Below are 53,663 nucleotides of genomic sequence, written 5' to 3' on the forward strand. Positions count from 1 at the left end.
GCCGTCCCGCCCCGCCGGTGCAGTGGCGTTTCACCAGGTGAACGCGCTAGTCCACGCGGGTGAGTTACCGCCCGAGCCCTGTCCCGGGCGGGCCGCGGGTCGTTACAACCGGATCGTGATCACGTACGTGCCCCCTTCGGGCGCGGCTGTCACCGCCGCCTGACGGCGTTTCCCCGAGTAGCGATAGAGAGACGGCCTTTTCCATGAACAACCGCCTGCGGTACCTCGCCGCGACCCTGGCAACCGGCTTCGCCCTGGCTCTCACCGCCGGTGCCCCCGCCGACGCCCGCCCCAGCGGCGTCGACAGCCAGTGCGGGAAGTACATCTGCGTGATGACCGCCCACCACAACCGCTTCGTCCAGGACATCACCGTCCAGACCAAGGACGGCCTGCCGGGCACGCTCCGCTCCTACTGGGGCAACTTCCACGGCCCGAGGGTGAACGCCGCCTCGCACCGCTGGACGGTGGGTTACGAGCAGGCGGAAGCGAAGCTCGTCTGCGGCGGCCTGGAGCGTGACGGCCGCAGCATCGAGGACGGCATCTGCGTCACCATCTGACCCCGACGTCACCCCACCAGGTGCCGCCGGCCCACCCCGACAGGGCCCGGCGGCACCGCCGCGCACCCGTCGGTACGACCGGGTCTCGTGGTCGCCCATGCGGGCCCCCGGGCCGGGTGCCCGCATCGGCGCCGCCGTTGAGCCACGCTCCGCGTGGCGAACGGCGGTGCTGTGCGCCCCGTGGGTCGAGCCGTTCCCCCTGGGCTCCTCCCGCCCCACCGAAGGTGGCTCGTTCGTGCTCTGGCCTCGGGGCGGTGCTGCCGTCACCGTCGACAGGGCAGACGTCGACCGAAGGGACGCCCGTTGGGAACACCGGCAACACCCCTCTCCACCCCGAGCAAGCAGCTCATCACCGCCTGGCAGGGCCGGCTCCTGACCCGGTTCGCCGGAGTCGTACAGCACAGGTTCGCCAGGCACCGCTTCCGTCCCGACGTGGCCCTGCGGAATGCGGCGATGCGGGCGGCGAACCGCCGCGGTGTCGACCGTGACGAGCTGGTGCGGGTCACCAGGCTCAGCACGGCGACCGTCACCAAGGCCCTGGCCGGAAACTCCACGCCCACCGCCACGGCGGCACCGTGACCCCCTAGGTCGTCTCTTCCGGATCTTGCCGGGCGCCGCGGGTCTGGGGGTACCTCCCAGCGGTAGCCGGGGGAGCAAGCTCCGGAAGAAACGGCCTAGCGCGGCCCCGTCCAGCCGGCGCCGTCGTCCGGGACGCGGCGCCGGACCTGGTCCTCCTGGGCGAGGCGGCGCAGCAGCTCGAAGACGGGGGCGCAGATCGCGAAGACGATGACGGCCCGCTCCGCCAGGGCCACCGGATCGTCGAGGCAGGCGGCGCGCTCCAGGTCCAGCCGGGCCACCGCCTCGGCGAGCCGGGCGTACGCGGCCAGCTCGCCCGGGGCGTACTGGGCGTCGAGCCGGCGCAGCTCCTTGAGCGCGGCCGTCAGCCCCTGCACGTGGGGCGAGGTGGCCGGCGCCCGCCAGTCCAGGGCCGCGAGCAGCTCCGACACCTCCGCTCCGGCGGCCTCCTCGGCCTCGGTCTCCTCCGCGCCGCCCTCGGGGCCCTGGGCGGCCACCGGCACCGGGAGCGCGTAGCTGATCGCGCCGAGCGCGCCCTCGGTGCTGTGGGCCTGGTCGACGGCCCCGAGCACGTCGCGGGTGGCGGCGATGGACAGGCCGCCGAGCGTGGTCAGGGCCTTGATCAGCCGCAGCCGCTGCGCGTGCTCCTCCCCGTACTCCGCGAGGGTCGCGGCGGTCGCCCGTCCCGCCGGGAGCAGGCCCTGCCGCCGGAAGTACTTGATGCTGGCGACCGGCACGCCGGTGACCCGGCTGAGCTCCGAGATCTTCATGCGGGTTCCCTCCTGACCTGCGGTCCCGTGCGGTCGGTACACGTCATCGGCGATTGGACACCACAACAAGATACTGCCAGTATCCAGTACCTGGATACCATAAGTATCCAGCTCAGGAATCGCAGCCGCACCGGAGAATCGATGCCTCACCCCACGCCACCCTCCGTGCTCCGCCGACCCCAGCTGTGGATCGGTACGGGACTCATCGCCGCAGTGGTCTCGATGTTGTTCGCCCTGCTCTACGTGGGCGGCAACGTCGACCCGAGAGGAAACCTGCGCGACCTGCCCGTGGCCCTGGTCAACGCCGACGCCGGCGCCGACGCGGGCGGCCGCCGCGTCAACCTCGGCCAGCAGGTCGTCGAGGGCGTCGAGAAGGCCGCCAAGGGTGACAAGAGCATCGACTGGCAGCTCGTCAGCCGTGAGGAGGCCGACAGGCGACTGGGCAGCGGCAAGGTGTTCGGCGCCCTGGTCATCCCGCGCGACTTCTCGGCCACGATGACCGCGCTCGCCGCCCCCCAGCCCCCGGCCCAGGGCAAGGCCGCGCCGCCGACGCTGACGGTGCTGACCAACCAGGCCGCCGGCAGCATAGGTTCCTCCATGTCCTCCCAGGCCGCCCAGAAGGCCGCCCACGCGGCCTCGGCGCAGCTCGGCCAGGAACTCCTCAAGCAGGCCGCCGCCCAGAAGACCCCGCTGCCGACGGCCGCGCAGCTCCAGCTGACCGACCCGGTGACGGTGACCGTCGCCGACGGCCACCCCGTGGGCTCGCGCAGCGCCATGGGCCTGAGCGCCTTCTACTACGCCCTGGTCCTGGTCGTCTGCGGCATGCTCGGCGCCAACCTCGTCAACTCCCAGGTAGACACGGCCCTCGGCTACCTGCACACCGACTACGGCCCGGTCCGCAAGCGCGAACCCGTCCAGCACACCACCCGCGTCCGCACCCTGGCCGTCGCCGTGGCGCTCATGCTCGGCATGTCCCTGGTCATGGGCACCCTGGTCGAGGTCGCCACCGTCGCCATCCTGGACATGGACGCCTCCCACCTCGGCCTGCTGTGGCTCTACTCGGTCGCCACCATCGCCGTCGTCGGCATCGGCGGCCTCGCCCTGTTCGCCGCGTTCGGCACCCCCGGCATGCTGCTGGCCACCATCGTCTTCATCGCGATGGCCGTCCCCTCCTCGGGCGCCACGGTGCCCGTCCAGGCGCTGCCCGGGTTCTTCCGGGCCCTCGCCGAGTTCGAGCCGCTGCGCCAGATCACCGAGGGCCTGCGCTCCCTGCTGTACTACGGAGCCCAGGCCGACGCGGGCCTGACCCGCGCGTGGACCGCGATGGGCATCGCCCTCGTCGCCGCGCTGGCCTTCGGCTTCGCCGTGACCCGGCTCTACGACCTCCGTGGCCTGCACCGCATCCCGTGGCCCGACGCCGCTGCGGCCTCCCCCGAGGAGACCCCGGAGTCGCCCGCTGCCGCCGAGCCCACGCCGTCCGCCACGGCCTGAGACGGGCCCGGCCCGCCGGCCGTGGGTCCCTTCAGGGCAACGGGCGGCAGGCCGCAGCCGGGATCCTTGGAAAGGCGGGTTCCGCGCGGTACCCCTGACAGGGCACAGCGCGGAACCCGCCTTTCCGTATCCGGCCGACCCGGGCGGACCCCCGGCGGGCCCGGCCCGCGCGCCCCGACCGACGGCAGGAGCGCCCCGTGACCACAGGCTGGATCCCCCGCCCGCCGGACGCCGGCCACCCCGGGGGCGAGCACCTGCCGGAACTCGACATCCCGCCGCCGGGCCGGCAGCGGCGCTGGACGGTCCTGCTCCGGCTGCTGTTGCTGCTGCCGCAGCTGATCGTCACGGCCCTCCTCGGCATCGCCGCCTTCTTCGTGACGATCGCCGGATGGTTCGCCGCGCTGGTCCAGGGCCGCCTGCCCGACGGCATCGCCCGCTTCCTCGGTTCCTTCCTGGCGTACGAGACCCGCGTGACCGCCAGTGCGATGCTGCTGGTGGACCGGTACCCGCCGTTCTCCTTCGACGCGCCCGGCCATCCGGTCAGGATCGAGCTGCGCCCCGGCGAACTGAACCGGCCGGCCGTACTGTTCCGCCTCGTCCTGATGATCCCGGCGATGATCGTGACCAGCCTCCTGCAGTACGGCTGGGCCGCCATCGGCTGGGTGTTCTGGCTGGTCACCCTCGTGCTCGGGCGGATGCCCACCGCCGTCTTCGGCGCCGCCGCGGCGGTCGCGCGGTTCCGGATGCGCTACCAGGCGTACGCGATGATGCTGACCCCGGCCTACCCCAAGCGCCTGTTCGGCGACGGGCCGCCCGCCGCCGCCCGTCCCGCCGAGGCCATCGCCTCCGGCACCCGCCCGCTGGTCCTCGGTACGCCGGCGAAGGTGCTGGTCGTACTGATCCTGGTCCTGGGCATCCTCGCCGCGGGCGCCTCCCCGACGCTCCAGGTCAAGGACGACGACTGGACCGACTCTCCGGCCCCGACGAGGTTCGAGAGCGGGAAAACCGCACCGATCCGGACAAGCTGAGTGGCCTTCAGGTGAACGCGGGCCGCTCGGCAGCAGGTCAGCGACCCGCGTTCCGCCGGAACCCCCGCTCCTCACCCCCCGTTTCCGCCCGGACACGGAGCGGCGCACACCGCTTGAGCTGCCCGAACGCCCATTCGTTATCCGGTATTCGAACCTGCTGTCCGTAAATCGGCCGTCGATATGCATGTCACCTTCACAACCGACAGACTCGACCACAACGGAGCCCGACAACGAAAGTAATTGTCGCGCTCAACCTTCGGATCGAAAGTGAGTCTTGTCGTGCGCTACCGCTTCGCAGCCGTCTCCTCCGCCGCCCTCCTTTGCCTGGCGGGTGCCACCGGTATGGCGGAGGCCAAGCCCACCAGCCTGTACGCGCCGTCCGCGCTGGTCTTCTCCGTCACCCAGGGCGACGACGCCAACGCCGGCACCGTCCTGCGCGCCGCCACCCTCAGCTGTATGCCGTCGGCCCAGGGCACCCACCCCGACCCCAAGGCCGCGTGCACCGCCCTCAACTCCACCGGCGGCACCTTCGACCGCCTGCTCGCCGCCCCCGACACCGACCGCGCCTGCCCGATGCACTACGCGCCGGTCACCGTCACCGCGGAGGGCGTCTGGCAGGGCAGCCGCGTCACCTGGAAGCACACCTTCTCCAACGCCTGCACCATGAACGCGACCCTCAACGGCAATGCCGTCTTCGCGTTCTGATGCCCCGCTCCGGGCTTTTGGTCACGGCCGCCCGGGAAGCGTCCGGGTGACCGGCCGCATGGCACCTGCAGGGGTTCCGCTCGGGTCAGCCCCGGGCCCCTGCAGGGCCGCACGGCTCAGGAACGCGGGAAGTCCAGGTGCCCCATCCACCAGTTCCCGGCGGCGTCGGTGCGGGGACTGGTCCAGAACTCGACGACCGCGCTGGTGAACTCCTTCGCCGACAGTGTTCCGTCGCCGTCAGCATCGAGGTGGGCGAACGCCTCGGCTGCTCGTTCCCGAGTGAAGCCGGGGAAGTGCCCCCGCTGGAACGCGAAGAACTCCTCGGGGCTGATCCGGCCGTCGCGATCGATGTCGGCGATGTCCAGGTAGGTTTCGGCGATCCCGCCCAGGGCGGCCTCCGCCGCCTCCGGGTTCTCCGCCAGCGTCCGGGTCGACGTGACGAACTGGTCCTTGGTGATTCCCTCGCCGCCGACCGGGACGAACGGCAGGTGCACCTCCCGCCAGATCCCCAGATAGGCGGCGACGATCCGTTCCTCCGCGGGGGAACCCTCCGCATTGCCGAGGGAGGCCGCCACCCGGCGGCCCATCTCCCTGTGGTCGTCCTCGGTGAGCACCCCGTCGCCGTTCGCATCGAGCTGGTCGAAACCCTGCTCGATCTTCGCCGTCAGAAAATCCTGACTCCCCATCACTGCTCCTCCCTGACCCACCTGTACGAAAGAGCGGGGGCACCCACGTGTGCCCCGCCCCCAAGCCAACGATCAGGTGCCCGTAAGAACACGCCTCGGATTCCCGCACCGGGCATGCTTATGCCGCCGGCCGCCGGCCGCCGGCGCCCGTCGCTCCTTCTCGTATGCCCGGCCGAGGCCCTGCCGGGCCAGGCCCGCGCGTGGGCACAGGTGGAATCCCGCCTCGAGGAGCTGCGCGAACCGTTCGCCGCCGAATGCGAGGGCTGGGCGGGCCGCCCCGACACCTTCGGGGACTTCACCGCGCTTCCGCGCGAATGGGGCACCGTCACCGCGGAGACCGAGGGACGGCCTCCGCGGTGACATCCATTCGCTCAGAGGTGCCGGCGTCCGAAACTTTGGCCAGGGGTATTCTCTGGCGATGTCGAATCAGTCAGTGGCGGCGGCCGTCGGTCTCGCCGGTGTGATGGCGCACTGCGGCGGAAGCCCGGTGGGTGCCGTCCAGTTTTTGGCCGGGGCCATGGCCTCGGCACCGGCGGCTCCCGAGCCCTATGCGGCGCTCGCCGAGTTGTGGCGGGACCGGCGCTCGGAACTGGAGGAGGGTCTCGAAGGGGCCGGCTCCTTGGGTGCCGTGCCGGCGCAGGCGTACTTCTTGTTCCTTGAAGGGGACATGGACGACGCGGCAATGGCCCTCGGCTCGGTCACGGGTGTGCGGCCCGACGTGGCGTGGGGCGCCGCACCCTGGTTCGGCGATGCTCGCTTCCTCGGCGCGGTGGGTGCCCCGGCGCTGGCCGAGGCGTGTCTGCGGGCGTTGGACTACGGCCACGACCTGGACTCCGACGAGATGCGGGAGCGGTTCGAGCCCTGGTTCCACGCCCTCGACGTGGTGTCCGAACGGAATCCCGTGCCCGAGTCGCTGGCCGCCATGGCCCGGCTGCCCCGGGCCTGCGGCCGGTACGACCTGGCCCTCGCCCTGTGCGACCGCGCCGATGCCGTCGACCCGGTCATGTGGACCGCAGTCGCACGAGCGGCCACCTGGCGAGCGAGGGGCGACCTGCGTCAGGCCGCTGCGGCCTTCGAAGCCGCCCTGCTCCTGGACCGCGCCAACTGGTCCCTCTACCTGGACCTGGCGGACGTGCGTGCCGAGCAGGGCGACTTCGCCGCAGCCGTGAGCCTCGTTGAACAGGGCCTGGAACACGGACCGCACGAAGTCACCCCGCGCGCGGCTCGCGCCGCCTACCGCACGCGCCTTGCCGGCTCGCCCGATGACCTGAGGGCCCTGATCGCCCTGGCGCCGGAGCTCACGAACACGACGTACCGGCAGCTGCTCATCGACTACGCGTGCGCGGGGCCGGATCTGCCTGCCGGACTCGTTGCCGAGGCCCACCGCGTCGGCCGGTCGAACCTCTGAGTTCGCTCAATCCGGGGTTGGGTGCCCCCCAGGTCAGGGCATCGTGCCCGCACCAGCGGAACGCAGAGGAATGAGGGAACGGTATGGAAGTGGTCCTGACCATGGCGGTGGTGATCCTCGTGGTGTCCTTCAAGCTGCTGTGGGGGCGCCCGCGGCGGCGCAAGACCCGGTGGGGCGACGGCGGTGGTGACTCCTGCGGCGGCGGATCCTCGTGCGGCTCGTCCTGCGGAGGCGGTGGAGGGGGCGGCGGAGGCGGTGACTGATCCCGGTCAGGATCCGGGAGCGGGCCACGGGACGTCCGTGGCCACCGGCGCGGTGTAGTCGACGCCCGGGACGGAGAACCCGTACAGGCGCCGGACTTCGGCACGGAACCAGTCGAGGTCGGCGAGACCCGCGATGGTGCCGGTCGTGGCGGCCTCCCAGCGTTCGGCGACGGCCGCCTGGACGTCGTCGGCGAGCTCCCAGGTGTCCAGCCGGATCCGGCCTTCCTCGTCCTGGACGCTCGGGGCCGCGCCGGTGAGCTGGTCCCACAGGCCGGCGAGCTGATGGACCGGCGGCACGAGGCCCTCGCCGAGCACGCCGCGCAGCAGACCGGTGTACAGGGCGATGCCGGGGATGGCGGTCGAGGACTGTGTGACGGCGGCGCCGTTGACGGAGGTCACGGCCCGGCCGCCCACCGTCTTGCCGAGGCGCTGGTCGAGGGTGCGGGCGGTGGCCTCGAGGTGGGCCTTGGCCGCGCCGATGGTGCCCTGCCGGTAGATCGCCGCCGTCAGCGGCGAACCGATGTACGACAGCGCGGCGGTGGCGAAGCCCTCGGCGAGCAGACCCCGGCCGGCGAGGTGGTCGATCCAGCGTTCCCAGTCCGCGCCGCCCATCACGGCCACGGTCTGTTCGACGTCGTCGCCGCCGGCCGGACCGGTCTCGACCTCGCGGACCTCGGGAGCGCCCCGGTCGTCGAAGACCAGGGTCTTGGTGCGGTTCGGCCGGCCGATCGGCCTGAGGACGGAGGCGTAGGTGGTGCCGGTGTCGGGGTCGGTGCGGCGGGGCGCGGCCACCGAGTACACCAGGTAGTCCAGGCGGCCGCCGAAGCGCTGCTCGATGAGGTCGGCGACCTGGTCCTTCATCGCGTCCGAGAACGCGTCGCCGTTGAGGAAGACCAGGTCCCGCCCGGCGCTGCGGGCGAGGTCGGCGGTGGCCGCGGTGCGGTACCAGCCGGCCGTGGCGGTACGCCGCTCGGTGGGTGCCTTCTCGAAGGAGACCGCGATCCCGCGGATGCCGGCGCGCTTGAGCCCGGCGAGGGTGGCGGCGAGGCCGTACCCGGCGGAGGAACCGATGACGAGCGCCACCGGCCCGGGGTCCTGCGGCACCGCCGCGGGAGCGGGGCACGCCCGCCACATGTCGGTCACCACCTGGCGGCAGCCCGCCGGGTGGGAGTCGAGGAAGAGGAATCCGCGGTTGCGGGGGGTCAGAACGCGCTCGTTCACGAAGGCAGTCCCTGGGTCGGCCGGGAGGAGGACGCGGCGGTCAACCGGCCGCCGCTGCCTGCAAGTCTGCGCCGGCACCCTCACGGGCCGCAGCCGTGCCAGGGGACAACGATCACGAGTCGATCTTGGAGTGTTCCCATCACTCCCCGTACCGAAGGCCTCCCCGACACGCGCCCCGTGAACCCCCGTCCCGCGGGGCGCGTGCCGGGCGGCCGGCCGTCAACGGGCCTTGAACGTGAAGTTCTTGACCGCGGCGGCGTCGAGGTTCCAGAACGTGACCATGGGCTTGGAGTCGATGTTCAGGAAGCCGTGGGGGAGCGGGATGCCGGCCGCCCCGCCCACCTCGTCATTGGCGGTACGGCTGTGGAACGCGACGGTCAGCGACGTCACGGTGCTGGTCTGCTCGCCGGCCCGGAAGAGGCGCACCCCCGCGTACGCCTTCTCGCCCGGCTTGATCGTGGCGAGCGCGCGAGCCGGCGACTCCATCGGCGGAGGCGGGACCTCGTCGGCGGAACGGAAGCGCACGATCGGATAGAAGTAGAGCGTGCACGGCTTGGCGCCCGTGTTGACCGCCGTCAGGAACAGGTTCTGCTCGCTGTCCTGCCGCTCGAACGCCCCGGTGATCGAGACGTGCGCGTCGGTGCAGGCCGCGGCCGTGCCCTTCCCGTCCCCCGCATCGCTCCCGGTCCCCGGCCCGCCGGACTTGCCGGGCGCCGGCGAGCCCTGCGCACTGGTGGGCGTGCCGGGCGTGCTCGGTGTGGCGGACGGGGAGCCGGGCGCACTCGGCGGGCCGGAAGTCCCGCCGGGGGCGGGGGAAGCGGTAGTGCTCGGGGAACCGGACGGAGTGGCGGAGGCCCTCCCCGGGCCGGTGCCGCCGGCCGCCTCACAGGCCGTGGACGACAGGAGCGCGGCGACCGCCGCGACCCCGATGACACAACGCTTCGATCTGCTGCGAGCAGCTCCCATGGTGAACCCCCGATAGTGCCTTCACACGCTTGCGACGACCTTCCGAAAGCTTGGCGCACGGCGGCCCCCGGGCGCGCCCCACCAGGGGTTGATCATCCGCTGCCACCAGTGGGGTAGACGATGTACCACCCTGGTTGTACGAGTGTCCGGACCAGGCCGTCTAGGCTCTCGCCATGGCATTTCGGGGAGGGCGGTGGGGAACCGTACGCGCGGTGCTCCCACAGGTGGCCGACACGGTCTACGCGTTCGGGTCACTGGCGATATCGGCATCGATGCTCCACAACTGGCCCGACCCGCACCACTATTGGCGCACCCCCGACGCCCTGGCCTACGCCTTGATCGCGGCCGTGTACCTTCCGCTGGCCGTACGCCGCCGCGCACCCCTCCTGATCCTCGCCACCACCGCCGCGGCCGTACTGGTCTACTTCACCCTGGCCTACTACCACCCGGTCGCGGTGTGCGGTCTGGCCCTGGCCAACTACACCGTCGCCGCCCACCGTCCGCGCACCGTGTCCGTGCCCTGCACCGTCACGACCTGGCTGGTCCTGCTGTGGGGGACCAGACTGGCCGAGCCCGGCATCGGCATGCTGAGCGTCGCGTTCGTCACGGCCACAGCCGCCGTCACCTGGGTGACCGGTGACGTATCGCGGCGCTTCGCCGAACGCGGCCGCCGCCTGGCCGCCCTGACGGAGCAGCTGCGCCGCGAGCAGGAGGAGCGGACGCGCAGGGCCGTCTCCGACGAGTGCATGCGGATCGCCCGCGAACTCCACGACGTCATCGCCCACCACGTCTCCGTCATCTCGATCCAGGCGGGACTGGCCGACTACGTCTTCACCACGGACCCCGCGACCGCGCACCAGGCCGTCGGCGTCATCTCCGGCAGTGCCCGTGACGCCGGCGAGGAGATGCGCCGGATGCTCGCCGTCCTGAGACACGGCGTCCAGCACACGGCGTACGACCGCACCGGCACCCTCCCCGACGCGGACGGTACGCCCCCGGGCCTGGCACGTCTGGAGGAACTCGCCGACCGGGTCCGGGCAGCGGGCGTTCCCGTCCGGATCACCGGAGGACTCGCCGAACCGCTGCCCGCCGGCCTGGACATGTGCGTATACCGCGTCGTCCAGGAAGCGCTGACCAACGTGCTCAAGCACGCGCCCACCGCCACGGCCACCGTGTCCCTCTCGCGCGGCCGCGGCTCCATCCGCGTCCGCGTCACCGACGACGGGCCCGCCCGGCCCCGGACCGAGGAGCGGGACGGCCCAGGTCACGGCTTGCTGGGCATGCGGGAACGGGCGACAATCTACGGGGGCACCGTCACGGCCGGGGCCCGCTCACAAGGGGGATTCGAAGTCGATCTCGTCATGCCCGTACCGGAGCCCTGACGACCGATCGGCCGCGAGGAGAGCCGTCGTCCGGGGGAGTGCGTCCATCATGCCGAAGGTTCTCGTGACGGACGACCAGATCCTCGTCCGCTCAGGGCTCGCCGCGCTGCTCCGGGCGGCCCCGGACATCGAGGTCGTCGCCGAGGCCGAAAGCGGCGAGGAGGCCGTGAGGCTGTCCGCCGAACTCCGTCCGGACGTGGTCCTCATGGACATCCGCATGCCCGGCATGGGAGGCATCGCGGCGACCCGCGCCCTTGTCGGGCAGACGCCCGTGCCGAACCCCCGGGTCATCATGCTCACCACCTTCGACCTGGACGTGTACGTCTACGAAGCGCTCCGCGCCGGAGCCAGCGGGTACCTCCTGAAGAACACCCCGCCGCAGCGGCTCCTGGCGGCCATCCACACCGTCCACGCCGGAGACGTGCTGCTGAGCCCCGCCGCCCTCACCGAACTCATGAAGGCCTGCGGGGCCGGCCCGGGACGCGGCGGCCGCCCGCGCCCCGGACTCGACGCTCTGACCCCGCGCGAGATCGAGATCCTGACCCTGGTCGGCAGGGGCCTGTCCAACACAGACATCGCCGGACGGCTCGTACTCAGTCCGGCGACCATCAAGACGCACGTCCACCGGTGCATGAGCAAACTGGCCCTCACCAGCCGAGCCCAGGCCGTCGTCTTCGCCTACGAGGCGGGTCTCGTCACGGCATGACGCTGTTTCCGGTGCGCATTCTCCCCTTCTCCGGGGTGTGGAGAACGCAGTCGTCGGGAAGGAGAATGCCACGCGGCGATCCGTCGTCGGTGAGCTCGCCGCGGAAACAGATGGCCGGTGATCATTGGCCGGCAGGTGCGGACAGGTGATTCACCCCGGGAGGCGGACGGATTGTCCGTCCGGTCGGGTATTCTTGCCCGCTTGTTCTTTTTCTTGGCCGAAAGTGCGCTCTTTGAGTCGGTGTCGGGCGCAGGCGGCGGTGAGGGCCGGGTGCCGGGTTCAATTGGCCCGGGCGTAGCGGACCTTGCCGGTCCAGATCCGTTCGAGCCGGACGCGGGTGCCGGGCTTGGGCGCGTGCCAGATCTTGTTGTGGCCCGCGTAGATGCCGACGTGGCCGATGGTTCTCCCGTAGGGGAAGAAGACGAGGTCGCCGGGGGCGCGCTGGGTGCGCGGGATGTGGAGCGTGTTCTCGTACTGGGCTTCGGCGGTACGGGGAAGGCGTCGGCCGGCCTTCCGGAACGCGTAGAGGGTGAGGCCCGAACAGTCGAATTCCCTCGGGCCGGTGGCGCCGTACACGTAGGGGGAGCCTTCTTTGGAAGCCGCGATTTTGACGGCCTTTATGCCGTAGAGGGATGCGGCCTGGGCCGGGCTGGCGGGCGCGAACATCGCGGCCACGGAGATCGCGAGGAGAAAAACGGGGGAGCGATGGCTCTTCCAGCAATTTTTTGTTTTCGGCAATCGTGATACCTCCGCATTCAGATACAGGACAGGGCCGTGATGGCGACTGTTCTCGGTGACTGCGTATTGGCTCCCGACGACCGCCCATTTTGCACGACGTGTCCGCCCCCGAAGGGCCGGACACGACGTGAAAAGTCTCGGTTAAGCAAAAGACTCCGAGATGATATGCATAAACATTGTCCTACCATTCCCCCGTTCGTCTCACAGCAGTTTGCCCAGAGGGCCGAGGTCGATGTTGAGGTCCTCGGGAGCCAGTCCGAAGCGCGTCCGCAGGAGATCCATGCGGTCTTCGAGCAGCATGAGGGTCTGCCCGAGCCGTTCTTCCTGGTCCTCGGTCAGGTCGCCGGCCTCGACGCGCCGCAGCGCCTGGCGCTCCATGAGCTGCCGCAGGAGCTCGATCACGGTCAGCACGAGGCGGCCCAGCTCGCGTTCGACGGTATCGGGGTCGAGCTCCACTCGTCGGGGCGTGCTCACGGGCTCACCTGCTTCCAGGGGGAGGGCACGGCGTCGTTCACCGAGCTGATGAGGGCTTTGAGGTCGACGCGGACGAGGTCGATGCCGGCGATGCCCAAGGTGATGTCGCCGGCCAGGACCACCCCTCCGGCCAGCAGCCGGTCCAGCAGGTCCACGAGCGCGACCTCCTCGCCGGTCACCGCTCCCGCCCGCGCCGTTCGGCGGCCGTCTGGGTGAAGGAGTAGGGGACCCAAGGTCCCGTGACCTCGCCGCGGATCCCGGACGGGAGGTCCGAAGGGCCGGGGACGGCGTCGAGGAAGGCCTCCCGGGCCTCTCGGGGCACGAGGTACGCGGCGTTCAGGACATTCGCGTCCCGCACCCCGGAGAGTCCGGCCTGCTGCGGGGGGTGCAGGACCGATTCGCTCGCCCTTTCGGCCAGCCGCCGGTGCACCCGCTCGGCCGTTCCGGCGGCCAGGCCCGCGCGTTCCTCGCGGCGCCGGCGGTCGACGAGGCGCCGCTGGAGATAGCCCCGCCCCGTTCCCGGCCCGGCGGCGGACGGGTCCGCCGACGTACCGGGACCGCCCTCGGCGGGGGAGCGGGAGGCCCCGGCCGTCGTCGGCGCGGGGGAGTGCGCCGCGTACAGCTTCACGCCCCACTCCTCGGTGTCCGCCAGCCGTTCCAGGGCGCACGACAGCCGGTCCCGCCCCTCGGCCAGGAGCCTGCGCACTCCCTCCTCCCCGCGGCACACCGTGGCCAGCCTCAGCGGAACCGTGGTGAGGGAGCGGCCGACGTCGGCGACCACCCGGTGGTGCCGCCGGGCCAGCGCCGACAGCCAGTCCAGGTCCTCCAGCCGCCGGCGCAGCGGGGTCTCGCCGAACTCGGCGGGGTCGACCGGGGCGACCACCGCGGCCAGCACGCCGTCGTCGACGACCCTGAGACTGGAGCCGTCGGGGCCGCAGGAGGCCAGGGAATCCGGGGCTCCCGGCCCCGGGCCCGACTCCACGACGGTGTACACGTAGAAGAGTTCCGGCTCGCTCATGCCCGCTCCTGACGCTCTTCCAGCTCCGCCACGCGCCGGCGCAGCTCCTCGTTCTCCCGTCCGAGCTCGCGCCCGCGTGCCGCGGAGGAGAGGGCGGGATCCTGCTCCCACCAGTCGATCCCCATCTCCTTGGCCCGCTCCACCGAGGCCACGACGAGACGCAGCTTGATGGTGAGCAGTTCGATGTCGAGGAGGTTGATGCGGATGTCGCCGGCGATGACGATCCCCTTGTCCAGGACTCGTTCGAGGATGTCGGCGAGATTGGCGCTGGGTCCGCTGTCGTACGTACGCGGCAGGCCGGAGGGCGTCGTCATGACCGGCGGGCCCCCTCGCGGCGGCCCGCGTATGCCGGCGCGGGCTCGGCCTCCTCGTCGTGGGCCTCGACCTGGTCATCCGGCCCGTACTCCTCCTCGTACTCCTCGTACTCCTCGTCGTCCTCGAACTCGCCGTCCTCGAAGGCGTAGTCACCGTCGGACGGTTCCTCCGCAGCGGCGTACGCCCCGTCCTCGCGGTCGGCTGCGTCCTCGGCCGGGTCCACGGCGTCCTCCTCCCTGGGCGCGACGGCCCCGTCTTCCTCGGTCCGGCCGCCTCGGCCTTCCGGCTCCCCTTCCTCGAGGGCGAGGAACCGGGCGTAACCCCTGAGGTCTCCACGGACCCGGCGGCCCGGGGCCCCGCACAGGCGCGCCGCTCTCTCGACCACGCCCCGGGGGTGGTGTTCGACGGCCAGCAGGACCCGGGTGAGCCCGTCGCCGAGGGCGTGGAAGGTGACCACCCCGCGTGTCGTGCCGCGGGCGCCTTCAGCGGTCCACGCGATGCGCTCGCCGGGGATCCGCTCGGTGACGCGGGCCGTCCGGGACCGGAAGGTCCCGGTGCGGCCACCACCGGGGGACTTCCGCAAGCCGCGGTAGCGGGTCCACTGGTCGTAGGCGTCCTGGGCCTCGACGCCGACGTCGACCGACTCCAGGACCAGGGCGGCCCCGCCACCGCTCCCCCCGCCGCCCCGGCGCCCGGGGCGGCGGCGCGGGACGAGGGACCTCAGCCCCGGGCCCTTGCCCGACGCGATGTCGTCCAGGTGCGCCGCCGAGCGTCCGAGGCCCCTGCCCGCGCCGGCCAGGAGCCGCTCGGTGCGGGTCATCAGGTAGGCCTCCAGCTCCCGCCTGACCCGGTCGGCGGCGGGGCTCTCCCCGAGCCGGCCGAGGAGGCCGGACCGCGGCTCAGTCATCGTCGCCCCCCTCACCGCCGCCGGCCGCCCGCTTCGCCGGCCGACGCCGGCCGGACCCGCCCGCGGACGCCGACCCGCCGCGCGCCTTCCGGGCGGGAGCCGACCGGGACGCCCCCTTGCGGGTGGTCGTCCGGCGCGCGGGACGGGCCTCGTCCGGCCCGTCCCCTTCCCCGTCATCGCCGTCGGCCGGGGCGGGGCCCAGGCCCGCCAGCCGCTCCCGCACGTCCTGGGTCCGGTCGTGCAGCCGGTCGGCGACGGCCTCCAGCTGCCGGTCCACCAGCAACCCCACCGCCGCGGACCCGACTTCGCGCAGGTCCTCGCGCAGCTGCTCGCCCAACTCCACGAACCGCGGGTGCTCCTTGAGACGGCTCGCCAGGAAGGAGGCGAGGACCTCCGCGTCCGGCTTCAGCCTCCTGCCCATCACCAGCGTTCCCACGGTGAAGGCGAGCCTGGCCTTCCTGGTCCGTCCGAGCAGGTAGCCGGCGCCCACGGCCAGGCCCATCGTCACTCGGTCGTCCATCGCGTCCGCGCCCCGCCTTCCAGTCGTGCCAGGAGCTCGTCCTCCCGGCGGTCGAACTCGGTCTCGTCCACTTCGCCCGATTCGAACGCCTCCACCAGCCGGGCCAGCTCCCGGTGGACCACGGCCGGGTCGTAGTACTGGCGCTCGGCTTCCTCGACCACCTGCCGCAGTACCCAGACCGTCCCGCGGAGCGGGGCGGCCGGCAGCAGCAGTACCTCCGTGAGCAGACCCATGGTCAGTCCGCGTCCGCGAAGCTGTAGGACGGCAGCGGCCCCGTCACCTGCACGCGCAGCCGCTCGTGCTCCTCGTGCAGGTGGCGCACCGCCGCCAGGAACTGCTCCCGCCGCTCGCGGGCCACGAGGAACGACAGGTTCGCCAGCCACCCCGTCCCCTCCGGGCCGTGCCGCAGGGCGGCCGCGTACGGGCGCAGCGTCCGCTCGACCAGGGCGGCGTCCTCCCGCTCCTGCGCGGACACGGCCCGGGCGACACGCTCCCCGAAGGCCAGCTTCTGTTCGTGCGTACCCCCGCCCGCCGCCCGGTTGGCCTGGTGCAGGGCACGCAGCTCCGGATCCGCGCCGATCACGTCGAAGAGCACGGCCTCCTCCTCGTGCGAGGCCTTCACGTTGAACTCGTCCTTGCCCTCCAGTTCCGCCAGCCGCTCCAGGTAGCGTTCCTGACGCCGCTCGAGCACGGAGGTGACGGTGTCGTCGTCGGGGGAGACCCCGCCGAAGCGCAGGGGCAGTACCGGCCCGGTGCCGCCCGCCTGGATCACCACCCGCTGGTGGGCGAGCAGATCGCGCCGCTTGGCCCTCAGCTCGGCCGGCGCGTCACTGACCAGGGCGACCAGCTTCCCGCCGCGCACCGTGCGCACGGGCAGTGGCGGCTCTCCCACGCCCTCCAGGGTGTCGGGCAGGTCCTGACCGGCCCGGGCGATGCCGTAGACGTACGTACTCATTCCTTCTCCTCCCGGCGGGTGGTGGTGCGCCGGCTGCGGGGCCGGCTTTCGGTCTTCTCCTCCGAGGCGTCCTCGCGGGCCTGGTGGAACGCGTCCGAGATCGTCTGCGCGGCCCCGCTCAGCGCCCCCTTCGTCTTCCCACGGGCGCCGGACTCCGTGATCTCCCCGACGAGGTCGGGCAGGCCCGGGCTCTTGCGCGGCCCGGCCTCCAGGTCGAGACGGTTGCACGCCTCCGCGAAGCGCAGATAGGTGTCCACGCTCGCCACCACCACACGGACGTCGATCTTGAGGATCTCGATGCCGACCAGGGAGACGCGTACGAACGCGTCGATCACCAGGCCGCGGTCCAGGACCAGTTCGAGTACGTCGTAGAGGCCGCTGGAGCCGCCGCCCGAGGCGGCGGGAGCGGGCTGGGCAGGCATGACAGTCATAACTTCCGGTTCCCTTTCGTCACTTGGGGACGGGGACGGGACAGCGGGGGACGGCGGCGCGGAGCGCACCGGCTCAGCGGCGGTCCGCGCGGCCCCTCTCGTACCGGCTGGTACGCCGGTACCCGACGAGCTCGCCCTCGGCGTCGAGCTCGACCTCGTACGAGGCCAGCAGGCTCATCGTGTCGGGAACGCGGGCCAGTTCGAGGACCTCGACCGCGAGGTGCCAGACGCCGTCCTCGCCGCGTTCGCAGCGGCTGACCCCCTCGGCGGGCTGCGACAGCAGCTCCGACAGCTGCTCGATCGCGACCCTGATCACCGAAGCGGCCCTCAGGGGTCGTGCCCCCCGGCCCGCCTTCTTCTCTTCTCCGTCGGATGCGTTGGCCATGAATTCCTCCTGGCGCGTATGTCCGTCCGAGCCGCCGCCAAACGGCCCGGCACCGCCCGCTCCCGGCACAGGGGCGTCAGAAGCCCGCCTGCGCCGATCCGTTGGAGCCAAACCCGCGGTACGCGACGCGGTACGCAACACCGCGCCCCGCGGGGTGTCACCTCTCCGTTCGCGGGCACCCGCGTCCGTATGACATCGAACACAACGGCGGCCTCGCTCTGGGCCGCGGAAACCGGACCCGCCCTGCTGCACCTGCTGGTGATGGCCTTCGCCGTGCTCGTCCTCTGGGTCAGCCTCGCCCGGCACAGGTGAGCCCGTCCGGCGGCGGGGAGCGGTGGACGGCCCCAGCCGCACGAGACCTCGTCAAAGGATCCCTCCCGTGTTGTTCTTGGCACTGCTCGTACCGCCGCTGATGATGTGTGCCGTCCTCGGGCTCGCCCGCTACGAGGAGCGCATGCTGGGGCCGTCGACGACCGGCAGGCACAGACGACGTAACGACCCCGCTCCGGGCGCACCCGCCCCCGGCGCCGGACCGCTCCCCGCGCCCGCCTCCGTGCTCCCCGGCCGGCGGGGCGCCGCACGCGGCCGGCAGGGACGGCGCGTACGGCGTGAGGACCCGTGCCGGACGGCCGCGCGCCGGACCGCCCGCACCCCGCGAACGCGCCCCGCACATCCCCTTCCCGACCTACGCTGAGGCCGCGCCGCTCATCCCTGCCGCGCTCCCGCGGAAGAGGAAGCCCAGCATGCACCAGCCGCCGAACTCCGGCCCGCCGGACGGGCCAGGCTTCCGGACCACCGACGTGGACGTCGCCCGGGACTGGCTGAAGGCGGCCTACGGGACGAGCCTGCGCATGAAGACCCCGGCCCGCGACAGCGCGTTCCGGTACTCCCGCACCCACGCCGGCCCCGTGTCGCTGAGCACCCTGTCCCTGGCCGCCGAGTACGCCTACGCCACCGGCCCCCTCGGCGCGGTGGCCGTCACGCACGTGGTCGGCGGCCGCATGGCCGGCGAGTGCGCGGGCGAGGTCACCCCTGCCGGGCCCGGTGACGTCATGGTGATCGCCCAGCCCCACCTCCCGTACGCCGGACGGGTGTTCTCGGCCGAACTGCGTGCCGTGACGGTGCCGCTCGCGCTGCTGGAGGAGCTCGCGGGCCGCCCGGCGGGCACGGCGGCCCGTCCGTTGCGCTTCACCCGCTTCACCCCAGTCTCGGACGCCATGGCCGGCCAGTGGAAGCGGACCGTCGACTACGTCGAGGCGAGCGTCCTGTCGCTGCCCGCGGGCGGCGAGCCGCTGCTGATGGACGCCGCCGCCAGGATGCTGGCCGCGACCGTCCTGGCCGCCTTCCCCACCGACGCCCGGCCCGACCCCGTCCTGGCGGACACCCGCGACGCGACGCCGGAGACCGTCCGCCGGGCCGTCGCCTTCATCGAGTCACAGCCGGCTTCCGAGATCGGCCCGGCCGAGATGGCCTCTGCCGCCGGTGTCACCGTCCGCGCCCTCCAGTACGCCTTCCGGCGCCACCTCGGCACGACCCCGATGGCCTACCTGCGCCGCGTACGCCTCGCCCTGGCGCACGCCGACCTGGTCGCGGCGGACCCCCCGCAGGACACGGTCACGGCCATCGCCCACCAGTGGGGCTTCCACCACCAGGGGCGCTTCTCCGCCGCCTACCGCGCGGCCTACGGAGTCCCTCCCCGGCACACCCTCGCCGGTTCCTGAGCGGCCCCGGGCCCCGCCCCCGCCGTCCGCCGGCGCCGTCCCGGGCCCGGGGACGAGGAGGTGCTCACCCCGCTCCGCGACCTCCAGCCCGGCCTCCCGCAGGATCACGCCGAGGGCCGTCCGGAGCGCCTGGTGCAGGCCTGCCAGGGAGGTGAACCGGGACAGGTCCTCCTCGTGGCCGTGCACCTGGACGGTCGGCCGCAGCACCTCACGGGCGACCCACCCCACCAGGACCCCTTCGGGGGCCGTCCACACGCGCAGGCCGTCCCCCTCCCGGACGGACGTGTCGAAGCCGGCCCGGGCCAGGACGAGGCGGACCCGCTCACGGTGCTCGCCGTGCCCCTCCTCGGGCGGCTCGGAGGTCGGTACGGCCGGTGTGGATGGCATGCACCTACTTCAGCGACCCGGGGCCCGCGGCGAAAGCCGCTGCGCGAAAGATCTGATGGCGGACAGCCGGAAAACGAAGCGGCCGTCCGAGGGCACCGTGTGAGACCGGACATGCGGGGCAGGCGGGTGTCACGCAAGGCAACCATGCCCAGCCGATCGGAAAGGACCACTCTTCATGACCGAGAACGTGTGGGGCTACCACGAGACCTCCGGCCGCCTTCAGGGCGTCGACCTGAGCGGATTCAAGGTCGAGGCGGTCGACGGCGCCATCGGCAAGGTGGACAAGCATTCGGACGAGGCCGGCTCCGCGTACATCGTGGTCGACACCGGTCCGTGGATCTTCGGCAAGGAAGTCCTCCTGCCGGCCGGCACCGTCTCGCGGATCGACGTGGACGAGGAGAGGATCTACGTGGACCGGACGAAGGAGCAGATCAAGAACGCTCCGGAGTTCCACCGGGAGAAGCACCTCGGGGACAGCGGCTACCACGACGAACTGGCGGCCTACTACCGGTCCGGCGGCGCCTTCGGGGGCCGTCCCCTCTGAACCGGCGCGAGGAGCACCCGAGATGAGCGAGCGCAAGAAGCAGCACCGCACGACGACCCCGCCCTCGAAGGCCCCGGGGGAGAGCGGGGACCAGGAGGCCCGCAAGGAAGCCGAGGATGCCGTCGTACCGGGCGGCAAGGACGGCGAGGCGGGAGACGCCCTCAGCCCCAACACCGACGCCCAGCGCCGTACGGCCGCACGCGACCGCCGACGCTGACGGGTACGACCGCGCTCCCCGGTGCCGCCGAGGCACCGGGGAGCGCGGTCGTACGCCCCGGCTCCCGGAGAACGGGCCCGCCGGGGTCCCGGTACGCACGCAGACGGTGGCCGCACACCGTTCCGGGGGGAAGGAGGACGGAGTGCGGCCACCGCTCTCGGGCGTCGCCACACCGCTCAAAGGGGCTACGCACCGACATCCCGCGTGTGTCCCGTCCCCGCGATCCCAAACCCCCCGCCCGCCGCCGGTTCCGACGTGCGCGTACGGGCGGCTGCCAGCACCATGGCCTGTGCACACACCGCCGGACGACGGGGCACCGCCGCGCCGTGCGGACACCCCACCGGAAAGGCAGGCCCGTCATGAGTCCCGCCGTTCCAGAGGACCCCGAGGGACTCAAACTGCTGATCGCCCGCGAGGTCGCCGCGCTGCGGGCCGCCGCGGGCCGCAGCGCCGGGGTCCGGCGCGAGGACCCGGCCGCCGCCCCGCAGCCTTCGCCGGGCGATGAGCCCGCCGCGCGGGCCTGCCCCTGCGGGGGCAGCGAGGACCGGGGCCACAGCTGCGGCGACGCCGGCCAGGAGCACGACCCCTGGGCCTGCGTGTGCGCCACCCTGCCCGCCATCCCGGTCTCGGCCGCGCTGCTCGCCCCCGTCGAGGACGCCGACGGCCGCACCGCCGACTTCGTCGTCCGGGCCGGGAACCACGTCCGGTCCGCGGAGTGGCTCGACCCGCCCGACCGGCAGGTCGGCAGCCGGCTGCTCGCGGCCCGGCCCGGCGCCGAGGCCGGCGGTCTGCTCGCCGCGCTGACGGACGTCCTGCGCACCGGCCGGGCCCTCAAGGCGCACCCGGTGGACTACACCGAATGGCGGGGCGGCCGGCTGCACCGCACCACACTGCTCTACGACGCGGCGTCCTGCGGCGGCCAGGTACTGGCGACCTGGCGGCCGGCGCACGCGCACACCGAGCTGATGTCCCTCGAAGCGCAGTACATCGCCTCCATGGGGTGGGCCCACTACGACCTGCTGGCCGGGGCCACCACCTGGTCCGACGGCCTGTGCGCGATCTTTCGTACGGGACCGGAGGACCGGATGACCCTCACGGACCTGTGCGACGCGGTGCTCGTCGAGGACGTGCCCCGGTTCGGCCGACTGCTCAGGGAACTCTTCGACGGCGAGGAGCCCCCCGGCACCGACATCCGCTTCAGCGTCCACGGAGACGCCCGCACCCTGCACGTGGTCGGCCGGCCGGTGATCGACACCCACGGACTGCCCTGGGCGATCCACCTCATCGTCCGGGACCTGACCCCGCAGGTCCGCAGCAGGCAGCGGCTCGCCGCCAGCCGGCAGCAGACCGAGAGGCTCCGCGAGGAGGCGGCGGCCGAGCGGAGGGTCGCCGCGGCGCTGCGTGAGGCGCTCCTGCCCACCCACTCGTCGCGGATCGCCGAGCTCGGGTACACCGTCGCGGCGGCCTACCTGCCGGCCGAGCCGCACGCCGCCGTCGGCGGAGACTGGTACAAGTGCCGGGTCCTGCCGGACGGCCGGATCCTGCTCGCGGTGGGGGACGCCTGCGGCCACGGCCTCGGAGCGGTCGCCCGGATGGCCCAGCAGCGGCATGCGCTGGCCGGTCTCGCCCACGCCCCCGGAACCGACGCCGGGGACCTCACCACCTGGCTGAACGAACTGATCTGCGCCGACCCCTCCGGCGAGACCGCCACCGCCGTGATCGGGCACATCGACACCGCCCGGCGCCTCACCTGGGCCTGCGCCGGCCATCCGCCGCCCCTCCTGCTCCGGGGAAGCGGCGCGGCGGCGCTGGACACCTCGCACCGGGGCCCCCTGCTGGGCCTGCTGCCCGGGGACGGCTACGCCACGGCGACGGTCGACCTGCTGCCGGGAGACGTGCTGCTCCTCTACACCGACGGCCTCGTCGAACGCAGGGACGAGGACCTGGGGGAGAGCATCGCCACGCTGGGACGGCGCCTCGCCACCTGCTCGGGCCTCGGCGCCCAGCGCGTCCTCGACACCCTGATGGACCTGTACGGGCGGGAGGACTTCGCGGACGACACCTGCCTGGTCGTCATCGAGGTGCGCTGAAACCGACGGGCCCGCTCCACACGGAGGGGCCCGCTCAACGGCCGACGGGCCCGCTCAACGCCGCACGGCGCTGCCGGAGAGCAGCCGGGAGGCCTCGATCTCCGCCCACACCACCTTGCCGTGCGCATGGGCCTCGGCACCCCAGCGGTCGCAGAGACGGCCGATGATGTGGAGCCCGTGCCCGCCCGGGACACCGCGCCGGGGGGACTCCTGGGGCCGCGGCATGGCCGTGGAGCCGTCGAACACCTCGATGCGCAAGGCGTCACCCCGGGTGAGGACGAGCTCCACGCAGCCGCCGGCGTGCAGACCGGCGTTGGTCACCAGCTCGGAGACGACGAGGAGGGTGTCCTCCGAGGTGTCGGTTCCGTTCCACTCCCAGTCACGCAGCGCCAGCCGCGTGAAGTCGCGCGCCTTCGCGACCTGACCGGGAACCCCGGCCAGCGCCAGGCCTCGGCGCTGGCCCGCCGCCACCGGCCGGGGCGGATGGCCGGTCTCCGATCCGCTGCTCTTCACTGTGGTCTCACCCCCGCCGTGGGACACGGCTGTCTTCTCGTGGCGACCGCTCGGGCCGCTCCCGGCTGTTTCCGTCGGTTCCATCGGTTTCCGGACGGTACGTATGCCCCCTGGCCGGCCGGCGACACCCGGCGGGTTCCGTCCCCCGGCGACTTCGAGTGCCGGGACAGTTTACGGGGGCCGGGCTCTCAGAAGTCGGCCACGCGCATTCTCAGGGTGAGACCGGAGCAAGTGGCACGGATCTCGACGAGGTCGCACAGCTGGTGGATCATCCACAGACCGCGCCCGCCGTTGACCGAGGCGAGTGCGGGGCGGCGGCGGCCCGCCAGGGGATCGGCCAGGTGGCCGCCGTCGCGTACCTCCGCCACCACGTCCAGCTCCGCGGTGGTCCACAGGCGCAGGGTGCCGTGGCCGCCGCCGTGGGAGAGGGAGTTGGCCGCGGCCTCGCTGACGGCGAGCACGAGGTCACCCCGGCGGGCCGGAGCGAGGTGGGTCCCGAGGGCCCACGCCTCGGTGAACTCGCGTACCCGGGCGAGCTCTCCACGCGCGTAGTCGAGGCTCACCGCTCCCGGAGCCGGTTCGGGGAGCGGGACGTCACAGTCGCCGCTGACGACCGAGGCGTCGGTGTAGGCCGGGCTCACCAGCTCGCGGCCCTTCTCCACGACCGTGGGATGCGTACGCCGGGCGTCGGCCACCACCGTCGCGGCCAGACCGGCCACGTCGTACGGGCACAGCACGGACGCGTCACGGCCGGCGAAGGCGGTGTTGATGAGCGCCTCGTGGCGCGTGGCCTCCAGCACCTCGGCCTCCGTCCGGCCGGGCCAGATCGGTTCGCCGACGATACGGGCCGGCCGGCCCGCGTGCCGTTCGGCGAAGTCCCGCAACGCGGCGAGGATACGGCCGGGGTTGCGGCCCAGCCGCGTCATGTCCACGTACTCGACGCCCGACGCGGCGCCGCCGAGGCTCTCCCGCAGCGGACCGAGCCGGGGACCGGGTACGGCGACCAGGACCGGCTCGTCCGCTTCGAGGGCGGTACGTACGAAACCGCCCACCCCGGCCAGGTACTCGTCGGGCCCCTGGTAGAAGAGCGCGGGATGGTGGAAGGCCCCGGGGGCGTCGGCCGCAGGAACGGTGATCATGCTGCGACCTCCAGCGCGGCGCATTCGTCCGGGAACATCTCCACCACCTTGCGGAGCGAGTACGGGGGGTCGTGGAGCAGCAGGCAGCGGCCTTGCCCGCGGAAGGCGGCCGACGCCCGCACCAGGGCGGCCACGGCGGCGGCGTCGAGGAAGCTGACCGCCGCCAGGTCGAGATGGACGACCCGTCCCGGCATCAGGCTCACGGAGGCCAGCGCCGCACCCAGCGCACGCCGGGAGTCCAGGTCCCCGCTGCCGCTGAGGCGCGCACCGGCCCGGTCTCCAAGAGGTACGGCTGTCAAGGCCACCATGACTCCTACGGGGTGAGCATCCCGGCGCGCAGCCGGGCCAGGGTGCGCGACAGCAGCCGCGAGACCTGCATCTGGGAGATCCCGAGTTCGGCGCCGATCTCCGCCTGGGTCTTGTCCTGGCCGAACCGCATGCTCAGGATCAGCCGGTCGCGGGGCGCCAGTTCCCGCAGCAGCGGAGCCAGGGTGTGGAAGTCCTCGAAGAGCTCCATGGCGGGATCGAGATCGCCGAGCTTCTCCGCCAGCGCGCGGGCGGGGCGGCCGCTGCCCTGGTCCTCGTCCGTCTCGCCGGCGTCCAGGGAGCCGCTGGTGTAGCCGTTGGCGGCGACCAGGCCGTCTATCACCTCTTCCTCGGACAGCCCGAGGTGATGGGCGACCTCCTTGACCGTCGGCGCCCGGCCCAGGGTGTCGGTGAGCGCCTCCTGCGCCTTGGCCAGCTCGGAGCGCAGCTCCTGGAGCCGGCGCGGGACGTGGACGGCCCACGTGGTGTCGCGGAAGTGCCGCTTGATCTCCCCCGTGATGTACGGCAGCGCCAGCGTGGAGAACTCCACCTCGCGCTCGGGGTCGTAGCGGTCGATGGCCTTGATCAGGCCGATCGTGCCGACCTGGACGATGTCGTCCATGTCGAGACCCCCGCCGGCCGCCCGGGCCCGGAAACGGCGGGCGGCGAACTGCACGAGGGAGAGATTCATCTCAATCAGGGTGTTGCGCGCGTACTGGTACTCCCGCGTCCCCTCCTCCAGGGCACGCAGCCGCGCGAAGAACAGCCTGGACAGCTCCCGGGCGTCCCCGGGCGCGATCTCCCGGGGCTGCTCCACGAGGGGGAGCAGGGCGTCCGACGGAGGCTCGGCCCCCGTGGCGGGGGCGCATGCCGGAGCCCTGTGGTCCGTCGCACGAGCGGGGCGTGTGAATTCGGCCGAACGAAGCATGGTGGCCGTTCCCTCCCTGTTGTCGATGGCTGCCGCTGCCCCCCTGCCCCGAGATCCGCGCCTTACACGGTCCATGACGAAGAGAATTCTTCCGCGGGACGTGCCGCGCGGCGGCGGCGTCGTCCCCGGGGGATCGAGGATGCATACTCCCTTGCGGAACCAGTGCATGTGAAATCCGGGGAGGCGGACATGACCGGGGCAGAGGAAGTGCGGGGCGACGGCGTGGTCGAGGCCAGTTACCCGGCGGGACAGGGCTGGGTCGTCGCGGCGCGCGGGGAACTGGACCAGGACACGCTGGCCTCGCTCGAGGAGGCGCTGACCGCCGCCGCGGACCGGCACCGGGTGGTGGTCCTGGACGCGAGTTCCGTCACATTCGGCGACTCCTCCTTCCTCAACCTGCTCCTGCGGGTGCACCGCAGGACCGGGCTGCGGATCGCCTGTCCGGGCGACCAGCTGCGCCGTCTGTTCGCCCTGACCGGGGCCGATACGGTCCTCTCGCTGCACTCCGACGTAGAGGGCGCCCTTGCCCCGTGAGGCCGGTGGACTCCCCAAGCGGGGTTAGCCTTCAACCGGCAGTGACGGCGAGAGTGAGGTTGGCGATGGCTGAGCGGACTGGCGCGGCGGTACCGGGCGGGGCGCCAGTGGTACCGGGTGAGGGCGGCATCACGGAGTCGGAGCTGCGGCTGCTGCTGGCGGGCCTGACGGCCGTGCGCGACGGGGATTTCCGTACGCGGCTGCCCGACGCCGCCGAAGGGCTGCTCGGGGAGATCGCCACCGTCTTCAACGGGATGGTCAACCAGCTCTCGCTGTTCACGTCCGAGGTGACGAGGGTCGCCCGCGAGGTCGGCACCGAGGGGTCGCTGGGCGGCCAGGCCGAGGTCCCCGGGGTCAGCGGAGCCTGGCTGGACCTTACGGATTCGGTCAATTTCATGGCCGGAAACCTCACTGACCAGGTCCGCAACATCGCCCACGTCGCGACGGCCGTCGCCAAGGGCGACCTCTCCCAGCGCATCACCGTCACCGCGCGCGGGGAGATCCTGGAGCTGAAGACCACCATCAACACGATGGTCGACCAACTGTCCGCGTTCGCCGACGAGGTGACGCGGGTGGCCCGCGAGGTCGGCACCGAGGGCAACCTCGGCGGCCAGGCAACCGTCCGGGGCGTGTCCGGGACGTGGAAGGACCTCACCGACAACGTCAACGTCATGGCGTCCAACCTGACGGGCCAGGTGCGCTCCATCGCCCAGGTCGCCACCGCCGTCGCCCGCGGCGACCTGTCGCAGAAGATCACGGTGGAGGCGAAGGGCGAGGTCGCCGCGCTGGCCGGCGTCATCAACACGATGGTCGACACGCTGTCGGCGTTCGCCGACGAGGTGACGCGGGTGGCCCGCGAGGTCGGCACCGAGGGCCGCCTCGGCGGCCAGGCCCGGGTCCCGAACGTGGCGGGCACCTGGAAGGACCTCACCGACAACGTCAACTCCATGGCCAACAATCTCACCGGCCAGGTCCGCAACATCGCGCTCGTCACGACGGCCGTCGCCAACGGCGACCTGTCGAAGAAGATCGACGTGGACGCCCGCGGCGAGATCCTGGAGCTGAAGACCACCATCAACACCATGGTCGACCAGCTCTCCTCCTTCGCCGCCGAGGTCACGCGCGTGGCGCGCGAGGTCGGCAGCGAGGGCAGACTCGGCGGCCAGGCCGAGGTCGAGGGCGTCTCCGGCACCTGGAAGCGGCTCACCGAGAACGTCAACGAGCTCGCCGGGAACCTCACCCGCCAGGTACGGGCGATCGCCGCCGTCACCAGCGCCGTCGCCGAGGGCGACCTCACCCGTTCCATCACCGTGGACGCTCCGGGCGAGGTCGGGGACCTCAAGGACAACATCAACTCCATGGTGGGCTCACTGCGGGAGACCACCCGCGCCAACCAGGAGCAGGACTGGCTCAAGTCCAACCTGGCGCGCATCTCCGGACTGATGCAGGGCCACCGCGACCTCGCGGCCGTCGCCGAACTGGTCATGGACGAACTGACCCCGCTGGTCGCCGCCCAGTACGGGGCCTTCTACCTGGCCGAGGACACCCCCCAGGGGACGATGCTCTCCCTCGTCGGCTCGTACGGACGTGCCGCGTCCGACGGAGTGGCCGTCCGCTTCGCGCTCGGCGACTCCCTCGTCGGCCAGGCGGCCCGCAGCCGCCGGACCATCGCCACCGACCAGGTCCCCGCCGACTACATCGTCTCCTCCGGGCTCGGGCACACCACGCCGGGCAGCCTGATGATCCTGCCGATCGTCGTCGACGACCAGGTCCTCGGGGTGATCGAACTCGCCTCGTTCTCCGCCTTCACCCCCGTCCACCGCGACTTCCTCAGCCAGTTGATGGAGACCATCGGCGTCAACGTCAACACCATCGTCGCCAACGCCCGCACCGACGAACTCCTCGAGGAATCCCAGCGTCTGACCGCCGAACTCCAGGCCCGCTCCGCCGAACTCCAGGACCAGCAGGAGGAGCTGCAGCGCTCGAACGCGGAACTGGAGGAAAAGGCCGCGCTGCTGGCGAGCCAGAACCGTGACATCGAGGCCAAGAACCTGCAGATCGAACAGGCCCGGCAGGAGCTCGAGGACCGCGCCCAGCAGCTGTCGCTCGCCTCCAAGTACAAGTCGGAGTTCCTGGCGAACATGAGCCACGAGCTGCGCACCCCGCTCAACAGCCTGCTCATCCTCGCCCAGCTCCTGGCCCAGAACCCCACCCGCAACCTCACCCCGAAGCAGGTCGAGTACGCGGGCATCATCCACTCCGCCGGATCCGACCTCCTCCAGCTGATCAACGACATCCTCGACCTCTCCAAGGTCGAGGCCGGCAAGATGGACATCCACCTCGAAAAGGTCCACCTGCCGCACCTGCTCGACTACGTCGAAGCCACCTTCCGGCCGATGACCACGCAGAAGAGCCTCGACTTCACCGTCACCACCGCCCCCGACTCACCCGCCGACCTGCTCACCGACGACGCCAGGCTGCGCCAGATCCTGCGCAACCTGCTGTCCAACGCCGTCAAGTTCACCGAGCGCGGCAGGGTCGAACTGCGCATCGAACGGGCCTCCGACGCGGAGATCCCCACCGGACTGGTCCGGCACGGCGGCATGATGGCCTTCCGCGTGCGCGACACCGGCATCGGCATCCCCGAACAGCAGCTGGAATCCGTGTTCGGCGCCTTCCAGCAGGCCGACGGCACCACGAGCCGCAAGTACGGGGGCACCGGCCTCGGACTCTCGATCACCCGCGAGATCGCCCAGCTGCTCGGCGGGGCCGTGGCGGCCGAGAGCACTCCCGGCCAGGGCAGCACCTTCACCCTGTACCTTCCCGTCACCCACACGGACCTCGAAGGAAGCCCGGCGGCCCTCCCGGCCGCCGCCCCGGCGCCCGCGCCCCGCGGCCCGGTCCACGAGCTCCCCGCCCCGCGGCACGGGGGTGACGGCGCGAGCACGCCCGCCCGCCAGCGCCAGGGCCGCCGCCTCCTCGTCATCGAGGAACGCCCGAGCGGCCTGCTCTCCCTCGTAGCGGAGAGCGCCGAGCGCGACCTCGTACCGCGCCACGGCGGGAACGCCGAGCAGCCGGGCATCCAGGTCGTCGGCGCCACCAGCTCGCGCGAAGCCGCCGCGGCACTGGCCTCCGAGCCGTTCCACTGCGTCGTCCTCGAACTCGGCATGCCCGACGGCGAAGCCCTGCGCTTCCTCGACGCGCTGGACGGCGACCCCGCGCTCAGCTCCCTGCCGGTCCTCGCCCACAACAACCCGCGCCTGGACAACGGCCAGGAGAAGGCCCTGCGGAAGCGGGCCGCGTCCCGCCGCCTGGAACTGCTGACCAGCCTGGACGAGCTCCGCGAACGCATCGTCCTGCACCTGTCCACCGAGCGGCCCGGCGAGCTGCCGCCGCTCGTCGACGGGACGGCGGAAGCCGAGACCGCCCACCAGCTGCCCGACGGGGACCTCGCGGGACGCACCGTCCTCGTCGTCGACGACGACGCGCGCAACCTGTTCGCCCTCAGCGGCATCCTCGAACTCCACGGCATGCAGGTCCTCCACGCCGAGAACGGCCGCAAGGGCATCGAGACGCTCACCCGCAACCCCGGCATCGACCTCATCCTGATGGACGTGATGATGCCCGAGCTGGACGGATACGCCGCGACCGCGGAGATCCGCCGCATGCCCGCCCACGCCGACCTGCCCATCATCGCCGTCACCGCCAAGGCCATGCCGGGCGACCGGGAGAAGAGCCTCGCGGCCGGGGCCAGCGACTACGTGACCAAGCCCGTCGACGCCGACGACCTCATCGGCCGCGTCCGGCACTGGCTGACGGCACCGGGCCGCCAGGACGAGGGAGCGGCAGTACGGTGATCCCTTCCGAGATCTCCCAGTCCCCCGGGGAACGAGCGGCCGCCGCGCCGGCCGGGGACCGGCCGCCGCCGTCACTGCCCCGGCAGACCGCCACGCCCCTGGGGCGGCTCGTCGCCACGGTCGAACGCCTGCGCCGGGAGGTACGCGAGGCACACGCGGCCGCCGACGGCCGGGCCCTGGTCGAACTGGCCAAGGGAATCCTGATGGGGCGCCTGGACTGCACCCCCGCCGCCGCGGCCCACCAGCTCGAAGAGCTGTGCCGAGAGGCCGGGCTCTCCCCCCTCGAACTCGCCGCCGACATCGTCAACCAGGCGGCCCGCGACCATGTCACCGAGGTCGCGGCCGAGTTCGTCGAACGGACCGCGGCCGCGGGGCCGGCCCCGCGCACCTCCGACGTGGCGGTACGCCTGCGCACCGCCGAGAGCGGCGTCCTCGCCTCCGCCGACACCCAGGCCGTGGCGGAATCCCTGCTGGCCAACGCGCTGACCCCGCTGGGGGCCGTCGCCGTGGCGGTGTGGGCCGCGGCCCCCGACGGCTCGCTGACCCTCGCCGGCCACGCCGGGTTCCCCGCCGAGGAGGCCTCCCGCTGGCGTCACGTGCCCCCGGGAGTCGCGACCGTGCCCCGCCTCGCCCTGCGCGAACGCGCCACGGTCACCCTCGCCGACCCGCGGGGCGACGGCATCCCCTCGATCGGGCGCCCGCACTGGCCCGACGGCGGCCGGATGGCCGTCCCGGCCGGGACCGGCGGACGCGTGCACGGCGTACTCGAAGTCTGCTGGCCCGAACCCCTGCCGCCACAGCCACCGCAGATCCAGCGCCAGGTCGAGGCACTGGCCGAGCTGTGCGCCCACACCCTGGACTCGGCGGTCGCGCCCGACGCCGAGGCGCCGCACGGCTTGCTCCCCGACGTCTCGGAGCTGATCGCCCTCGCCGAGGGGCTGCACGACCCCACCATCATCCTGACCCCGGTACTCGATCAGGACGGCCGCCTGGCCGACTTCCGCATCCGCCACGTGAACACCCGTTTCGTCGACCCTGTGGGCCGGCCGCGCGGCGACGTCAACGGCGCGCTGCTGCTGGAGGCCTACCCGATGGCCGCGGGCGAGAGCGGCCTCTTCGAGAGCATCGAACGGGTGCACGCCACCGGCGAACCGTTCCGGGCCGAGCGCGTGAGCCTGACGGCGCTCGTCGACCAGATCCCGCTGACCTCGGTCGCGGACATCAGCGTCAGCCGTCACGGCGCCGCGGTCCTGCTGATCTGGCGCATCGAGGACGAGACCGCCCGGCTGGCGAACCTGCTCCAGCACGCCCAGCGCCTGGGCCGCATCGGCGGTTTCGAGGAGAACTTCGGCACCGGGGAGATCAGCTGGAACTCCGAGCTGTACGCCCTCCACGGACTGCCGACCACCGCCTCACCCGTACCGCTGCGGAACCTGCCCGACTACGCCCACCCGGACGACGCCGCGGCCCTCGGCCGCTTCCTGCGCGCCGTCATGCGCTACCGCCGCCCCGCCTCCGTCAACCTGCGCCTGCGACGCTCCGACGGCATCCTCCGCCACATCCGGGTCGTCGCCGAGCCCGTCCTCGACTCGGCCCAGCGCCTGCACGCCGTACGCGGCGCCTACCAGGACATCTCCGCGCAGCACTGGACCGAGGTGGCCCTCGCCGCCACCCGCGACCAGCTGGCCCTCACGGAAGCGGAATCGGCCGAACGCAACCGGCTCGCCCTCCAGCTCCAGCACGCCATCATGCCCCCGCACCACCACATCGAGGCGCCGGGGCTGAAGGTCGCCGTACGCTACCGGCCCGCGGAGACCGAGTCCCTGGTCGGCGGGGACTGGTACGACACGCTCGTCCTGCCCTCGGGCCTCATCATGCTGTCGGTGGGCGACGTCGCGGGCCACGGCATCGAGGCGGCCACCGGGATGGTGGTACTGCGCAACGCGATGCGCGGCCTCGCCGTGACCGGAGCCGGCCCCGCCCAGCTGATGTCCTGGCTCAACACGGTCACCCACCACCTCACCAAGCAGGTCACCGCCACCGCCGTCTGCGGCCTCTACGATCCGCGGACCCGCGTCATGCGCTGGGCGCGTGCCGGGCACCTGCCTCCCGTGCTGGTCAGGAAGGGCGAGGCCAGTGCCCTCCCCCTCATCGACGGGCTGCTGCTGGGCGCGCTGCCCGACGTCACCTACGCCGAGCAGGAGGTCCGGCTCGAACCGCAGGACACCCTGCTGCTGTTCACGGACGGCCTGGTCGAGCGCCGGGACGCCTCCGTGCAGGACTCCCTGGCCCATCTGCTGGGGACGGTCGCCTCGGGGGCCGACGACCTGGACGGCCGCCTCGACGGCCTGCTCACCGAGAGCTGGTCCGACACCGACGACGACACCTGCGTGATCGGCGTACAGGTCGACTGACGGACGGGGTGCCGGGGTGCCGGGGGCTCAGGCGGTGTCGGACCGCGCGGAGAGCGGGGCGGCGATCCGCTCCAGGGAGCGCCCCTCGGCCGCCACGGCGAAGAAGGCGGCGACCACGCCCGCGGCGACCATCAACGCCGCCCCGACGCAGAACGCCACGACGGTGTCGGCGCGGACGCCGCTGGAGGTGAGGTCGGCGAAGACCAGCGGTCCGGAGATGCCGCCGGCCGCGGTGCCGATCGCGTAGAAGAACGCGATCGCCATCGCCCGCGTCTCCATCGGGAAGATCTCGCTCACGGTCAGGTACGCCGAACTCGCCCCCGCCGAGGCGAAGAAGAGCACCGCGCACCAGCACGCCGTCATCGTCAGCGCGGTGAGCCGGCCCGCGCCGAACAGCCAGGCCGTGGCGAACAGCAGCAGCCCCGACAACACGTAGGTGCCCGCGATCATCGGGCGGCGGCCGACGGTGTCGAAGAACCGGCCGAGGACGAGCGGCCCGAGGAAGTTGCCGAAGGCGATGACGGCGAAGTAGTAGCCGGTGACGCCGCTGGAGACGTCGAAGAAGCGGATCAGGATGGTGCCGAAGCCGAAGGTGATGGCGTTGTAGAGGAACGCCTGCCCGACGAAGAGCGACAGGCTGAGGACGGCGCGCCGCGGGTAGGACCGGAAGACGGTCCGGGCGATCAGCCCGAACCCGATGCTCCGGTGCGGGGTGACGGTGATCGCCTCGTCCGGCTCGGGCAGCGGGACCCCCTTCTCGGCCTCCACCTGCCGTTCGACCTCGCCGACCAGCTCCTCGGCCTCCCGGGCCTTGCCGTGCATGAACATCCAGCGGGGGCTCTCGGGCACGTGGCGCCGGACGAGCAGGATCACCAGCCCCAGGACCACGCCGAGCGCGAAGGTGAGCCGCCAGCCCAGCCAGGCGGGGAACACGTCCGTGTCGAGTGCGACCACGGACAGCAGCGCGCCCGCGACGGCGCCGAGCCAGAAGCTGCCGTTGATGATCAGATCGACCCGGCCCCGGTACTTGCTCGGGATCAGCTCGTCGATCGCCGAATTGATGGCGGCGTACTCGCCGCCGATGCCGAATCCGGTGAGGAAGCGGAAGAGGAAGAACCACCAGGGCGAGAAGGAAAGGGCGGTGAGGGCGGTCGCGGCGAGGTAGAGGGCGAGGGTGACCAGGAAGAGCCTCTTGCGGCCGAAGAGATCGGTCAGCCGCCCGAACACCAGCGCTCCCGAACACGCCCCGGCCACGTAGAGCGCGGCGGCGACGCCGGTGACCTGGGCGTCGGTGACGGACAGGCCGCTGCCGTCCTCGGAGAGGCGTCCGGCGATGTTGCCGACGATGGTGACCTCGAGGCCGTCGAGGATCCACACGGTGCCCAGCCCGACCACGATCATCCAGTGCCACCGTGACCAGGGCAGGCGGTCCAGCCGCGCCGGCACCCGCGTGGTGACCGTCCCCGTATCCCGACTTCCGACACGACCCCCGAGCTCAGTCATGCACGCGCTGTTGCCCGCCGCCGGGCACCCCAAACCGCCACGGGGGCCGAACGGGTGGGCTCAGCCGAGGAACGACAGCCGTACGGTACGGCGGGGGTTGTCACGGTTGGTGTCCACCAGGACGACCGACTGCCAGGTCCCCAGCGCCAGTTCGCCGCCCACGACCGGCAGGGTGGCGTGCGGTGGTACGAGCGCCGGGAGCACGTGGTCGCGGCCGTGCCCGGGGGAGCCGTGCCGGTGCCGCCAGCGGTCGTCGGCGGGAAGCAGCGTCCGCAGGGCCTCCAGCAGGTCGTCGTCGCTGCCCGCACCCGTCTCGATGACGGCGAGCCCGGCCGTGGCGTGCGGGGTGAACACGTTGAGGAGCCCGTCGCGCCCCCGGGCGACCTCACGCAGGAAGCCGGAGCAGGCCGCCGTCAGATCGTGGACGGTCTCCGCGGAGCCGGTGGTGACGTCGATCGTCCGTGTGGTGAAGGTGTCTGTCATCCCTCCATCCTCCCCGGTCAGGGCCGGGGTCACCGGTGGGGGCCCTCGCCGGGCCGCGACCCGGGCCGGGGCGGGACGTCCCGGGGGAACAAGCGGACCTCACCGCGGGGGAGGGCGCCGAGCGGCTCGCGGGGGAGGAGCGCCGGGCTCTGGCCGAAGCCGCCGGCGTCGCCCCGGACGGCACCGGATCCCGCCGCCTCGCCACCGGTACGCCCGCGGCTCCCTTCGCCGGCCCCGACGGCCGTGCCGGGGAGAGCGCCCGGGTGCGGCGGCCCGGCCGCCGGCCGCCGGCCGGCCGACAGGAACTCGCGGAACACCCGGGAGGAACGCGGGTTCTTCCCGCACTGCCACACGCCGTGCGGGCAGTAGTCGCTGATGCTGTGGTAGAGCGGCTTCTGCTTGGCGATCCACGTCAGCATCCGCCGCATGTAGTCGGGGTTGTCGCCGTTGCGGAACAGCCCCCACTCGGGGTACGAGATCCGCTTGCCGTGCTCCCTCGCGAAGTCGACCTGGTGCTGGAGGCCGTACGGCTGGGTGATCTGTTCGTGGAAGGTGTTCCCGGGAGGCTGGTCGTAGGAGTCCATGCCGATGATGTCGACCACGTCGTCCCCGGGATAGCACTCGGTCCAGGCGATCGCGTCGATGCCCCGGTTGGGGGCGAAGTCGAAGCGGAACCGCTGCCCCTCGACGGAGCGCATGGCGCTCACGATGTTGCGCCAGTACTGCTTCCACGCCTCCGGCTCGGGGCGGCACCGGTGGGTGTAGTTGAAACCGTTCATCTCCCAGCCGAGCACGATCACGGTGTCCCGCAGCCCGAGCGAGACCAGGCGCTCGGCCAGCCGCCGGAAGTGGTGGTCGTACGCGCCCTCCGCGCCGGAGCGGAGCAGCTCGGCGATCCGGTCGTCGGGAACCCCGGCCTCGTTCTGGTCCAGCATGGGCACGTTCAGGACGAACAGCCGGTCGGACCGCTGCTTGCGCCACCGTGCCCAGGCGTCGAGGGAATTGGGCAGGCCCTCGATGTTCGCCCAGGTGTCGCCGGGCAGGTAGGTGTGCCCGGCGCGCAGGTCGGTTCCGCCGAGCCAGCGGGAGAGCCCCCGCATCCTGTCGACGCCGGGAGAGCCGTAGTGGAGGTACGCGCCCACCGCGATCCCCTTGCCGGCGCCTCCCCCGGGGCCCTGGTGCGGGGCGGGGGCGGGGGCGCCCCCGGTGGCGAGCAGCACGACGGCGGCCGTGCCGACGCAGGCGCCGGCCATCCAGCGGCCTCTTCGGGACATGGCGTCTCCACAAGGTCTGTGAACGATGTGCTTGCCAGTGACGTTAGGCATGCCACCCCGCGACGGCCTGCCGGGTGTCCCGATCCTGGACCATTAGCGGTAGCGGGCCGCCGCCGCTTGGCCCGACAGGGTGACGGCGGCCGCGCCCTCCGGCGACTGCCCGACGGCGGCCCGTGAGCCGGCGGGGGCAGCCCGGCCTCAGACCATGAGCAGCAGCCGCGTCTGCGGCACCAGCTTCCGGTTGACACTGGTGCTCTGCACGAAGATCGTGAAGTCGTCGTTGTGGTCGGGCTTGACGCGGACCTCCGCGTCGGGCAGGCCGAGCAGGGCGCGGGCCTCCGGACCCGTGTAGACCCGGTCCGTCTTCTTTTCCAGTACCGCTATCTGCTTCCGCGCCTGCACCTTTTCCGACTTGCTCAGCTGGTAGAAAGCGCAACCGGTGCGGTACGTGTGTCCGTTCTCGACCACCCATTCGCGGATCGCCGCGTCACGGGCCACGGGAATCAGCTGGTACTGCGACGGATCCACCGGGGTGAGGCCGGCCGCTTCGATGGCCTTCTTGTTAACGGCTTCGCCGCCCGTCGAGAACACCGCGCGCGATCCCCGGATTCCCTTGGTGCGGCCCACCATGAATTTCTCGGTGGCCTCCTGGATCACCTGTCCGGCGTCCTCCAGGCCCTGGGTGCTCGTGGCGTCCCAGATGGCGACGTTGTCCTTCGGGAAGCCGCACTGCATGGCCTCGCGCTTGCCCATCTGGTCCGGCACCAGGACGGCCAGCGTCCAGTTGTCGTCCTGCGTCTCGATCATCTTGCCCACGGCCTCGACCAGTTGGCGCGGGTCGCGGCCGGGGGCTCCCGGGCAGCGGTGGCTGGCGTTCTCCTGGCCGTCGGTCAGCACGAACGTCAGGAAGCTGTGGTCGCCGTAGAGTTGGGCGGTCTGCGCCAGCTCCCGCTGCGACTGCAGGGTGGCGGCCAGCAGGGCCGTCATTCCGCCGGTACGGTACATCTGCTTCAGGGACGGCATGCGCAGCACGTCCTTGTCGTAGATGACGCACTCGACCCGGTTCGAGAACACGTACACCGTGACGCGGGTTTCCTGGTCCAGTTCCTTCGAGCGGCGGGCCAGATAGGCGATCTGCTGGTCCGCGACGTCGACGACCTTCTGACTCAGGTGTGACATGGACGAACTGGCGTCCAGCACGAGAGCAACGTGATTGATGTAATTCTGGATTCCGGTCATGACCGCTCCCCCTCTTTCCGACTTGATGCTTCGATCCTCGCACCCGCCACTGACAATCGGCCTTCGGCGAGCGGTCCGGCAGCGTCAGTGACGGCCTTCCAGGAGCGCGCACGCGAAGTCCTCCTGGACCGTGCGGAGCAGGGCGAGCGGCCGGGCTTGTTGCCCTCGCTGGTCTGGGTGTTGACGGAGAACGTGAGGGGACGCGCGCCGTCGCGGGTCGTCGCGGCGACTTCGCTGACCTCCTCGGGCGCGGCGGGCGGGGTGGCGTCGTAGCCGTGCAGGAACGGGCGAGGAAGGCGGTGCCCCAGGGGCAGGCTGGTCCGGCGCAGCCCGAGCGGGCGGTACACGAGCTCCGCGAGGGGGTCCTCGTAGCGGCGCCCGGTGGCGGCTTCGGCCATCAGGGCGACGGCGATGTTGTCGGAGCTGGTGTGCGGGAGGAGCCGGCGCAGGGTCACCGGGTGCCAGGCGGCGGGCTGGGAGGGCAGCCGTTCGCCGATGGTGTCGTCGAGGGAGGGCGCGGAGACGGCGGGGGGAGGCGCGGGTGGGTACGTGTGTCTCGCGGAGTCGGCGGGACTTCGGAAGACAGGGCCCAACACCCCGGGCGGGCGTCCCGCGCCTGCGACGCGCCCGGCCGGCCGTCCGGCGGACACGCGGACCCCCGTGCGGGGCGCGTGCGGACGGACCGGACCGATGCGCCGGCGGGCGGGCCGACGGTACAGCCCTCAGAGCACGACGATGCCCAGGGGGCGGGAGCCGGCGGGGAGGCGTCGGGTGGTGCCGTCGGAGAGGTCGACGACGCTCAGCCCGTTCCAGTACCCGTCCCGGGTGTAGCCGCCGGTGACGTACGCCGTCCGGCCGTCCCGGGACACCGCGACGTCCTCGTGCGGGCCGTCCAGCGGGTACACGCGTTCGTCTCCGGCGGGTGACCTGACGGTGAGCGAGGGGCCCTCGCCCTCCTCCACGGCGCCGGTGCCGACCACGAGGAGCCGGCCGTCGGCGGTGAGGGCGGTGCCGTGCTGGTGGGTGTCGGCCGTCATCGGTTCCACGGTGACCGTGCCGCTCCGGGGGTCCACCACGGCCAGGCGCTCCCCCTCGAACGGCAACAGCAGCCGGCCGTCGCCGGGGCGGACGGCCGCGTAGTGCGGCTTCAGCCAGGAGCCCAGGCCGCCCTCGGTGCCGTACGGGGCGACCTCGATGCGGCGCGGCGCGAGGGTGCCGGCCGCGACGACCGTGACGTCGAAGGAGTCGTGGCCGCTCACGTACACCTCGCCGCCGTCGCGGGCGACGTCCACGTCGAAGGGACGGCGGCCCACCGGCACGGTGGCGGTGACCTCGCGCGCCGAGGTGTCGATCACCTCGAGGACGCCCCGGCCGCCGGGCACGTTGACCCCGACGTAGGCGCGCGAGCCGTCCGGCGCGAGGGCGATCCCCATGCCGCCTCCCCGGTACTCGCCGGTGCCGGCGGGGCCCGTATCCGTCGTGTACGCGATCCGGGCCACCCGCGTGCGGGTGCGGGTGTCGACCACGGCCACGCCCTCGGCGGTGGCCACCCAGGCGGTGCCGTCCGGGCCGACGGCCAGTCCGTACGGGGCGGTGCCGACGGTGACGGAACCGACCGGGCCGCGCTCCGGATCGACGAAGGTGACCGTGTCGGCACCGAAGTCGGCGACGAGCAGCGTCCCCTCGGGGGTGGGGCGGCCTGCGGGCAGTGGCGTTCCGCTCGGCGCGGGCGCTACGCCCGCCCCGCCAGCCCCGCCCGCCGTGCCGCACCCGCCCAGCAGCGCGAGGAGGGCCGGCACGACGGCCAGCACCGACCGCTTCCGGGCCCGGCGGCTCATCGCGCGCTCCGGCCGGGCCGGCCGTCGGCGCCGGACCCCTCCTGTGCCGCGCCCAGGAGCCGGGCCGGTCCGTCGAAGCCGCGCCGCACCGCGTGCTCGTACGCGGTCACCCCCTTGGAGTCGGCGAGCCACGGGTCCGCCCCGGCGTCGAGCAGCAGCCGGACGACCTCCTGGTGGCGGAAGTCGCCGTCGCCGAGGATGACCGCCTCCAGCAGAGCGGTCCAGCCGAGCCGGTTGACGTGGTCGACGTCGATGTCCGTCTCCGCCAGCACGGCCCGTACGTATCCGACGTGCCCCCGTTCGGCGGCCGGGATGAGGGAGGTCCCGCCGAACCGGTTGGGCTGCGTCAGATCGGGCCCCGCCGGGAGCAGGACCCGCATCATGCGGACGCTGCCGGTGACCCCGGTGACCAGCCAGGGGCTGTCCGCGCGGGAGTCGGGGGCGTTGGGGTCGGCTCCGGCGGCCACCAGGACCTCGGCCGCGCGGACGTGGTCGCCGAGCACCGCGAGCAGCAGCGGTGTGCGCAGGTCCTCGTCCCGGGTCTCCGGAGCGGCGCCGGCGGACAGCGCGGCGCGCACGCCGTCGGCGTCACCGGCCTTGGCGGCATCGAGCAGTAGTCGGTCGTGCGGGTTCATGCCTCCATCGTGGGCCCGGCCGCCCCGGCGGACGGTCGCCCCGCCGTCCCTTCCCGGCCACCCGCCCGGCCGACCCGCCCGTCATCCGATCGGCCGATCCGTCCCGTCCCGCCCTCGGCTGCACGCGCGGGCCCCGCGTCCCCGGGCGGCACCGAGGCGGCCGCGGGCGGGCCCGGCGCCCTGCGTACGGCAGGACCCCATAACCGCTGGTGCTGGCCGGCAGAAGAACCGTCTATTGGCCATACGGGCCGGCCCCGAGCAGGCTTGGCCCCATGGGAAACAAGACGGACCCCAAGGACCGGCAGGCGGGCGTCAAGGCCGCCATAGCCGCGGAACGCCGCGAGCTGGCGGACCTGTTCGACGGCCTGCGGGCTGCCGAGTGGGACGCGCCCAGCCTGTGCGAAGGATGGACGGTCCGCGAGGTCGTCGCCCACATGTCGATGGGTTTCCGGCTCTCCCTGACCGCGACCCTGGGCGAACTGGTCAAGGCCCGGGGGAACCTCCACCGCATGACCGACCGCGTCGCCCGCCGCGACGCCGCCGCCCACTCGGCCACGGAGCTCGGCGCCTTCCTCCGGGACAACGCCCACCACCCCTGGACGCCGCCGGTCGGCGGGTTCCGTGCCGCTCTGGGGCACGACGTGGTCCACGGGCTGGACGTCACGGCCGCCCTCGGGCACGACCGGCGTGTTCCCGAGGACCGGCTGCGCATCCTGCTCGACGACATCAAGCCCAGCGGCCTGAAGTTCTTCGGCGTCGACCTCACCGGAGTGCGGCTGAGCGCCGAGGACACGGACTGGTCGTACGGGGCCGGCGCCCCGGTGTACGGGGACGCCCAGGACCTCCTCCTGCTCGCCTTCGGCCGCCGCCTGCCGCCCGGGCGCCTGCGCGGTGAAGCGGCCGGCCGTTTCACGGGCCGCCCCACCGGCCGCTGAAGCCCGGATGCGGCCCGCGCGCGGCCGGACGGCTCACGGCGTCGGGTCCGGTGCCCGCCACGCCGCCATCTGCTCGCGGAACTTCGGGCACCTGACGATGTCCTCCTCGCCGCACTGGACGGCGTGCGTCAGGAGCTGGTGGGCGTGGTCGAGATCGACCATGCGCTGCTCGATCTCCGTGATCTTGGCGCGGATCATCGCCTGCCTGCGCGGCTGCTCACGCTGGAACTCCCTGATCTCCGCAAGTGTCAGCCCGGCCTGCTGGCACTTGCGGAGCACCGTGATCCGCTCGGCGGCCTCCGGTGGATAGCGCCGCTGGCCGCTCTGGCGTTCCGCAGGGGGCAGCAGTCCGTGCCGCTCCCAGTACCGGATCGCCGAAGCGGGCACTCCGGTGATCTCGGCGAGTTGTCCGATCGTCATGCGCACGCCGGTCCCTCCTGGCTCCCGTCGGTTCCCCCACCCGAGGCATTTGACTTGAACCTTAGTTCAAGTTGAAGAGTGGTCCCCACGTGGACGGCGGCCGACGAGCGGCCGCCGCCGGCAGATTCCGGGAGAGACGTATGACTGGAACAGGTGGAGCGCAGGAGCGGGCCCACGCCCTGGTGAAGGCCGCCGAGGGGCTGTTCGCGGCGGGAGTGATGTCCCACTCCGGGCACGCCAACCTCAGCGCGCGGCTCGACGGCGAACGCCTCCTGCTCACCCCGGGGTTCGTCCGCGGGGTGCGGCCCGAGGACCTGGCGACCGTCGGTTTCGACGGAAAGGTCCTCGAGGGCGAACTGCAGTCCGTCAGCGCCGAGATCGTCGCCATGCACAGCGTCGTCTACGAGGCGCGCCCCCATGTGGGCGCCATCATCCACACGCACTCGCCCGCGGCGACCGCCTTCGCGGTGGCTAACCGGCCGTTGCCGTGCCGGACCGAGCCGATGCTGCGCTTCGGCCAGGCGGAGGAGGTGCCGGTGGTCCCCTGGGGGCCCCGGGGGTCGGACGTATCGGTGCGCGGCATCGCCGACGTCCTGGAGCGGCGCCCCACGACGGCCGCCGTCCTGCTGGCCAACCACGGCCTGCTGGTGTTCGGACCGGACGCCCTGACCACCGCCCACCTGCTGGTGGCGATCGAGGAGAGCGCCGAGGCGGAGATCGCGGCGGCGGCGATCGGCGGGGCCGTGGACTTTCCCCCGGGTGCCCAGGAGGCCGTACGGGCCGCGATCGCACGGCGGACGTCATGACGAACGACGCGCTCGCCTCCCGTACGGAGGCGGTACGGGACCGCTACCGCTCCACACTGGGAGCCGTCCCGGAGGGAGTGCAGGAACGTCTGCGCCTCGCCGGGGACTTCGGCCGGCTTCCCACCGAGGAGGCCATCGCGGCGCTGCGGCACATCGTGCTGACGGACAGCCCCCTGGGGGACCGGGTACAGCAGCTCGTCCACTTCGGCCAGCTGCTGGCCCTCGGTCGGGCGCACCCCGCCCGGATCCACGCCCGGGGCGCGCTCCACGCCGGGGCGGGCATCGCCGACCTCATCGGGGTCGCCGAGACCGTGCTCATCACGGCGGGCGTGCCGGCGTACGCACTGGGCACCGAGATCATCGCCGAACTCGCCCCGGGCGAAGGGGAACCCGGAGGCGCGCGGCCCGACGGCCGGAACGGCGCGGCGCGGTTCTGAGCGCGTGGGAGGGCAGTGCGCTGCCGCGCCCGCCACCTCCGGTCCCGGTCCGGCGGTGGCTGACGGGGAGGCCGCGGGCCCGCTCGCAGCGGCCTGCGGGCTCCCCCCGCCCCCGGACCGTCGGCATGAGCGGGGCTGGCGCGGGTATCCGCGGGCGGGCAGGAAAGCACCCACTCACGGAAAGGCGTACCCGTCATGACCCAGGACGACCCCACACCGTCCGGCGAACCGCGCGAGCCGACACCCGCGGAACGCGCCGCCCGCGACCGAGTACGACGGCGCGCCGAAGGCATGACGCACCACCGGGCCGCCGACGCCCTGCACGCCGCCCGGCAGGCGGCGGGCGACCTCACGGCGGCGGACGCGGCGACGCGCGCCGAGGTGGCGGAATGGCAGCGGATCACCGACGCGCTCTTCGACCACGGAGGCCCCTACACGACGGAAGCCGACGCCTACGTACAGGGCGAACTCACCGCCCGCCGCGAAGCTCGCTAGCGCGGCGGCCGCCCAGGGCGCTCGCCGCGCCGCCGGGTGACCCGCATCACACCCGCCTCCTGTCAGGAATCGGGGCGCCGTCTCGTCCAAGGGGCACGCCCAACGAGACAGGAGCACGCCATGAAGCACCGCATCGTCGTCCTCGGCGCCGGATACGCCGGCGCCTTCGCCGCCGGGAACCTGGCCCGTCGGCTCTCCTCCGCCGACACCGAGATCACCGTCGTCAACGCCGAGCCCGACTTCGTCGAGCGGATGCGCCTCCACCAGCTCGCGGCCGGCCAGGACCTCGCGTTCCGCAAGCTCGCCGACGTCTTCGAGGGCACCGGGGTACGGCTGCGCCTGGCGCGCGTCACCGGCGTCGACCCGGAGCGCGGGACCGTCGCCGTGACCGGCGAGGAGGGCGACGGCGAACTCGCCTACGACACCCTGCTGTACGCGCTCGGCAGCACCGTGGCCCACCACGGGGTGCCGGGTGCCGCCGAGCACGCCTTCGACGTGACCGGCCGCTCCTCGGCGCTGCGCCTGCGCGAGCGCCTGGCGGGCCTGGGCGGGGGCGGCACCGTGCTGGTCGTCGGCGAGGGGCTGACCGGCATCGAGACCGCCACCGAGCTCGCCGAGTCCCGGCCCGACCTCTCGGTCGCGCTCGCCGCCCGCGGCGAACCGGGCGCGTGGCTCTCCCCGAAGGCCCGCCGCCACCTGCGCCGGGCCTTCGACCGGCTCGGCGTCACCGTCCACGAGCACACCCGCATCGAAGCCGTCGAGCCGGGACGGGCGGTCGCCGCCGACGGTACGTCCCTCCCGGCGGACGTGACGGTGTGGGCGGCGGGGTTCGCCATACACCCCGTAGCGGCCGCGAGCGGCCTCGAGGTCGCCGGCACCGGCCGGATCGTCGTCGACGCCACCATGCGCTCGGTCTCGCACCCGGACGTCTACGCCGCCGGCGACTGCGCCCACGCGATCGGCGCGAACGGCCGCCCGCTGCCGATGTCCTGCGCCTCGGCCGGCCTGACCAACATGCGGGCGACAGCCGCGATCATCGCCCGCCTGACGGGCGGCGAGATCCCGGTCACCGCAATGAAGTACCACGGCAACCACATCAGCCTCGGGCGGCGGGACGCCATCTTCCAGATGGTGGACGCGGACGCCCGGTCCACGTCCCGGTACCTGGGGGGCCGGACCGCCGCGCGGCTCAAGTCGGGCGTGCTCAAGGGGGCCGCCTGGGGCATCGACCACCCGACCTTCGGCATGCCGAAGCGCCGGCGCCGGCTGGCCGCCGCACCCGACGCGGCCGGCGCGTGGGCCACCGCATAGGCTGCGCCGCATGGACCACGCAGCCGTCGAACGGTTCGAGGCCGGCCGGGGCCGGCTGGCCTCGCTCGCGTACCGCCTGCTCGGCTCGGCGGCCGACGCGGAGGACGCCGTGCAGGACGCGTTCCTGCGCTGGCAGGCCGCGGACCGGGACAGCATCGAGGTGCCCGAGGCGTGGCTGACCAAGGTCGTCACCCGTCTCTGCCTCGACCGGCTCCGCTCGGCACAGGCGCGCCACGAGCGGGCCGCCGGGGACTGGCTGCCCGAGCCGCTCCTCGAGGGCGACCCGATGCTCGGCCCCGCCGGCACCTTCGAGCAGCGCGAATCGGTGTCCTTGGCCGTACTGACCCTCATGGAGCGCCTCTCGCCGGCCGAGCGGGCGGCCTACGTCCTGCGCGAGGCCTTCTGCTACCCGCACGCAGAGATCGCCGGGATCCTCGACATCACCGAGTCCGCGAGCCAGCAGTACGTCCACCGGGCCCGGCGCCGGGTCGCCGACGAGCGCCGCGCCGGCGACGGGGCGGACCCCGCGACCGCGCGCCGGATCGTCGAGGAGTTCCTCGCCGCCGCCACCTCGGGGCGCACCGAACGCCTGGTGGAGCTGCTCACCGCCGACGTGACCGTCCTCTCGGACGGTGCCGGCCTGGCCAGGAGGCTGCTGCGGTTCACGACCCGCGAGCGCGTGGCCTCGTACGTACGGGCCGGATTCAAGCCCACCGCGGCGAAGCGGCGGCTGGCGGGCGGCTCCGTCGCCTTCCACATCGCGGTCATCAACGGCTCCCCGGCCGTCCTCGCCGTGGTGGGCGAACGGGTCGCTGGGGTGGTGGCGTTCGAGCTCAGCGACGGAAGGGTGGCGTTCCTGCGCGGCATCGCCGCCCCGGACCGGCTCGCCCGCCTCGACGGGGCCTGGCGGCGGCGCGGGCCCGACGCGCCGTTCATCAGCGGATGGTGACCCGCGCCGGCCGGGCCGCCGCCCGTGCTTGCGGCCGCTATCGCCTCTGCCAGCCGGGACCAGCCACGGCTGTTCGCCCGTGACGTCGTGATCGACGAGCGGGACGACGTGGTAGCCCTGGACCCGGGAGGCCGCCCGGACCTCCTGCTCGAAGCGGCGGCGGAAGGCGGCGTCGCCGCCGTACTCGCGCCGGACCGCCTTCAGCGCGACGGGCTGCCCGCCGCGGGTGCGGGAGAGGTAGACGGTCCCCGTTCCGCCTTCACCGATGCGGCCGAGCAGCCGGTACCCCGCGATCTCCTGCGGGTCCCCGGCGTGCAGCCGGCCCCCTGCCCCGTTCGCCGCCATGCCGGGCCAGCCCCCATTCCATGATCGTCTGAGGTCGGCGTAGCGGACCTCGGCCGCGCCGCGGCCGGCCCGGGCGGCCGGGGCGATGCGCCAACCCGCTTGGGTCGAGCCGGAGTTGCCCGTCCCGGAACGCCGCGTCAGCGCGGCGACGGCGGCCCGGTCGCCACCGGTGGTGCCCGGCACCGCCGGGCGGGCCGCCTGCCGTTCCCGCCCGGGGGTGCGGCCGTCCGTTCGAGCGGCAGTCGCGGCCGCGGTGGGGCCGTTCCGCCCCCCATACGCCCGGAATCAGCCCTACCGCTTCTTTCCGCCGACGTGCGCCCTCCGGCCTCGGAGCCGTACCCGCTGAGCGTGTCGCGGGTACGCGGCCCCTACGGGCGATCAGCCGGGCACCGGAGTTCGGCCACGCACCCCCCGATGCCCCGGACGCGGACGTTCCTGCTCCGTGATTGCCGGGCAACCGCTTGGTGCCCGTGATCACCACCCGAGGAGAGCCCCCGATGACCAAGGTCCTCGTCCTGCACAGCGTCAGCCTCGTGGGGTCGGCGCTCGCCGCTCTGCTGAGATCGGAGGGCGGCTTCGACGTCACCTCCGCCGGCTGGCGGTCCGCGGCGCGGCAGGCGGAGTCCTTACGGCCGGACGTGACCGTCGTCGACCTCGACTGTCCCGGCGCGTCCGCCACCCTGGGGGCCCGAGGGGGCGCCTCCCGCCCGCTCGCCGAGCCGCCCGCGCCCCTGCTGGTGCTCGCCACGTCCGGAACGCCCGGCTCCCTCCAGCGCGGGGTCCGGGCCGCGGCGCGCGGGTACGTGGACAAGGACGGATCACCGGGCCGGCTGGTCCGGGCCATCCGCACGGTCGCCGCGGGGGAGCGGTTCGTCGACGCCTCCCTGGCCACCGCCCTCCTGGACGCCGGCCCCGCTCCGCTGAGCCCGCGCGAACTGAGCGTGCTGGCCCGGGCGGCGGAGGGCGACTCCATCGCGGAGATCGCGCAGGCCCTGCACCTCGCCAGCGGGACCGTACGCAACTACATGGCCGCCGTCACCCGCAAGACGGGAGCCCGCAACCGGGTGGACGCCATCCGGATCTCCCGGCAGGCCGGCTGGGTCTGAGGGCCCGAATCCCGTCCGTGGCCGCAGGCCCCCGCTCACTCCCGCGCGTTCCACACCCCCACCAGCTCCCGGTACAGGGGCGACCTGGCCGGGAGGTCCGCATGCGTGCCGCAGACCGCGCGGGTGCCGTCCAGTACGAGGACCCGGTCGGCCCGCGCCGCGGACGAGATGCGGTGGGCCACGACGACGAGGGTGCCGGGGCGTTCGGCGAGCGCCCGCTCCGCGCGTTCCTCCGCCCGCGGATCCAGATGGCACGTGGCCTCGTCCAGCAGCAGCAGGGGTGCGGGGGAGAGGTAGGCGGCCGCCAGGGCCAGCTGCTGCCGCTCCCCCTGGGAGAGCCCGGCCGGGTCAACGGGTGCGTCCGGGCCGCCCAGCCGGTCCACGAGGCCGTCCACGCCGAGGGCGGCCACCGCCCGCTCCAGCCGTGCCCCGGACACCGGCCCGGGGCAAAGGTGGGTCAGGTTCTCGCGGACGGAGCCCGTGAAGACGTACGCCTGCTGCGGCAACAGGGTCCGCCGGGGATCGGGACCCCGGGCGGGCCCGCGGCCGGCCGGGGCGCCCGCCAGCAGTACGGTGCCCCGGCCGGGCACGAGAAGCCCGGCCAGCAGCGCGGTGAGCGTGGACTTGCCGATACCGCTGGGCCCCACCACGGCGAGGTGCTCCCCCTCGCGCAGGGCCAGGTCGAGGCCGTCGATCACCGGCTGGGCGTGCGGACCGTACGCGAAGCGCACCTGACGCAGCTCCGCCGCGAGGGGCGCGGCCCCGGACGCGCCCGCCGGTTTCGGCCCGGGCTCCGGCGGCCGGGGCCCGGGGATCCGGGACTCCGCGGGACCCGCCGGTTCCGCGACCTGCGCCGGGTCCGGCGCAAGGTCCGGCGCCGGGTCCGCGCCGGGGGGACAGAAGCGCTCCAGTACCACCAGCAGCCTGGTGCCGGCGGAGCCGAGGGCGCCCATGAGGGCGTCCAGCGCGGGCAGCAGGGACTGGACCAGGTAAGTGAGCGCGGCGGCCAGGGCGCCCGCGCTCAGCCCGTGTGCGAGCAGCCACGGCGCGCCCAGGAGCAGCGCGACGACGGGCAGCCGGCCCGCCACCCCGAGCATCACCGTGCGCAGGGCGGCCCAGCGCGCCAGCAGCCGGGTCAGCAGCTCCTGTTCGGCGATCAGGCGCTCCAGGCGGCCCCCGGCCTCGGCCCCTCCTCCGCAGGCCACCACGTCCCGCAGGCCCGCGGCGAGCTCGCCGGCCCGCCCCGCCAGGGCCTCGTCGGTGTCGAGTGCCCGGCGCTGCACCCCTGCCATGGGGCGCAGCGTGAGCAGGAAGCCGGCCGTCCCCAGGAGCAGCGGCGGCAGCACGAACAGGAGCAGGACCGGCGCCAGTGCGGCCATCCCGGCCAGGGCGCCGAGGGCGGTGAAGACGAAGGAGCGGGCGACGAGGACCAGGCCCGCGAAGGAGTCACGCGCCATCTCGGTCTGCTGGGTGAGCCGCGAGACGGCCCCGGAGCGCTCGGCCCGCGCGGGGTCGGCGAGCGCGTGTTCCAGGCCCTGGCGCACGGCCCGGCGGACCAGACCGTCCCGCAGCGGTTCGACGAGGTCCGCGAGCCCCCCGAACACACCCCGCAGGGCGAGCCCGCCGAGGAGGGCCCCGGCCCCGGCCACGGCGAGCCAGCCGGTCCCGGTGCCGGTCCGGCCGGCGAGGAAACCGTCGTCGAGGGCGCGGGCCACCGCGTAACCGCCGAGGAAGGTGTGGGCGGATTCCAGCAGGGACCACAGGGCGAGGACGCCGAGCGTCCGGGCCCGCCCGCGCAGGAAGCGGCGCCCCTCCGCGCCGACCCGCCGCCAGGCGCCCCGCCCGCTCACCGGACCGCCCCGCGACGGGCCGCCTTCCCGCCGCCCGCCCGCCCGGCGGGGGCGGATTCCCCGCCGGTGCCGAACACCGAGCGGTAGGCGGGGTCCCGCCACAGCTCCGCGTGCGTCCCCGTCGCCCGGACCCGGCCCTCCTCCAGCCAGACGACGAGGTCGGCGCGGGCCGCCGTCGAAACGCGGTGGGTGATGACGAGACGGGTGGCGGCCCGCACCTCGTCGACCAGCGCGTGCTCCACCGCGCGGGCGGTGACGGTGTCCAGGCTGGAGGTGGCGTCGTCAAGGACGAGCAGCCGGCCGGCGTGGCAGAACGCCCTCGCGAGACCCAGGCGTTGCAGTTCGCCGCCGGACATCGGCGCGTCGGCGAGCGGAGTGCGGTAACCCTCGGGCAGGCGGCGTACGAACGGGTCGGCGCCGGCCGCCCGGGCCGCGGCGCGCACGGCACCGGACCCGGGCCTCGGCGGCGCTCCGAAGGCGATGGCCGCGCCGACGCTCTCCCCGAACAGCGCCGGCCGGTCGAAGGCGTGGCCGACCTCGCGGCGCAGTGCTCCGGAGGTGAGTTCCTCCAGCGGGGTGCCGTCCAGCAGCACCTGCCCCGCGTCACAGGCGGTGAGGCGTCCGGCGACGGCGGCCAGCAGGGTCTTGCCGGAGCCGGTGCGTCCCACGACCGCGGTGGTGGTGCCGCCCGGGATCCGCAGGTCGACGTCGTGCAGGACGACCGCGCCCGCACGCTCGACGCGGACCCCGCGGAGCTCCAGGGTGCCAGGGCCGTCGGCGGCGTGCTCGCTGTCCCCCTCGGCGAGCGGCGGCAGGCCGAGGAGGGCCGCGGTCCGGCGGGCGGCGGCCCTGCCCCGCACCACCGCGGCCAGCCGGCCCGTGACGGCTCCGGCGCCGGCCGCGAGCCCCGCGTACCGTACGGCGGCGAGCAGGCCGCCGACACCGAGCGCCCCCGCCGCGAGGCGGATGCCGCCCACGCCGAGCACCACGTACAGCAGGAGCGGCATCAGGGCGCTGGTACGGGCGACGGTCGCGCCGTAGATCCGCCACGTCCGCCGCCCCTCACGGCCCAGTTCGGGCAGCTCGGCGAGGATCCGCGCGGCTTCCCGCTCCCCGGTGCCGGCGGCGGCGATGGTGCGCGCGCCGGCCAGGGCCTCGGCGAGACGCCCCGCCATGGCGAGCTGCACCCGCTGGTACCGGCTGACGCTGGCTCCCGAGGCGCGGGTGAAAGCCCTCAACAGCAGGACCAGCAGGGGCACTCCGGCCAGGAAGGCGACGCCGGTCCAGACGTCGACGAGGAACAGGGCGACGAGCCCGCCGAGCGGGGGCAGCACGGCCGTCGCGGCGGTGGCGACGGCCGCGGGAACGGTCGCGGCGGCGGTGGCGTGCGCCGTGAGCCGGGCCGCCGTCTCGCCGGGGGCGTGCTCGGCCGCGTGGTGCGGGGCGGTGCGGAGCAGGGCGGCGAGTCCCCGCCGGCGCAGCCAGGCGGCGGAGCGGGCGTCGACGCCGCCGGTGAGCCGTGCCGTCGCCGCGTCCAGGAGGACCTCGGCCGCGGTCAGCGCCGCGCAGTACAGGGCCCACCGGGTGCCGGAGGGGTCACCGCGCAGGAGCAGGTCGAGGCAGTGGCCGAGGACGGCGGGTTCGGCGAGAGCGGCGCAGGCGGCGGCGAGCGAGCTGCCGAACACGGCGGCGGTGCGGCCGGCGCTGTGCCGTGCGGCCGCCTTCAGCGCCCGGTCGGCCGTACGGGCGGCCGCCGCCTCACCGGGGTCGTCGGTCGGGATCATGGGCGGCGGCTCCTCGAATGCCCGCGGGCCCGGGACGGGCTGCCCGGGGATGAGGTGCGGGCCCGGGCGAGGTTCCGCCCGGGCCCGGAAAGCGTCCCGATCAGTTACAGGTGGTGACGCTCAGGCTGCTGTCGCCGCACAGGAGCAGGCTGGCGCGGCTGCCGCCCCCGGTGAGGTGCGCGGCCTCGGTGTTCTCTTCCTTGGGGGTCTCCATCGACTGCAGATCGAGAAGGGTCATGGCTGATTCCTTTCCTTCGCTGGGATGTTCTGACCGGTCACGGCCCCCCGGTGGGGGACCGGCTCTGGGGCCGCCGCGGTACGTGGCGGCGGGAGGAACGGCAGGTGCGCCCGCCCGCCGGTGGCGGCGCTGCCCAGGGCGAGCAGCGCGCCGGCGGTGCCGGTGGACAGGTCCATGGACAGGCGCATCAACTGCTCGCCCGGGAAGGCGAGTCGTCCCTGGTACGGCAGCGCGTGGCGGGCCAGTGCCTCGATCTGCCGGGCGATGTCCCGGGCGCGGGTCCCGGGGCCGGGCGTGGTGGTCCGGGACAGGTGCAGGATCATGCCCGAGGCGCCCCGGAAGAGGCCGGGCTGGGCGTAGAAGGTCGCCTGCGCCGCCTGCACGATCTGGGTCCGCGCCTCCTCGAATCGCTCATCGGGGGCGTGTTCCAGCCAGTCGTCGAGCACCATGCCGATGCCGACGCTGCCCGCGCCCAGGTAGGGCATGGTGCGCCAGCCCTCGTCCACCTGGAGGGTCCCGAAGGCGCTGGTCACGCAGTGGTCCAGGTCGCGGTGGAGGAAACGTGCCGCACGCAGGAGCAGTTCCGGGTCCCCGGTGCGCTCGTAGAGGCGCAGGTGGAGCAGGGCGATCCCGCTGTGCCCGTAGAGCAGCCCCGTCCGCTTCAGCCCGGGTGCCGCCTCGAAGGCCAGGCCGGCGCAGCGCAGGGCGGCGCTGTGCAGCGCGCCGTCGCCGGTGGCCGTGCCGAGGGAGTCCAGGGCCAGCCCGATTCCGGCGAGTCCGCCGTGCAGGTCGGGGCCCGTGGACGGCCACGGCTCGTCCAGCAGGCGCCCCACGAGGGCGAGGGCGCGGTCCCGGTGGCCGAGCCGGTGGTGGGTCCAGGCCAGTCCGGCGAGGCCGTCGTAGAAACCGAGCGGGGTGCCGGAGGGCGGCTCCTTCGTACGGGCGAGCAGCCATTCCTCCGCTTCGGGCCAGGGGGCGGCGCCCGTTTCGGCGAGCGCGTACAGGACGCCGGCGGCGCCGTGGCCGAACGCCGCGCCGCCGGTGGCGGTGGCGAACTGGGCCGGGTCGCCGGGGAAGAGCCGGTCCTCCCGGTCGGGCGTGGCGGTGGCGTGCAGGGCCGCCGTCATGGAGGCGCGGGCGGCCGGCCAGTCACCCGGCTCGGCCGGGAGGTACGGCCGGGCGGGGGCGGGTGTCCGTCCGCCGGCAGCGTCGGCCGCGGGCCCGTGCCCGTGCCCGGATCCAGGGCCGGCTGCGGATCCGGCCTCGGGTCCGGCGAGGATCTCGCACACCGCCTCGTCGAGGAAGGACCGGGGGACGGGGAACTGCGCCGCGGCGATGTCCGCGAGGTGCGCCGCCTTCGCCCGGTCCATGACGAGCAGGCTGGTCAGTGGCAGGAACAGGGCGAGTCGCAGACAGGCCAGCGCGTAACGGTCGACGGCGAAGCCGCGCCGGTCCGGCGGCGCCACGAAGGCCGGGTTGGCGACCGTCTGGCGCAGGCCTTCGTCGACGTGGGCGGCGGCCTCGAAGTCGAGCAGGGCGACGGACGGTTCGCCCGTGACGGGGTCCTCGGCGACCATGATGTTGAAGAGGTGGAGGTCGTTGAAGACGATGCCGCGCGAGTGGACGGCGTCGACGGCCTCCGTCACCCGTGCGTGGATCTTCAGCGCCCACTCGGTGTAGGCGGCGAGCTCCGCGACCGCGGGATCGGCCTCGATCAGCGGGTGGCGGCGGGCGAAGTAGGTGTTGAGGGGCTTCCCGTCGAGGTACTGCAGCGCCAGGAAGTGGTGGTCCCCGACGGTGAAGGTGCCGCGGACGGCCGGGACGCAGTCCAGCCCGTCCAGCCGCTCCAGAGCCCGGCGCTCCCGGTGCAGCCGGGTGACGGCGTCCGCTTCGTCGGCGGCGAGCCCGGCGAAGGGACGGCCTTCCTTGAGGACGACCGGCTCGCCGGTGCGGGTGTCGCGGCCCGCGTAGACGCCGCCGCCGTTGGAGAAGTGCAGGGCCCGCTCGATGGTGTAGGGGATGTCCTCGAGGGTGACGGCCGAGCGCCGGTCCAGGTGGGGCCGCAGGAAGCCGGGCAGTTCGACCCAGGCCGGCGGCTGGAAGACCGGGCCGCGGGCGTCCGGTACCAGGCGTCCGTCGGGCGTCTCGATGGCCGGGACCAGCTCGCCGTCGCCGTCGTAGCAGTGCCGCAGGGTGAAACTGCCGTAGCGCAGGTGGACCGGGCCCTGGTTCCAGCGCAGGTCGCTGAGGATGTACGGGCCGGGCTCGCCGGCCAGCAGGGCGTCCAGGTCCTCGGCGGTACGCCGGCAGGCTTCCGCGTCGGCCGGGTAGACGGTCAGGAACTTGCCGCTCGCCGCGCGGTCCGCGTACTTGGCGTTGCGCAGGTGCAGCAGGTACCGGCTCGGCACGAACTTGAAGGCGGTCCGCCGCTCCACGCAGTAGGCGTACACCTTGCCCAGGACGGCCTCCGCGTTGTCGAGGCCGGCCGAGACGTGGATCTTCCAGCCCTGGGAGGGCAGCCGGAGCCCGAGGGGGCGCAGGGCGAGCCAGTCACCGCTGCGGTGCGAGGTCCACCCCTCGGGTACGGGGGCGAGGGCCGACGGGAAGCTCTCGCCGCCCCGCCGGTACGGGGCGTCGTAGAACCAGCGGTCGGCGTCGCAGAAGGCCGCGTGCCCCTTGTTCACACCTGCTCCCTCGGTCGGTGACGTGAGCAAAGGTGGCACGCCGCCAGGACCCGGCGACAGTCGTGTTTGTCACCAGCCCGACGTGCGGTACGCACGCGTCACTTGGCGGCCACCGCCCCCGGCCCGCCCGGCCGCCGCCTCGATCCGGTCACCCTGGACGGCTCGGCGGCGGACCGGTCGCGGCCGCCACCAGCGGGGAGCCGGCGCGGGGAACGCACGCGGAGCGCAGAGCTCCGCGCCGTCGCGCGGAGCGGACCCGCGGTCACCAGGCGGAAGCCGCCCGGACTCCCGCCTCTCATCCGATTTTCGAATGATCTGTCCGTAACTCGACCGTCGATGTGCGTCGGCCCTTCACACCTGAGAGGGTCAACCCCGGCTAGGCGCTACATAACAGCTGTAGTGCCACCTTCAACCTTCGAATCGAAAGCGAGTGTTGTCGTGCGTCACCGCTTAGCAGCCGTCTCCGCCGCCGCTCTCCTCTGCCTCGCCGGCACCACGAGCGTGGCGCAGGCCCAGCCCGCGAGCCCGTACGCCCCCTCCGCCATGGTCCTCACCATCACCCAGGGGGACGACGCCGCCACGGGCACCGTCCTGCGGGCGACCGTACTCAGCTGCGCCTACACCGCCGAGGGCACGCACCCCGCACCCAGGGCCGCGTGCGACGCCCTTAACGCCACCGGCGGCCGGCTCGACCGCCTGCTGTCCGCCCCGGATCCGGGCCGCGCGTGCCGGCGGAACTACGACCCCGTCACCGTCACGGCGGACGGCGTCTGGCACGGCGACCGCCTCGCGTGGAAGTACACCTTCCCCAACGCGTGCGTGATGTCCGCGACCCTGAACGGCAACGCCCTCTACGCGTTCTGACGCGGCCGCCGACGCGGCCTTCACCCGGACGGAGGGGCGTGGTCCGGCCCGTGGCGGGTACACGCGCGTCGCGCACCCGCCGTCCGGTGCCCGTCCCCGTGGAGGCCTTCTGTGACGTCCCGCCTGTCCGCCCTGATCAGCGCCCACCTCATCACCGTCGCCGGCGCGCCGCTGCAACTGCGCCTCACCTATGCCCCGACGGACCCGCTCGCCGTGCGCGCGGTCATCCTGCACGCCGGTACGCGGCTGGCGTGCTGGCACTTCGAGCGGCAGATGCTCGCGGACGGACTCGTACGGCCGGTGGGGGAGGGAGAC

58 protein-coding genes and 1 pseudogene (1 of these 59 cut by a window edge) are annotated in these 53,663 nt (G+C 73.4%); 27 read left to right on the forward strand and 32 right to left on the reverse strand.

What is annotated here, in order from left to right; genetic code table 11:
• Positions 1–203: 203 nt before the first annotated feature.
• Together ACFY7H_RS14925 and ACFY7H_RS14930 are read left to right on the forward strand one after the other, a co-directional pair.
• Positions 204–557, forward strand: a complete 354-nt coding sequence (locus ACFY7H_RS14925) for a hypothetical protein (RefSeq protein WP_388938013.1) — start codon at positions 204–206, stop codon at positions 555–557.
• Between the two features lie 303 nt (positions 558–860).
• Positions 861–1,136, forward strand: a complete 276-nt coding sequence (locus ACFY7H_RS14930) for a hypothetical protein (protein ID WP_388938015.1) — start codon at positions 861–863, stop codon at positions 1,134–1,136.
• Between the two features lie 95 nt (positions 1,137–1,231).
• On the opposite strand, the gene ACFY7H_RS14935 is transcribed toward ACFY7H_RS14930, so the two are convergent.
• Positions 1,232–1,903: a MerR family transcriptional regulator gene (locus ACFY7H_RS14935; protein ID WP_388938016.1), complete on the reverse strand. Its 672-nt coding sequence runs from the start codon at positions 1,901–1,903 to the stop codon at positions 1,232–1,234.
• A gap of 141 nt (positions 1,904–2,044) precedes the next feature.
• Here ACFY7H_RS14935 and ACFY7H_RS14940 point away from each other — a divergent pair, with 141 nt between their 5' ends.
• The 3 genes from ACFY7H_RS14940 (at position 2,045) to ACFY7H_RS14950 (ending at position 5,127) form a co-directional block, all read left to right on the forward strand.
• Entirely contained in the window at positions 2,045–3,394 is a 1,350-nt protein-coding gene (locus ACFY7H_RS14940; protein WP_388938018.1) for a YhgE/Pip family protein, read from the forward strand.
• A 197-nt stretch (positions 3,395–3,591) separates the two neighbouring features.
• A complete protein-coding gene (locus tag ACFY7H_RS14945; protein WP_388938020.1) occupies positions 3,592–4,422 on the forward strand; it encodes a DUF4389 domain-containing protein in 831 nt (276 codons plus the stop codon).
• Positions 4,423–4,764: 342 nt separating this feature from the next.
• Complete coding sequence (locus tag ACFY7H_RS14950) at positions 4,765–5,127, forward strand: subtilase-type protease inhibitor (RefSeq protein WP_388938131.1); 363 nt, start codon at positions 4,765–4,767, stop codon at positions 5,125–5,127.
• Between the two features lie 116 nt (positions 5,128–5,243).
• Here the strand turns inward: ACFY7H_RS14950 and ACFY7H_RS14955 are convergent, their stop codons facing one another.
• Positions 5,244–5,813, reverse strand: coding sequence for an EF-hand domain-containing protein (locus ACFY7H_RS14955; RefSeq protein WP_388938021.1), 570 nt, complete (start codon positions 5,811–5,813; stop codon positions 5,244–5,246).
• A 114-nt stretch (positions 5,814–5,927) separates the two neighbouring features.
• Here ACFY7H_RS14955 and ACFY7H_RS14960 point away from each other — a divergent pair, with 114 nt between their 5' ends.
• The 3 genes from ACFY7H_RS14960 to ACFY7H_RS14970 all read left to right on the forward strand — a co-directional run bounded on the left by ACFY7H_RS14960 (position 5,928) and on the right by ACFY7H_RS14970 (position 7,484).
• Positions 5,928–6,173 carry a hypothetical protein gene (locus ACFY7H_RS14960; protein WP_388938023.1) on the forward strand — a complete coding sequence of 82 codons (246 nt, stop codon included), beginning with the start codon at positions 5,928–5,930 and terminating at the stop codon, positions 6,171–6,173.
• A 58-nt stretch (positions 6,174–6,231) separates the two neighbouring features.
• Positions 6,232–7,221 carry a tetratricopeptide repeat protein gene (locus tag ACFY7H_RS14965; protein ID WP_388938025.1) on the forward strand — a complete coding sequence of 330 codons (990 nt, stop codon included), beginning with the start codon at positions 6,232–6,234 and terminating at the stop codon, positions 7,219–7,221.
• Positions 7,222–7,304: 83 nt separating this feature from the next.
• The gene (locus tag ACFY7H_RS14970; protein WP_388938027.1) at positions 7,305–7,484 is read left to right on the forward strand and encodes a hypothetical protein; all 180 of its coding nucleotides are present in this window, start codon (positions 7,305–7,307) and stop codon (positions 7,482–7,484) included.
• A gap of 6 nt (positions 7,485–7,490) precedes the next feature.
• Here ACFY7H_RS14970 and fabV read toward each other — a convergent pair whose 3' ends face one another.
• Together fabV and ACFY7H_RS14980 are read right to left on the reverse strand one after the other, a co-directional pair.
• Positions 7,491–8,705 carry an enoyl-[acyl-carrier-protein] reductase FabV gene (gene fabV, locus ACFY7H_RS14975; RefSeq protein ID WP_388938029.1) on the reverse strand — a complete coding sequence of 405 codons (1,215 nt, stop codon included), beginning with the start codon at positions 8,703–8,705 and terminating at the stop codon, positions 7,491–7,493.
• 219 nt (positions 8,706–8,924) lie between these two features.
• Positions 8,925–9,671, reverse strand: coding sequence for a DUF4232 domain-containing protein (locus ACFY7H_RS14980; RefSeq protein WP_388938030.1), 747 nt, complete (start codon positions 9,669–9,671; stop codon positions 8,925–8,927).
• 173 nt (positions 9,672–9,844) lie between these two features.
• Between ACFY7H_RS14980 and ACFY7H_RS14985 the strand changes: the two genes are divergently transcribed.
• Positions 9,845–11,053, forward strand: a complete 1,209-nt coding sequence (locus ACFY7H_RS14985) for a sensor histidine kinase (RefSeq protein WP_388938031.1) — start codon at positions 9,845–9,847, stop codon at positions 11,051–11,053.
• Between the two features lie 49 nt (positions 11,054–11,102).
• Positions 11,103–11,759, forward strand: a complete 657-nt coding sequence (locus ACFY7H_RS14990) for a response regulator (protein ID WP_388938033.1) — start codon at positions 11,103–11,105, stop codon at positions 11,757–11,759.
• A 279-nt stretch (positions 11,760–12,038) separates the two neighbouring features.
• Here the strand turns inward: ACFY7H_RS14990 and ACFY7H_RS14995 are convergent, their stop codons facing one another.
• The 11 genes from ACFY7H_RS14995 to ACFY7H_RS15045 all read right to left on the reverse strand — a co-directional run bounded on the left by ACFY7H_RS14995 (position 12,039) and on the right by ACFY7H_RS15045 (position 17,502).
• Entirely contained in the window at positions 12,039–12,425 is a 387-nt protein-coding gene (locus ACFY7H_RS14995; protein ID WP_388938133.1) for a C40 family peptidase, read from the reverse strand.
• A gap of 273 nt (positions 12,426–12,698) precedes the next feature.
• Positions 12,699–12,971: a gas vesicle protein K gene (locus ACFY7H_RS15000; RefSeq protein ID WP_388938035.1), complete on the reverse strand. Its 273-nt coding sequence runs from the start codon at positions 12,969–12,971 to the stop codon at positions 12,699–12,701.
• Entirely contained in the window at positions 12,968–13,150 is a 183-nt protein-coding gene (locus ACFY7H_RS15005) for a gas vesicle protein (RefSeq protein WP_388938037.1), read from the reverse strand. The genes ACFY7H_RS15000 and ACFY7H_RS15005 overlap by 4 nt, the downstream gene beginning before the upstream one ends.
• On the reverse strand, positions 13,147–13,989 hold the full coding sequence (locus ACFY7H_RS15010; protein WP_388938039.1) for a GvpL/GvpF family gas vesicle protein: 843 nt from the start codon (positions 13,987–13,989) through the stop codon (positions 13,147–13,149). The genes ACFY7H_RS15005 and ACFY7H_RS15010 overlap by 4 nt, the downstream gene beginning before the upstream one ends.
• A complete protein-coding gene (locus ACFY7H_RS15015) occupies positions 13,986–14,303 on the reverse strand; it encodes a gas vesicle protein (RefSeq protein ID WP_388938041.1) in 318 nt (105 codons plus the stop codon). Before ACFY7H_RS15015 ends, ACFY7H_RS15010 begins: the two co-directional genes overlap by 4 nt.
• Complete coding sequence (locus ACFY7H_RS15020; protein ID WP_388938042.1) at positions 14,300–15,211, reverse strand: hypothetical protein; 912 nt, start codon at positions 15,209–15,211, stop codon at positions 14,300–14,302. The genes ACFY7H_RS15015 and ACFY7H_RS15020 overlap by 4 nt, the downstream gene beginning before the upstream one ends.
• Positions 15,204–15,731: a DNA primase gene (locus tag ACFY7H_RS15025; protein ID WP_388938043.1), complete on the reverse strand. Its 528-nt coding sequence runs from the start codon at positions 15,729–15,731 to the stop codon at positions 15,204–15,206. The genes ACFY7H_RS15020 and ACFY7H_RS15025 overlap by 8 nt, the downstream gene beginning before the upstream one ends.
• Positions 15,716–15,964: a gas vesicle protein GvpG gene (locus ACFY7H_RS15030; protein WP_388938044.1), complete on the reverse strand. Its 249-nt coding sequence runs from the start codon at positions 15,962–15,964 to the stop codon at positions 15,716–15,718. Before ACFY7H_RS15030 ends, ACFY7H_RS15025 begins: the two co-directional genes overlap by 16 nt.
• Positions 15,965–15,966: 2 nt before the next feature.
• On the reverse strand, positions 15,967–16,686 hold the full coding sequence (locus ACFY7H_RS15035) for a GvpL/GvpF family gas vesicle protein (RefSeq protein ID WP_388938046.1): 720 nt from the start codon (positions 16,684–16,686) through the stop codon (positions 15,967–15,969).
• A complete protein-coding gene (locus ACFY7H_RS15040) occupies positions 16,683–17,117 on the reverse strand; it encodes a gas vesicle structural protein GvpA (protein WP_388938048.1) in 435 nt (144 codons plus the stop codon). Before ACFY7H_RS15040 ends, ACFY7H_RS15035 begins: the two co-directional genes overlap by 4 nt.
• A 73-nt stretch (positions 17,118–17,190) precedes the next feature.
• Positions 17,191–17,502 carry a gas vesicle protein gene (locus ACFY7H_RS15045; protein ID WP_388938050.1) on the reverse strand — a complete coding sequence of 104 codons (312 nt, stop codon included), beginning with the start codon at positions 17,500–17,502 and terminating at the stop codon, positions 17,191–17,193.
• Positions 17,503–17,691: 189 nt separating this feature from the next.
• Here ACFY7H_RS15045 and ACFY7H_RS15050 point away from each other — a divergent pair, with 189 nt between their 5' ends.
• The 5 genes from ACFY7H_RS15050 (at position 17,692) to ACFY7H_RS15070 (ending at position 22,461) form a co-directional block, all read left to right on the forward strand.
• Positions 17,692–17,814 carry a hypothetical protein gene (locus tag ACFY7H_RS15050; protein ID WP_388938051.1) on the forward strand — a complete coding sequence of 41 codons (123 nt, stop codon included), beginning with the start codon at positions 17,692–17,694 and terminating at the stop codon, positions 17,812–17,814.
• Positions 17,815–18,245: 431 nt separating this feature from the next.
• The gene (locus tag ACFY7H_RS15055; RefSeq protein ID WP_388938053.1) at positions 18,246–19,223 is read left to right on the forward strand and encodes an AraC family transcriptional regulator; all 978 of its coding nucleotides are present in this window, start codon (positions 18,246–18,248) and stop codon (positions 19,221–19,223) included.
• 562 nt (positions 19,224–19,785) lie between these two features.
• Complete coding sequence (locus tag ACFY7H_RS15060; RefSeq protein ID WP_388938054.1) at positions 19,786–20,154, forward strand: PRC-barrel domain-containing protein; 369 nt, start codon at positions 19,786–19,788, stop codon at positions 20,152–20,154.
• A 22-nt stretch (positions 20,155–20,176) separates the two neighbouring features.
• Positions 20,177–20,371: a hypothetical protein gene (locus tag ACFY7H_RS15065; protein ID WP_388938056.1), complete on the forward strand. Its 195-nt coding sequence runs from the start codon at positions 20,177–20,179 to the stop codon at positions 20,369–20,371.
• Between the two features lie 359 nt (positions 20,372–20,730).
• Positions 20,731–22,461, forward strand: coding sequence for a SpoIIE family protein phosphatase (locus ACFY7H_RS15070; protein ID WP_388938057.1), 1,731 nt, complete (start codon positions 20,731–20,733; stop codon positions 22,459–22,461).
• Between the two features lie 54 nt (positions 22,462–22,515).
• Here ACFY7H_RS15070 and ACFY7H_RS15075 read toward each other — a convergent pair whose 3' ends face one another.
• The 4 genes from ACFY7H_RS15075 to ACFY7H_RS15090 form a co-directional block, all read right to left on the reverse strand.
• Positions 22,516–22,974: an ATP-binding protein gene (locus ACFY7H_RS15075; protein WP_388938059.1), complete on the reverse strand. Its 459-nt coding sequence runs from the start codon at positions 22,972–22,974 to the stop codon at positions 22,516–22,518.
• Between the two features lie 188 nt (positions 22,975–23,162).
• Entirely contained in the window at positions 23,163–24,113 is a 951-nt protein-coding gene (locus ACFY7H_RS15080; protein WP_388938061.1) for an anti-sigma factor RsbA family regulatory protein, read from the reverse strand.
• Positions 24,110–24,421, reverse strand: a complete 312-nt coding sequence (locus ACFY7H_RS15085; RefSeq protein ID WP_388938064.1) for an STAS domain-containing protein — start codon at positions 24,419–24,421, stop codon at positions 24,110–24,112. The genes ACFY7H_RS15080 and ACFY7H_RS15085 overlap by 4 nt, the downstream gene beginning before the upstream one ends.
• A 5-nt stretch (positions 24,422–24,426) precedes the next feature.
• A complete protein-coding gene (locus ACFY7H_RS15090) occupies positions 24,427–25,347 on the reverse strand; it encodes a SigB/SigF/SigG family RNA polymerase sigma factor (RefSeq protein WP_388938065.1) in 921 nt (306 codons plus the stop codon).
• A 189-nt stretch (positions 25,348–25,536) separates the two neighbouring features.
• Here ACFY7H_RS15090 and ACFY7H_RS15095 point away from each other — a divergent pair, with 189 nt between their 5' ends.
• The 3 genes from ACFY7H_RS15095 (at position 25,537) to ACFY7H_RS15105 (ending at position 32,152) form a co-directional block, all read left to right on the forward strand.
• On the forward strand, positions 25,537–25,881 hold the full coding sequence (locus ACFY7H_RS15095) for an STAS domain-containing protein (RefSeq protein WP_388938067.1): 345 nt from the start codon (positions 25,537–25,539) through the stop codon (positions 25,879–25,881).
• Positions 25,882–25,946: 65 nt separating this feature from the next.
• Positions 25,947–29,738, forward strand: coding sequence for a HAMP domain-containing protein (locus tag ACFY7H_RS15100; RefSeq protein ID WP_388938068.1), 3,792 nt, complete (start codon positions 25,947–25,949; stop codon positions 29,736–29,738).
• Positions 29,735–32,152: a SpoIIE family protein phosphatase gene (locus tag ACFY7H_RS15105; protein ID WP_388938070.1), complete on the forward strand. Its 2,418-nt coding sequence runs from the start codon at positions 29,735–29,737 to the stop codon at positions 32,150–32,152. The genes ACFY7H_RS15100 and ACFY7H_RS15105 overlap by 4 nt, the downstream gene beginning before the upstream one ends.
• A gap of 27 nt (positions 32,153–32,179) precedes the next feature.
• Here the strand turns inward: ACFY7H_RS15105 and ACFY7H_RS15110 are convergent, their stop codons facing one another.
• The 7 genes from ACFY7H_RS15110 to ACFY7H_RS15140 all read right to left on the reverse strand — a co-directional run bounded on the left by ACFY7H_RS15110 (position 32,180) and on the right by ACFY7H_RS15140 (position 39,124).
• Positions 32,180–33,655, reverse strand: a complete 1,476-nt coding sequence (locus ACFY7H_RS15110; RefSeq protein WP_388938072.1) for an MFS transporter — start codon at positions 33,653–33,655, stop codon at positions 32,180–32,182.
• 60 nt (positions 33,656–33,715) lie between these two features.
• Complete coding sequence (locus tag ACFY7H_RS15115; protein WP_388938074.1) at positions 33,716–34,138, reverse strand: YjbQ family protein; 423 nt, start codon at positions 34,136–34,138, stop codon at positions 33,716–33,718.
• A 29-nt stretch (positions 34,139–34,167) separates the two neighbouring features.
• Positions 34,168–35,412, reverse strand: a complete 1,245-nt coding sequence (locus tag ACFY7H_RS15120) for a glycoside hydrolase family 26 protein (protein ID WP_388938076.1) — start codon at positions 35,410–35,412, stop codon at positions 34,168–34,170.
• A gap of 198 nt (positions 35,413–35,610) precedes the next feature.
• The gene (locus tag ACFY7H_RS15125; protein WP_388938077.1) at positions 35,611–36,651 is read right to left on the reverse strand and encodes a vWA domain-containing protein; all 1,041 of its coding nucleotides are present in this window, start codon (positions 36,649–36,651) and stop codon (positions 35,611–35,613) included.
• Positions 36,648–37,244 (reverse strand): hypothetical protein, encoded by a 597-nt coding sequence (locus ACFY7H_RS15130; protein ID WP_388938078.1) that lies wholly within the window; start codon positions 37,242–37,244, stop codon positions 36,648–36,650. Before ACFY7H_RS15130 ends, ACFY7H_RS15125 begins: the two co-directional genes overlap by 4 nt.
• Positions 37,245–37,373: 129 nt before the next feature.
• Positions 37,374–38,489: a YncE family protein gene (locus tag ACFY7H_RS15135; protein WP_388938079.1), complete on the reverse strand. Its 1,116-nt coding sequence runs from the start codon at positions 38,487–38,489 to the stop codon at positions 37,374–37,376.
• The gene (locus tag ACFY7H_RS15140; protein WP_388938082.1) at positions 38,486–39,124 is read right to left on the reverse strand and encodes an ankyrin repeat domain-containing protein; all 639 of its coding nucleotides are present in this window, start codon (positions 39,122–39,124) and stop codon (positions 38,486–38,488) included. Before ACFY7H_RS15140 ends, ACFY7H_RS15135 begins: the two co-directional genes overlap by 4 nt.
• Before the next feature lie 272 nt (positions 39,125–39,396).
• Here ACFY7H_RS15140 and ACFY7H_RS15145 point away from each other — a divergent pair, with 272 nt between their 5' ends.
• Positions 39,397–40,059 (forward strand): maleylpyruvate isomerase family mycothiol-dependent enzyme, encoded by a 663-nt coding sequence (locus ACFY7H_RS15145; protein WP_388938084.1) that lies wholly within the window; start codon positions 39,397–39,399, stop codon positions 40,057–40,059.
• Between the two features lie 33 nt (positions 40,060–40,092).
• Here the strand turns inward: ACFY7H_RS15145 and ACFY7H_RS15150 are convergent, their stop codons facing one another.
• Positions 40,093–40,479, reverse strand: a complete 387-nt coding sequence (locus ACFY7H_RS15150; RefSeq protein ID WP_388938085.1) for a MerR family transcriptional regulator — start codon at positions 40,477–40,479, stop codon at positions 40,093–40,095.
• A gap of 140 nt (positions 40,480–40,619) precedes the next feature.
• On the opposite strand from ACFY7H_RS15150, the gene ACFY7H_RS15155 reads away from it, so the two are divergent.
• The 5 genes from ACFY7H_RS15155 to ACFY7H_RS15175 all read left to right on the forward strand — a co-directional run bounded on the left by ACFY7H_RS15155 (position 40,620) and on the right by ACFY7H_RS15175 (position 44,477).
• Positions 40,620–41,285, forward strand: coding sequence for a class II aldolase/adducin family protein (locus tag ACFY7H_RS15155; protein ID WP_388938087.1), 666 nt, complete (start codon positions 40,620–40,622; stop codon positions 41,283–41,285).
• Positions 41,282–41,722: a carboxymuconolactone decarboxylase family protein gene (locus tag ACFY7H_RS15160; RefSeq protein ID WP_388938089.1), complete on the forward strand. Its 441-nt coding sequence runs from the start codon at positions 41,282–41,284 to the stop codon at positions 41,720–41,722. Before ACFY7H_RS15155 ends, ACFY7H_RS15160 begins: the two co-directional genes overlap by 4 nt.
• A 195-nt stretch (positions 41,723–41,917) precedes the next feature.
• Positions 41,918–42,217: a hypothetical protein gene (locus tag ACFY7H_RS15165; protein ID WP_388938090.1), complete on the forward strand. Its 300-nt coding sequence runs from the start codon at positions 41,918–41,920 to the stop codon at positions 42,215–42,217.
• 120 nt (positions 42,218–42,337) lie between these two features.
• A complete protein-coding gene (locus ACFY7H_RS15170; RefSeq protein WP_388938092.1) occupies positions 42,338–43,528 on the forward strand; it encodes an NAD(P)/FAD-dependent oxidoreductase in 1,191 nt (396 codons plus the stop codon).
• A 10-nt stretch (positions 43,529–43,538) separates the two neighbouring features.
• Positions 43,539–44,477 (forward strand): sigma-70 family RNA polymerase sigma factor, encoded by a 939-nt coding sequence (locus ACFY7H_RS15175; RefSeq protein WP_388938093.1) that lies wholly within the window; start codon positions 43,539–43,541, stop codon positions 44,475–44,477.
• A gap of 51 nt (positions 44,478–44,528) precedes the next feature.
• Here the strand turns inward: ACFY7H_RS15175 and ACFY7H_RS15180 are convergent.
• Positions 44,529–44,822: pseudogene (locus ACFY7H_RS15180) on the reverse strand (serine/threonine protein kinase); the annotation flags it as partial.
• A 497-nt stretch (positions 44,823–45,319) separates the two neighbouring features.
• Between ACFY7H_RS15180 and ACFY7H_RS15185 the strand changes: the two are divergent.
• Complete coding sequence (locus ACFY7H_RS15185) at positions 45,320–45,928, forward strand: response regulator transcription factor (RefSeq protein WP_388938095.1); 609 nt, start codon at positions 45,320–45,322, stop codon at positions 45,926–45,928.
• Between the two features lie 35 nt (positions 45,929–45,963).
• Here the strand turns inward: ACFY7H_RS15185 and ACFY7H_RS15190 are convergent, their stop codons facing one another.
• The 4 genes from ACFY7H_RS15190 to lanKC form a co-directional block, all read right to left on the reverse strand.
• Positions 45,964–47,778: an ATP-binding cassette domain-containing protein gene (locus ACFY7H_RS15190; RefSeq protein ID WP_388938097.1), complete on the reverse strand. Its 1,815-nt coding sequence runs from the start codon at positions 47,776–47,778 to the stop codon at positions 45,964–45,966.
• A complete protein-coding gene (locus ACFY7H_RS15195; RefSeq protein WP_388938099.1) occupies positions 47,775–49,562 on the reverse strand; it encodes an ATP-binding cassette domain-containing protein in 1,788 nt (595 codons plus the stop codon). The genes ACFY7H_RS15190 and ACFY7H_RS15195 overlap by 4 nt, the downstream gene beginning before the upstream one ends.
• A gap of 100 nt (positions 49,563–49,662) precedes the next feature.
• A complete protein-coding gene (locus ACFY7H_RS15200; RefSeq protein ID WP_388938101.1) occupies positions 49,663–49,800 on the reverse strand; it encodes a SapB/AmfS family lanthipeptide in 138 nt (45 codons plus the stop codon).
• Positions 49,797–52,484, reverse strand: a complete 2,688-nt coding sequence (gene lanKC, locus ACFY7H_RS15205; protein WP_388938102.1) for a class III lanthionine synthetase LanKC — start codon at positions 52,482–52,484, stop codon at positions 49,797–49,799. Before lanKC ends, ACFY7H_RS15200 begins: the two co-directional genes overlap by 4 nt.
• Before the next feature lie 438 nt (positions 52,485–52,922).
• On the opposite strand from lanKC, the gene ACFY7H_RS15210 reads away from it, so the two are divergent.
• On the forward strand, positions 52,923–53,348 hold the full coding sequence (locus ACFY7H_RS15210) for a subtilase-type protease inhibitor (protein WP_388938103.1): 426 nt from the start codon (positions 52,923–52,925) through the stop codon (positions 53,346–53,348).
• Positions 53,349–53,459: 111 nt separating this feature from the next.
• Positions 53,460–53,663, forward strand: partial view of an SsgA family sporulation/cell division regulator gene (locus ACFY7H_RS15215; protein ID WP_388938105.1) — the start only. Its footprint extends 207 nt past the window's final position; only the first 204 of its 411 coding nucleotides appear in the window; it begins with the start codon at positions 53,460–53,462; the stop codon falls past the right edge of the window.

It is taken from the genome of Streptomyces sp. NPDC012794 (assembly GCF_042901085.1).
Classification (GTDB): domain Bacteria; phylum Actinomycetota; class Actinomycetes; order Streptomycetales; family Streptomycetaceae; genus Streptomyces.

Bases quoted from the DNA above. Each gene is read 5' to 3' on its own strand.
- ACFY7H_RS15185 (WP_388938095.1), top strand. From the start codon at position 45,320: ATGACCAAGGTCCTCGTCCTGCACAGCGTCAGCCTCGTGGGGTCGGCG.
- ACFY7H_RS15095 (WP_388938067.1), top strand. From the start codon at position 25,537: ATGACCGGGGCAGAGGAAGTGCGGGGCGACGGCGTGGTCGAGGCCAGT.
- ACFY7H_RS15145 (WP_388938084.1), top strand. From the start codon at position 39,397: ATGGGAAACAAGACGGACCCCAAGGACCGGCAGGCGGGCGTCAAGGCC.
- ACFY7H_RS14970 (WP_388938027.1), top strand. From the start codon at position 7,305: ATGGAAGTGGTCCTGACCATGGCGGTGGTGATCCTCGTGGTGTCCTTC.
- ACFY7H_RS15165 (WP_388938090.1), top strand. From the start codon at position 41,918: ATGACCCAGGACGACCCCACACCGTCCGGCGAACCGCGCGAGCCGACA.
- ACFY7H_RS15070 (WP_388938057.1), top strand. From the start codon at position 20,731: ATGAGTCCCGCCGTTCCAGAGGACCCCGAGGGACTCAAACTGCTGATC.
- ACFY7H_RS14960 (WP_388938023.1), top strand. From the start codon at position 5,928: ATGCTTATGCCGCCGGCCGCCGGCCGCCGGCGCCCGTCGCTCCTTCTC.
- ACFY7H_RS15135 (WP_388938079.1), bottom strand. From the start codon at position 38,489: ATGAGCCGCCGGGCCCGGAAGCGGTCGGTGCTGGCCGTCGTGCCGGCC.
- ACFY7H_RS15035 (WP_388938046.1), bottom strand. From the start codon at position 16,686: ATGAGTACGTACGTCTACGGCATCGCCCGGGCCGGTCAGGACCTGCCC.
- ACFY7H_RS14925 (WP_388938013.1), top strand. From the start codon at position 204: ATGAACAACCGCCTGCGGTACCTCGCCGCGACCCTGGCAACCGGCTTC.
- ACFY7H_RS15125 (WP_388938077.1), bottom strand. From the start codon at position 36,651: ATGACCGGAATCCAGAATTACATCAATCACGTTGCTCTCGTGCTGGAC.
- ACFY7H_RS14965 (WP_388938025.1), top strand. From the start codon at position 6,232: ATGTCGAATCAGTCAGTGGCGGCGGCCGTCGGTCTCGCCGGTGTGATG.
- ACFY7H_RS15200 (WP_388938101.1), bottom strand. From the start codon at position 49,800: ATGACCCTTCTCGATCTGCAGTCGATGGAGACCCCCAAGGAAGAGAAC.
- ACFY7H_RS14985 (WP_388938031.1), top strand. From the start codon at position 9,845: ATGGCATTTCGGGGAGGGCGGTGGGGAACCGTACGCGCGGTGCTCCCA.
- ACFY7H_RS14935 (WP_388938016.1), bottom strand. From the start codon at position 1,903: ATGAAGATCTCGGAGCTCAGCCGGGTCACCGGCGTGCCGGTCGCCAGC.
- ACFY7H_RS15065 (WP_388938056.1), top strand. From the start codon at position 20,177: ATGAGCGAGCGCAAGAAGCAGCACCGCACGACGACCCCGCCCTCGAAG.
- ACFY7H_RS14950 (WP_388938131.1), top strand. From the start codon at position 4,765: ATGGCGGAGGCCAAGCCCACCAGCCTGTACGCGCCGTCCGCGCTGGTC.
- ACFY7H_RS15170 (WP_388938092.1), top strand. From the start codon at position 42,338: ATGAAGCACCGCATCGTCGTCCTCGGCGCCGGATACGCCGGCGCCTTC.
- ACFY7H_RS15040 (WP_388938048.1), bottom strand. From the start codon at position 17,117: ATGACTGTCATGCCTGCCCAGCCCGCTCCCGCCGCCTCGGGCGGCGGC.
- ACFY7H_RS15015 (WP_388938041.1), bottom strand. From the start codon at position 14,303: ATGACGACGCCCTCCGGCCTGCCGCGTACGTACGACAGCGGACCCAGC.
- ACFY7H_RS15025 (WP_388938043.1), bottom strand. From the start codon at position 15,731: ATGGACGACCGAGTGACGATGGGCCTGGCCGTGGGCGCCGGCTACCTG.
- ACFY7H_RS14995 (WP_388938133.1), bottom strand. From the start codon at position 12,425: ATGTTCGCGCCCGCCAGCCCGGCCCAGGCCGCATCCCTCTACGGCATA.
- ACFY7H_RS15055 (WP_388938053.1), top strand. From the start codon at position 18,246: ATGCACCAGCCGCCGAACTCCGGCCCGCCGGACGGGCCAGGCTTCCGG.
- ACFY7H_RS15080 (WP_388938061.1), bottom strand. From the start codon at position 24,113: ATGATCACCGTTCCTGCGGCCGACGCCCCCGGGGCCTTCCACCATCCC.
- ACFY7H_RS15050 (WP_388938051.1), top strand. From the start codon at position 17,692: ATGACATCGAACACAACGGCGGCCTCGCTCTGGGCCGCGGAAACCGGA.
- ACFY7H_RS15150 (WP_388938085.1), bottom strand. From the start codon at position 40,479: ATGACGATCGGACAACTCGCCGAGATCACCGGAGTGCCCGCTTCGGCG.
- ACFY7H_RS15010 (WP_388938039.1), bottom strand. From the start codon at position 13,989: ATGAGCGAGCCGGAACTCTTCTACGTGTACACCGTCGTGGAGTCGGGC.
- ACFY7H_RS15030 (WP_388938044.1), bottom strand. From the start codon at position 15,964: ATGGGTCTGCTCACGGAGGTACTGCTGCTGCCGGCCGCCCCGCTCCGC.
- ACFY7H_RS14940 (WP_388938018.1), top strand. From the start codon at position 2,045: ATGCCTCACCCCACGCCACCCTCCGTGCTCCGCCGACCCCAGCTGTGG.
- ACFY7H_RS15140 (WP_388938082.1), bottom strand. From the start codon at position 39,124: ATGAACCCGCACGACCGACTACTGCTCGATGCCGCCAAGGCCGGTGAC.
- ACFY7H_RS15120 (WP_388938076.1), bottom strand. From the start codon at position 35,412: ATGTCCCGAAGAGGCCGCTGGATGGCCGGCGCCTGCGTCGGCACGGCC.
- ACFY7H_RS15110 (WP_388938072.1), bottom strand. From the start codon at position 33,655: ATGACTGAGCTCGGGGGTCGTGTCGGAAGTCGGGATACGGGGACGGTC.
- ACFY7H_RS15020 (WP_388938042.1), bottom strand. From the start codon at position 15,211: ATGACTGAGCCGCGGTCCGGCCTCCTCGGCCGGCTCGGGGAGAGCCCC.
- ACFY7H_RS15090 (WP_388938065.1), bottom strand. From the start codon at position 25,347: ATGCTTCGTTCGGCCGAATTCACACGCCCCGCTCGTGCGACGGACCAC.
- ACFY7H_RS15100 (WP_388938068.1), top strand. From the start codon at position 25,947: ATGGCTGAGCGGACTGGCGCGGCGGTACCGGGCGGGGCGCCAGTGGTA.
- ACFY7H_RS15085 (WP_388938064.1), bottom strand. From the start codon at position 24,421: ATGGTGGCCTTGACAGCCGTACCTCTTGGAGACCGGGCCGGTGCGCGC.
- ACFY7H_RS15195 (WP_388938099.1), bottom strand. From the start codon at position 49,562: ATGATCCCGACCGACGACCCCGGTGAGGCGGCGGCCGCCCGTACGGCC.
- ACFY7H_RS14980 (WP_388938030.1), bottom strand. From the start codon at position 9,671: ATGGGAGCTGCTCGCAGCAGATCGAAGCGTTGTGTCATCGGGGTCGCG.
- ACFY7H_RS15160 (WP_388938089.1), top strand. From the start codon at position 41,282: ATGACGAACGACGCGCTCGCCTCCCGTACGGAGGCGGTACGGGACCGC.
- ACFY7H_RS15155 (WP_388938087.1), top strand. From the start codon at position 40,620: ATGACTGGAACAGGTGGAGCGCAGGAGCGGGCCCACGCCCTGGTGAAG.
- ACFY7H_RS15115 (WP_388938074.1), bottom strand. From the start codon at position 34,138: ATGACAGACACCTTCACCACACGGACGATCGACGTCACCACCGGCTCC.
- ACFY7H_RS15060 (WP_388938054.1), top strand. From the start codon at position 19,786: ATGACCGAGAACGTGTGGGGCTACCACGAGACCTCCGGCCGCCTTCAG.
- ACFY7H_RS15045 (WP_388938050.1), bottom strand. From the start codon at position 17,502: ATGGCCAACGCATCCGACGGAGAAGAGAAGAAGGCGGGCCGGGGGGCA.
- ACFY7H_RS14955 (WP_388938021.1), bottom strand. From the start codon at position 5,813: ATGGGGAGTCAGGATTTTCTGACGGCGAAGATCGAGCAGGGTTTCGAC.
- ACFY7H_RS14990 (WP_388938033.1), top strand. From the start codon at position 11,103: ATGCCGAAGGTTCTCGTGACGGACGACCAGATCCTCGTCCGCTCAGGG.
- ACFY7H_RS15175 (WP_388938093.1), top strand. From the start codon at position 43,539: ATGGACCACGCAGCCGTCGAACGGTTCGAGGCCGGCCGGGGCCGGCTG.